Source organism: Spirochaetia bacterium 38H-sp (assembly GCA_039023545.1).
GTDB lineage: Bacteria > Spirochaetota > Spirochaetia > Winmispirales > Winmispiraceae > Rarispira > Rarispira pelagica.
Window position 1 is genome coordinate 1 of sequence record JBCHKQ010000002.1, and the last position, 57,671, is coordinate 57,671.

Here is a 57,671-nt window from a genome sequence, read left to right on the forward strand (position 1 = left end):
GTCCGGAGGACCTTATTGTTACCCGTGACAGGATGGAAGGCTTTGTTCAGGCAATGCGTATACGTCGCATAGAATTTGATAAAGATATGATTTTGTTTGCTAATTCTTTTTCTACGGAGGAAGGGTATAGAATAGCATCTGATATTCTATCTTGTGGAAAAAAAATAGATGCCATATTGGCTTCTGATGATTTACTTGCATTGGGAGCGCTCAAGGCTATGGATGAGCATAAAAAGACAGATATAGCTGTTACAGGCTTTAACAACACGGTCCAGGGACAGTTTAACAAACCAGCTCTTACTACGGTAGATATACATCCTTATGAGCTTGGCTATGCAGCCGCCCGTCTGCTCATATCATATATCAACGAAGAAGACAATCTCCCCAACCACTTTATCATTGACACGGATATAATTCCCAGAGATACTACAAGAAACTAACTATGGAGTAACTATGATAAAGCACATTGTCATGTGGAAGCTAAATAACGATAATGACAAAGAAACCGCATTGGCTGAGGCACGACAGAAGCTTCTCAGTCTCAGAAACAGCCTTCCTGCCGAGCTTTTAAGTTCTATCGAGGTGGGGATAAATTCTGATAAGGGAACGGGTTCTCACGATATTGTTCTTATAACAGAGCACAACAATTGGGAGGCTCTTCAAGGTTATCAAAACCACCCGGAGCATCTTAAAATTGCAGCCTATGTCAAGGAAAACCTTTCACAAAGAAGCTGTGTTGATTTTGAATATTAATTGATTTTATACCGAACGACCTGACTGCGCCCTATTATGTAAAACAAGTAGGGAAGGGAGCAGTCTGGTCTGCCTTTGGCAAATATTGTGCATAAATAAGAGAGTCTTTCATGTTATATCGTCCGCCGGAGGCAGCGCAACCGAGCAGGGCGAGGTCTGCGCGTTCGGTATGTATAAAAAAAGTCCTGCAGAAAACCCTGCAGGACTCATTGGAGCGCCCGATGGGAATCGAACCCACGTCTTCAGCTTGGAAGGCTGAGGTACTACCATTGTACGACAGGCGCCGATTTCCTTTCTGTGGCTAATAATATCCAAAACAAAAACTTATGTCAATATTTTCTACTCTCAAAACTTGATAATTTTTTGTGGGTGACTATGATTAATTATAGAGGCTTTTTTAAAGGAGTGGGTATGCGCTTTTTGATTGTAGAAGACGACCTTGCGGCAAGGGTTATACTTTCTAAGTATCTTGAGAAGATTGGAGATTGCGTTGTTGCGGAGGACGGCCGGGATGGTTATGAGCGTTTTGTAGAAGCATGGGAGGCCGGAGAGGCTTTTGATGTTGTTTTTCTGGATATAATGATGCCCAGGATGGATGGTCACGAGACTCTCAAAAAGATACGGGAATACGAAGAAAAGGTGGGGGTAGATCCTTTTAAGGCTACCAAGGTTCTTATGACTACTGCGCTTAACGACCCTCAGAATGTCATACAGGCCTTTCATGAGGGGGGAGCAAATGGTTATCTTGTTAAGCCCATAAAAAAACAGAGGCTGTACGCGGAGTTACTTTCTCTGGGAATCCCAGTCAAATGATTTATAAGGTAATAAAAAAGGGGTTGCCGTGTCTGTTATGGTTACAGGGACTATGCATAGGGTGATTGTAGTAGAAGATGAGCCAGTTATAGCTCTTGATATCAAGGTTTTTCTTGAGAGAATAGGACATATCGTGCCTGCTGTCTTTTCTTCTGCAGAACAATTTTTAAGAGAATGGGAAAACTATTCTCCCGATGTGATTCTTATGGATATACAGCTTGAGGGTAGCATCAATGGCATAGAGGCTGTAAGGAGCTTAAGAAATGCCGGGATGGATGTCCCTGTTGTGTTTATAAGTGCCCATGCAGATGAGCATACCTGTAATCTTGCACAATCCACAGAGCCTTTTGCATACATTCTCAAGCCTTTTGACGAGAGAGAAATAAAAATCGCAGTAGAGCTTGCAGTATATAAACATAAGTCGGAAAAAGCATTAAAAGAACGGGAAAGGCTTTTTTTTACTACTTTCAACTCAATAGGCGACGGAGTTGTAGTTACGGATGAAAAAGGTCTTATAAAGTTTATCAATAATACAGCTTCTTTCTTACTGGATTTTAATTCCGAGGATTTGACCGGTAAAATTTTTGCGGATATTTTTGAACCTATTCCGTACAAAAACGATTATATTGATATACCCAATCTTCTTTCTTTTCATAATGATATTATAGTAGAGCACAGAGTAGAAGAAATAAGAGATAATGGCAAAATAAAAAATTATGTACATGTTCTTAGAGACCTTTCCAGACTCATAAAGTCGGAAGAGGCTTTAAGAAAAAGAGAACAGCAGCTTAGGCATGCACAGAAAATGGATGCGGTAGGAAGACTTGCAGGTGGTATCGCCCATGATTTTAACAATCTTCTTACCGTGATAATGGGATATACCAAGCTGTTGCTGCAGGAAGTATCGGATGCTTCTCTCAGAGCGGATATAGAGAGCATACAAAATACAGCAAAAAAGACATCACACCTTATACGGCAGCTTCTTGTTTTTTCCAGAGAAAGAGTTATCAATCCTTCTAAAATCAATGTCAATACACTTGTAAAAGATATGGAAAAACTTTTGAGGAGGCTTATAGGAGAAGACGTTTCTCTTTCTGTTTATGCCTCTGCTTCTATCCCATTTATATATGCTGATTCTGGAGAGATTGAGCAGATTATCATAAATCTTGTCATCAATGCACGCGATGCTGTTTCTAATAAGGGTAATATTACCATAAAAGTATATAATCATCTCTCCACTGTAGAAAAAGACAATATCGTAGAACAGCTCCCGCCCGGGCATTATGTGTGCATAGAAGTAAGTGATAATGGTGTTGGAATAGAAAAAGAAAATATTACAAAAATATTTGAGCCGTTTTTTACTACAAAAGAAGAAAATAAGGGAACAGGACTAGGCTTAGCTACAGTATACGGGATATTAAAGAATACTGGTGGTTTTATCCAAGTTGATTCCACGGTGGGAGAGGGCTCTTCTTTTTATCTGTATTTTCCTGTTTTTATGGAAAACAAGAAAGAAGACACCAGAATAAATACGATAGAATCTGCTCCCGGTGGCAGTGAGACAGTATTGCTTGTAGAAGATGATGAGCATGTTTGCAAACTAATAGAAAGAGCGCTTGGAAAGTACGGTTATACAGTGCTCAAGACCTATAATCCTGGAGAAGCTATACTTATAGCAGAAGAATATTCTGGAACCATCCATATGCTTGTATCTGACCTTATCTTACCGTATATGGACGGTAAAAAGCTTTCTCAGCGTATCAAATCTCTGAGACCGGATATTAAGACGCTTTTTCTATCAGGATATCCCGATACTCTTACGCGGGAAAAAGTAAATCTAGAACAATCCGACTGCTTATTGAAAAAGCCTTTTGAAATTGCTACACTCCTATCCAAAGTTAGGGAAATATTGGATTCTTAGTATCCCTATCTTGCATACTATTTCCAACACAGGATAAACAATGGCTGTAGAACAGGATAAAATAAGAAATTTCTGTATAATTGCGCATATAGACCATGGCAAATCCACCCTTGCGGACAGATTTATACAATATTCGCATATTGTAGAAGATAGGCAGTTTAGAGAGCAGATGCTGGACAGCATGGACATAGAAAGAGAAAGAGGGATAACAATAAAATCACAGACTGTCAATCTTCCTTATACGGCAGAGGATGGCAATACCTATGTTTTCAATCTTGTAGACACTCCGGGGCATGTGGATTTTTCTTATGAAGTATCACGTGCAATATATTCTTGTGAGGGAGCTTTACTTCTTATTGATGCAACGCAGGGAGTAGAAGCTCAGACCTTGGCAAACATGTACCTTGCACTTGAACATGACCTTGAAATTTTACCGGTTATCAATAAGATTGATCTTCCCGCTGCGGATATAGAAGGAGTAAAAGAACAGATAGAACATGAGCTTGGACTTGACCCTGACGATGCTGTATGCATATCTGCAAAGACAGGCAAAAATGTAGAAGAATTGTTTGAACATATAGTAAAAAAGATACCTGCACCTTCCGGAGATTTGGAAGCGGCACCTAAGGCCCTTATATTTGATTCTCATTATGATCCTTATAGAGGGGTTGTTTTGTATGTTAGGGTTTTTGAGGGGGAGATTAAAGAAGGCGATACAATGCTTCTTATGTCGTCGGGTGCTTCTTATGAGATAGAAGAGGTTGGACATCTCAGGCTCAAGGGCATTCCACAGAAAAGCCTTAGAGCCGGAGAAATAGGCTATGTAATTGCAGGGGTTAAGACAATCCGTGACATACGGGTGGGAGACACAATCACAATAAAAGAAAAACCAGCATCCCAACCACTTCCCGGTTTTAAAGAAGTAAAACCGGTAGTATATTCTTCTATTTTCCCAGTTGACTCCAATCAGTACGAAGAACTAGGTAAAGCCCTGGAAAAACTGGTTTTAAACGATGCATCTTTGGTTTATGAGAAAACATCATCTGTTGCGCTAGGATTTGGTTTTAAGTGCGGATTCTTGGGGCTATTGCATCTGGAAGTTGTACAGGAAAGACTAGAAAGAGAATTTGATCTAGCCGTAGTTTTTACCGCCCCCTCTGTTCAGTACAGAATAACGCAGAAGGATGGAACAATAATAACCATAGAAACACCTGACGAATATCCTGACGTAACAAAAATAGAAAAAGTGGAAGAACCCTATATCAAAGCAATAATAATAACCCCCAACGAATACGTCGGTGGTATAATGAATCTCTGCATGGAAAAACGCGGAGTTCAGACCTCTCTATTATATCTCGACAAAAAAAGAGTGGAACTAATCTATGAGATGCCACTTGCAGAAGTCCTCTTTGACTTTTATGATCGCCTAAAATCCATAAGCAGAGGCTATGCATCCTTTGATTATGACTTAATTGGCCTACGGGAAACCAATCTTGTAAAACTGGACATACTTGTCAACGGAAAACCCGTAGATGCTCTGTCTCAGCTTGTTTTTAAAGATAATGCGGCAAGCCGTGCAAGGGCCATCTGTAAAAAACTCAGGGAAGAAATTCCCCGCCATCAGTTTAAAATTCCCATACAGGGCGCAGTCGGCAGCCAGATAATAGCCAGAGAAACAATCTCTGCTCTTAGAAAAGACGTAACAGCCAAGTGTTATGGTGGTGACATAACAAGAAAAAGAAAGCTTCTAGAAAAGCAGAAGGAAGGAAAGAAGCGCATGAAGATGGTAGGTGACGTAGAAGTCCCACAGCGTGCTTTTCTTTCTGCGCTCAAAGCATCGGAAGGAAGCGAATAAAGAAAAAATTATATACCGAACGGCAGGCAGCTGTGCTGCCTGCCTCTTATATAATTTTAAAACTGACAGTATAAATACTAAGTATCCGATAACCTTTTCAGATAGGTAACTGAGGCATCTATCCTTCTTAGGAATTCCATAGCAGCAGATATTGCAATACCTCTTGTGCCCCTATTATTTAAATCAACACTCTGTCCGGGAAGGATATACTTTATATAGTCAATTTCTGGAAAACAATCAGCATCGATATTCTTATCTTCCTTCAAAGCCGATAAAAAGATATTGATAAAAACCTTTTCTTGTTTTAGAAAATCAATCCGTCTGGATATCGACCAGTTTTGCAAAACTTTATAACCTATAGAGGTATCGGGAAGATAAGGAAATAACCCATCATCTACACCCCTGACAGAGGGCATAAGAGGTGACTCGATAACAGAAAATATCCGTCCTCCTGAGATTGTGTTAATCTCTTCAATCTGAGAAGAAAACGAACTAAGATGAGTGCTTGTGTATAAGTCAGTCATTCCTGTAGATATAAGCTTTCTTTCCCATAAAAAGGGCCAGGGATTTAGCCTAGAACTTTTTTCAAGTATATAATAGTGAAAAAGACTTCCGCGCGCATGACTCAATCCCCTGTAAAAATAAAAATCCAAACCCGCAAGAATAATAATATTATCTGTCATCAAACTTGCAAGATAAGTTGCAAAAGAACCCACAGAGGCCAAAGCAGGTAATACCGGCAGAGAGAAACTTTCCTTGAGCCTTGTTATGAGGGATGTAGGCGCAAAGTTAGAAACAACAGCGTGCTTACGACCTGAAAAAAGCTTTGTAGTTGAAGGATTGGCACTCATATCAAATAAAACGGGAATATCTCGAGGTACACCGACAAAATCAAAGGAATTAACAATCTGAGACTCAAGTATTATTATCAAATCAGGAACAATGTCATGCTTTATAAGAACTGGTGCTGCGGTATCAACAGCTGTGAGAAAAACCTTTGTCCTGTATTTTTTTATAAAAAGCATACTTTTTTCAAGAGAAGGCCCTGCCGCAGCAACAATTACAGGATTTTTAGTATAAGGTAAGGTATACACAGGCTCAGAAAGCCCAATATTAGAAAAAATATTTCTCACATACCTATGGCCAAGCCTTATCAAGGTGAGTTTGTTTCGCCAGAAACGTTCTATTTCCGACAAAATATGAGACAGTAACTTATCATATCTTTCTCTGTTAAGAGAATGCGCGGAAGACAAATAGACAGGAATAACTCTTCTGTAAGAAGAATAATCTATGTGTCTAAGCACATCCTCTGCATATAGCGGAATATCCAGACCATCCGGAATATTCTTTAAAGCAAGCTCACGCAGGTCATTCTCAAGCTCAAGAGCAATAACAGACGATCCTGCAGGAAGATTATTCCTGATATGATCCGCACCATACCATAAAACTGGAGAAACTATAATATATAATGTATTGGGATAAAAAGAAACACGCTCGGCTTTTCTGCGAGCGTGTTCCAGAGGTCTTTGCGGATGATATAACCATCTGCCATTATATCTTACCGATACACAGTCTTCTTTGGCAGCTACAAGTTCTATCAATTATTACCTGCTCCGGTGTTAAAAAGAATTTTTGCTATTTTATCCGTATCTACCTTTAACCTATCTTTATCCACAATAAACGAATATATATCTCTGTTTATGTATTGCATGGCAAAATACTGATAAATCTGCTTGGTATACTCAGCATCCTTTTTGTCTTCTGGGCTTTGTTTTTCATCTTCTATCAAAGCGACTATGATATAGCTTCTAAGGTTTACAGGTCCAGTTATCTCACCTACAGGTGTTGTAAAAACAGTCCTGTAAAAATCCTCCGATGTAGTGGCTGCAGCCATTACAGTATCGTCAGCAGAAGCCTTGGGAGAAGGCAGAATCTCTATGTTTCCTACGTTTATTGGAAAATATTTTGTTTCTTTTACCTCAAGATTCTGGGCTTTTGCAGCAGAAGAAAAACCATTTTTTCCTGCTTTTTTAAGCTCTTCTGCCATTGTATAGAAATACTTATCAACGATATCCCTATGGTAGTTGAGAATATATCTTTTTATATAGTTTATCGTATCCTGTTTCTCAAAATCCGGCTCGATTATATCCGAATCAGCCCTTATGATAAGAAACTTGCCTGTCTTTGCCTTGATAACGCCGGCAATCTCCCCTGTCTTAAGCTCAAAGACAGAAGATGCATCCTTTTCTTCCATGTACTCCGTAAGCTGAGCATAAGGAAGAGCACCTGCCTTGCCACTGTTTTTAGCATAATTGTCAACTGATTTTTCCTTGGCAAAATCTTCAAACTTGGAAGGCTCTTTAAGGATTTCTTGATACAGTTTCTCTGCGTCCTGTTGTTTATCCAGTGTTATCTGGCTAAGCTCTCTTTTTCTGAACATGTCAGAATTTTCTTTGCCGAATTTTATTATCTCTGATTCTGGAAAAGAAGATGTATCGTATGCTACATAAGAAATTTTACGCTGAGGATATTCCATATTTGCGATAAACTCCGCTTCTTTCTTGGATACCTTTTGTCCCTGTACAAGATCATTGATAACTGTCTCAGATGTGAGAAGATCTCTATAAAACTCTCTTAATTTTGCCCTTTCAAGCGCGGATGTATTGTTATATGACTTCTCATCAAACTTTCCATATTCTGTATAAGCTTGTATTATTGCCTTATCTATCTCCTTTGGGGACAGCGTAAAACCAGCATCCTTTGCAAGATTTAGAGCCGCAAGATGTACTGCAGTAGAATTGATAGCCTGCTGGTAAAGCTGGTATTCCAGAAAAGGTCTGCTTTCCTTTGACGCATTATTTAGCTGGGATTCGTACTGTTTATAAAGAGAAGAAAGCTGCCTATCAAAATAACCACCCGTACCAATCTTTATCTCCTTGCCATCGTATGAGCCTATCACATCACCGCCGTAACTGCCGGAATAATATTTTGTTACAACAGGAGCACCGATAAAAGAAACTATTATAATCGTAAAGACTATAATACTTGTCCAGTACAAAACCCCATGATTTGTTTTTTGCTTGGGAGACTCTGCTGTGCTTTTATTTGCCATATTGCTATCCTTATGAAAAGATTATCTTGTATAATGCTGTAAACGATACCATGCACAAAATAGGCTGTCAATCATAATATTGAGCTGCTTATAGCAACATATCAGATATGACATTTATGTACCCTGTAAACTAAAAATACTAGTACTTATAGTTTAGTTTGCAAAATAGTATAAAATTTGACAATACAAGTTGTTAATGGTATGATTTTGTAAAATTTTTATTTTAGGAGGGATTATGAAAAATTTAAGAGGCATTATTGTGCTAATTGTGTTACTTTTGTTTACAGTGTGTGCTGGTGCTCTCTATGCGGATTCAGAAATGCATTGGAGTTACTCCGGTGAATACGGTCCTCAGAACTGGCACAAATTACCCGGTTCTCAGGCAAATGGAAAAAAACAATCTCCAATAAATATTCCATCCGACGCACCTATTAATGAAAATGGTATAAAATTCTTTTATATGGATTCTTTACTTAATATTGAGAATAATGGGCATACCATAAAAGTATCCTATGAAAGAGGAAGCTATATTTTGGTAGAGGGTAAAAAATACAACCTTCTACAATTTCACTTTCATGCTCCAAGCGAACATACTTTTTCCGGGGAACATTTTCCTATGGAAACTCACTTTGTGCATCAGAGTGATGATGGCGAGTATGCTGTTATCGGATTGTTTTTAAAAAAAGGGGAATATAATTCGGCATATGCTTCTATATGGGAACACTTTCCTGAAGAAGGAGAAAAAAAAGAAACAGATACAGTCATAAATGCAAAAACACTTCTTCCCGAGAGAAAATCATATTACAGATATGATGGTTCTTTTACTACTCCGCCATGTACAGAAGGTGTAAAATGGTTTGTTTTAAAAGATTCAGTAGAACTTTCTGATGATCAAATAAGCCAGTTTGAGAAATTTTACAAAAGCAACAATCGTCCGATACAACCATTCAATAGAAGAGGTTTTTATCTGGGGGGGGAAGAGCAAAAAAAAGACAGCTTTTTGCCCGTATTTGTTATAATAGGAATTGTTATAATTGCAATAGGAATAATGTTTTTCTTTATGCAAGGAAAAAAATCAGAGAAAAGATAAGATTTAACAAAAACCGAACGCAGAGGACGCAAAACGTCCTCTGCTGCCTCCGGCATAGTATTTAAGATAAAAGTTTCGCCTTTGATACTTCTATTTTTTAATTGCACAGTATATGCAAAACTGATAATATGCAAAAGTCCGGAGGAAAAATGGAAAAAATAACAAAACAGGGATTTTTGTCACCTTTTATAAAAGGAACAGGTTTAGTAATAAAAAATATAAAGTCGTTTCTTATACCTGCTCTGATATCCCTTCCTTTTTCCATGGGAATAGGAATATTTTCTCTTCACCAGATGACAAGGGCAAGTTCTCTACTTGATGCTATTATAAATGGTGATACATTTGCTGCGAGCACTTATATACAAAATGTTTTTATCCCACTCAGCATAACACAGCTGATAGAAGTACTCTTTTTTCTTCTTTTTTCTATTGTAGCTTTTAATCTGTCACAAAGAGGTAGCAATCTTCTTGACAAGGCTTTTGAAGTCCTTGTGATCAATATCCCGAGAATTTTACTTCTTTTACTAGAAATTTTAGGTGCTTTTTTTCTGACCATTTTGGCAAATTTGATTTTTGTCAGTGTTTTTTCTTCTGTATTAATCAGAGCGGGACTTCCTGATAATATAATTATTTTATGTGTTTATATTGAGTTTATTGTTGTGTATCTACTAATAGGATTACTTATTATTTTTTCTCCTCTCAATGTACTTATTATGGGTTATCGACCATATCAAGCCATCAAAGCAAGCATAAGGTTAGTTGGTTCTTCTTTTTTTAGATTTTTTTTGAGTTTTATTTTGCTTTTTTTTCTGGCTGCTTTTCTTAATATACTTATTCAGACTCCGTTTTTAAAGCCTCTGTCAATTGATTTCTTTTCTATGCTGTCAGGAAAAGCTGCCAATAATATCGAATATGTGCTTGCAAATCCTTTTTATACTTTCATATATGCTATAGCAAGTGCGTTTTCTTTTGCTATTGTTGTTCCTTTTTTGTCTTCTGTTTATATACATCTTTTTTTGGATATCTTGGAAGTCTATGCAAGAAAGCATAGAGGGGATAAATTCTCATAAAATTCTGTGCTTTTTATGTGCCGCAGGCAGGAGGAGCCGCACTGTGCGGCTCCGACGTTCGGTATAAAAAAAATTCACACTGTTTGTTTTCTGTGTCGATACTATGAGGGATATGAATTATTGTATTATTCTCAATGCACTTTTTAACACTGAGTATGCCTACAGAGCTTTTTTTGACGGAAGCTCTGCTTTTTCTCGTGCACTTGCTCTAGCTCGCAATTTTGGCAAGGATGTTTATATGGTGCTTAGGCGGGATGCTGAGCTTCCTGAAGGACTTCCTGGGGATGTTAGGGTTGTAAGAGCTGATTTTTCTGCTTGCGGTTTTGCAGATGCTGTGCTAGAGGTTTTTTCTGATGCAGGATGCGATTTTGTTGTTCTTATGTTTGCGGATTCTCCTTTTTTCTCTTCTAAGACCGCACAAGAGATGATAGACCAGCATGTTGAGTTTTTTGCAGATTATTCTGTTGCCGAGGGGTATCCTGCTGGTATTGTTCCAGAGGTTTTGTCCCTTAGGGCTGCTTCTGCTGTAAGAAAACTTGCAGAAGACTTTACTGAGGAGCTGAGGCGTTCTTTGCTTTTTGATATTATCAAAAAAGATATCAATTCCTTTGATATAGAGACTCTTGTTTCTGAGCATGATGTCAGGTTGTTGAGGCCTTCTTTTTTTGCAGATTGCAAGAGGAACTTTCTTGTTTGTCAGGCTTTCATGGGTTTTTTTTCTCCGGATATGGATGCGGAGAGGTTTGCTGCCGTTGTTCTTAAAAACATGGGGCTTTTGCGCTCTGTGCCTGCTTATTATCAGATTGAGGTTGTTAGGGGGTGCTTGCAGTCTTGTTCTTACTGTCCGTATCCAAAGTTTATTGATGTGCTGTCAACAAGAGAATTTATGCCAATAGAGCGCTTTTCTTCTATTATTGAGGAGATTGTTTCCTTTTCTTCCGATGCGGTTATCGGTCTAAGTGCTTTTGGTGAGCTTTCTTTGCATCCAGATGTGGTTAAGCTTCTGGAGATTGCTCTTTCTCACAAAGAACTGTCAGTACTTGTGGAGACTTCTGGCTACGGCTGGGATGTGTCTGTGCTTGAAAAGATTTCATCGTTGGATGGCAGTGATAGAATAAAATGGATTGTTTCTCTGGATACACTGAATGAAAATTTGTATTCTGTGATACGTGGAGATGGCTTTTCCGATGTTATGGCTTGTATTGATGTTTTAAAAAGACTGTTTGGCGATAATGTTTTTTTACAGGCTGTAAGACTGAGAGAGACAGAGGATTATCTTGAGTCTTTTTACAGGACATTAAAGGAAAAACAGTATAATGTAATAATTCAACAATATGACTCTTTTTGTGCTATGTTGCCGGACAAGATGGTTGTGGATATTTCTCCTGTGCGTCGTTTTCCTTGTTGGCATATTTCAAGGGATATGGTTGTTATGATTGATGGTACTGTTCCTGTCTGTAAAGAGCGCTTTTTGACAGGCCCTTATGCTGGCAATGTGTTTTCCGATAGTCTAGAAAATATCTGGAAAAACATAGAAAAATATTGGGATATGCATTTGTCCGAGAATTATCCAGATTATTGTTTGAACTGCAAAGAATATTTTACTTTTAATTTTTAATTCTATGGTGAGGACTTTCTTGAGTAAGGCTGATTATACGATTATAGGAACTTCTCAGGATAAAAAAAACGTTTCCGACTTCTCCATTATTATACTAACATCGGGATTATTAAATACAAGAGAGCATCTTATAGAAATATGTCAGTTGCTGAAACCTGCGGAGATAATTCTACTTGAAAGAAATGCTGCACTATACAATGCCGATTTGTTGGTATCTAAGAATAGTAGTGTCAGGGTGATAAAATTTGCGGATTCTGCTTCTGCGGGTATTATGCTTAATATAGCCATCCAGGAAGCTATGTCCAGATATGTGCTTGTGATAGATTCTGGATTTTCTGATATATCCCATCCAAAAGGTAGAGTTGAGTTTCCCAATGATGTTGCTGTTGTTTCTTTTTCTAGGACTTTTTGGGGAGAAGAAATACCATCTGTTTTTGCTCCATGGTTTGAAAAAAAACGCTTAAAACTTCTGCCTATTCCCGATGCTGTGCCGGGTGATATTACAATTCAGCTTCCTTCTTATTCCGGAATATACAATAGAGATGTATTTGAACGCATTGGCGGTTTTGACGAAGCTATAGAAAAGCCATATTGGCAGCGGCTTGAGTTTTGTCTTAGGGCATATATGTGGGGATATCGTATTGTATATGAGCCTTCCATTGTGGTTGAGGTAGATTCTGAGCCGGGAATAGAAGATATGACTCCTTACGAATCGTATTACAGATTTTTTCTTAAAACTCTGGCGGTCAAGATTGAGAATAATGTTGCGAGTCTGCCTTTTTTGAGTTTTTTGCTTTCTGCTTTAAGAGCAAATGTAAGCTGGGGATATGCTTTAAGACAATATAAGGAGATAAAACTCTGGATATATAAGAACAGAAAGAATATTATATATTCGGCAGAAGCTGTGTGCGATATGTGGAACTGATATAAAAGGAGAGTAGGTTATGACAGTAGTTTTTTTGCAGGCAAGAATGGATTCTTCTAGGCTACCTGCTAAGGCTATGCTCAATATTATGGGAAAAACGCTGATTGCCCATGCTATGAGTGCTCTCAAGTGTGTTGATGCTGATGCACATGTTCTTTTAACGGATTTTGAGAGTGCCAATTATTTTTTTGATATTGCTTCTTTGGAAGGGTTTGAAATTTTTGCAGGCAGCAAAGAGGATGTACTTGACAGGTTTGTATCTGCTGCTAGAGCATATGATGCGGATACGATAGTCAGAGCAACGGGTGATAATCCCCTGGTCTCTTCTGTTGTTGCCAATATGAGTCTGTTGGCCCACAAACGTATGGATAATGATTATACTGTGTATAAGGATATACCTATAGGTACTGGAGTAGAGGTTGTAAAACGTGATGCTCTGGAGTATGCACATAAGCATAGCAGAAGGTCCTATGATAGAGAACATGTTACACCTTTTTTGTATGCCAATCCAGAAATTTTCAGATTGGCGTATCTTGATCCGCCTTCTGAGCTTTCTTTTCCTGATGCAAGGGTTACGGTCGACACTTTTGATGACTATGTAAGGGTATATAATATTTTTTCTCATCTTTATGAGGGATACCCCATAGAGCTTAAAAATCTGGTTGCATGGCTCAAAGAGCATATAAAGGTTTCTGCTTCTTCTTAAAAAGGTTATTATGGCTAATCTTGTTGTTTATGCAGCTTCTTATGGTAAGAATATCGGCACAGGACATATTGCTCGTGCTGTAAGCATTGTGGATTCCCTAAGAATGATAGGGATTTCTGCAAAGATTTTGCCTGTGGATATATCAAAAAAACACTCTGTTTTTGCTGATTCTTCTGTTATAGAAAAGTTTTCCTGTTATTATCAGGTAGATAGCAATCTTTTTTTGTCCCATATACCTGATGATATTCTTTTTTCTGTTCTGGATTTTCGTTATTACAGGCGTGATGTGTTTGATGTTTTAAGAAAATACTCTTTTCTTGTTGGTATTGATCCTGATTATAAAAGCTCTGGATATTGTGATATAAGTTTTTCTGCCTTTCCTGTGTTACACAAAGGCAGGGTAAATACTTTTGTCAATCCTCTGACAAAAAAATCAATAGGGGTATTGTCTTCTACAGGGCTTTCTAAAAACAACAGAGATAAAATTTTGCTTGTAACTATGGGAGGACAGGATCCGTATTTGCTTACAGAATGGGTTCAAAACAATATACTTTCGGACAAAAGATTGTCTGATTATCGCAAGATTGTTGTTTCCGGTCCGAGTTTTGACCGCAAGATAAAGCCGACTTGTGGAGAAGAAATCATCACCCCTAGAAAAGATGAGTTTGCAAAGCTTCTTGTTGATTCTGATATTGTGATAACTTCCTTTGGGCTTACTGCATACGAATCTGCATTCTGTAAGGCAAAAACATGGCTTTTGTGTCCCTCTTCTTATCATAAGAGACTTGCGGATATTGCTGGTTTCCCTGCATTTCTGCCCAATAAAAATGCACAAGATGCTTTTTTTTCTTTTTTTACAGGAGAGGATAAAGAGCAGTCTGTTTATACTGTTTTCTCTTATCCTATGGTAGAAGACTTGCTTGCGAATTTTTACAGCTTTTTGAAGATGAGCAGAGGGTGTCCGTCTTGTTCTTCTGTACGTCGCAAGCTTATAGAGCGTTTTTCCGACAGAAGTTTTGTTACCTGTGTTAGTTGCAAAACAGAATACGAGCTCGTTTTTGATGGTCATGTTAAGATGTATAAAAAAGAATACTTTTTTGAGGAATATAAGAATCAATATGGAAAAACTTATATAGAAGATTTTGATAATATAAAGAAAATGGGCAAAGCAAGACTGAGTTTTATTTCTTCTGTAATGGGAATAGAAAAACAAAATTCAGGTCTCAAGCTGCTTGATGTTGGTTGTGCTTATGGTCCTTTTTTGTCTGCTGCAAAGGATGCGGGGTTTATTCCATATGGGCTTGATGTTTCTGATGATGCTGTGAGGTATGTCCAGGATGTTCTAGGTTTTACTGCATGGAAATCAGATTTTTCTTCCTCTAATGGGAAAAGCGAATGGGAAAAAGAAAAATGGGATGTTCTTAGTATGTGGTATGTTATTGAGCATTTTAAACATCTGGATATTGTACTGTCAAAATGTCACTCTCTTATAAGGGAGGGGGGGGTTCTTGCTTTTTCTACTCCCAATGCGCGAGGGCTTTCCCGTATTTTTTCAAAAAAAAAGTTTTATAAAAATAGTCCTAAAGATCATTATATCTTGTTGCATCCGTCTTCTGCAAAAAAGATTCTTTACAGATACGGTTTTTCTGTGAGAAGAGTAAGGGGTACGGGTATACATCCAGAGAGGATACCCTTTATAGGCAGGCTGGCTGGAAAAAATCCTCTTGTCATGCGTGTGTTTTCTTTTTTTGTTACTTTGCTTAGACTTGGGGATACTTTTGAGGTTTATGCCGTAAGGTTGCCTGATAAAAAAAGGCCTTGACGCTGTGCGGCAAGGCTGTTCGGTTTTTATAAAATCTTTTGTACATTTGTATCTATTTGTTTCCGACTTTTAGATAGAGGAGTTGATATGACCATATTTATTCTTGGAGCTTCTGTTATGCAGCTTCCTGCTATTAAGATTGCAAAAAGGCTTGGGTGGTTTGTAGCTGTTGCGGATGCTAATCCCGATGCTCCTGGGGTAGCGATTGCTGATGAGTTTTTTGATGCGGATTTAAAAGATACGAATTCTCTTATAGATGCGGCAAAAAAGCTAAAAGAGAGCAGGGGGCTTGATGCTGTTTTTACTGCAGGTACTGATTTCTCTACTTCTGTTGCAATTGTTGCAGAAGCTATGGGACTACCTGGTATTCCTTATGATGTTGCCCTCCGGGCAAAAAATAAGGCTGTTATGAGAAAGACCCTGGCTGATTTTGGGATTCCTGTTCCGCGATGGTTTGTTTATAGAAAGGGGGACAAACTTGAAGACGGTTTTAAGAGCTTGGGCAATGGGCCATGGGTTGTCAAGCCTGCGGATAACATGGGAGCACGCGGTGTTGTGCTGGCTTACTCCGAAGAGGAAGCGTTTTCTGCAGTGGATGACGCTATACGATTTTCTCCTAGTGGAGAGGTTATAATAGAAGATTTTATAGATGGACCTGAGTTCAGCATAGATGCACTGGTTTACAATGGAGAGGTTCATATATGTGGAGTAGCTGACAGGCATATATATTTCCCGCCGTACTTTGTGGAGCTTGGCCATACCATGCCTACATCAGCATCCAGACAAGTCATCTCAGAGCTGGAAGATGTCTTTAAGAAAGCAGTTGTAGCAATAGGAATAAAAAACGGAGCTGCAAAGGGTGACGTGTTCTATTCAAAAAACGGCCCCGTAATAGGTGAGATAGCTGCAAGACTATCTGGAGGTTATATGTCGGGATGGACATACCCATACTCAAGCGGAACAGACATAACAGAGCATGCCCTCAAAATTGCAGCAGGATTGGCCCCTGGAGACTTATCTCCAAAATGGCACAAAACAAGTGCGGAGAGAGCCTTTATATCAATCCCCGGACGCGTATCTGGCATAGATGGCTTGGATACTGCACGCCTTTCTTTGGGCATAAAAAAAGTCTTTTGCAGAATAAAACAGGGAGACATCGTAAACTTTCCCGTAAATAACGTCCAAAAATGCGGCAACATCATAAGCCAAGCAGACACAAGAGAAAGTGCTACAAGCTGTGCAGAAAAAGCAGTATCCCGCATAAAAATAATCTTGGAACCAGACAACAAAATGACACGCGATTTTTTGTTCTTTGATAACAATCTCCCCTGGGCTTTCCCATTGGACTATACCGAACGGCGCTTACAGCGCCTTTTTTCCGAGCCGGATTCTGAAAACCAGGAGAACAAAATAATTAAAAAAAACAACCTTACAATACTCTTACCGCGATGGCTTCTTACAATAGAAAAACGAGACTGGCACTATCAGACAATTACGCAAATATTGGATGAGCTTATAGAGTATGCAGCAAACAATATAAAGAAAAAGACAATTTTAAGCGGAAAATTTTGGCGTGCCTTGCTTAAAGGCGGTTATCAAGGTGCAAGATGGTATATAGATACCATAACTAGCGGAAAACAGCCATATAGGGAATAGCATGCTGGTAAACAAAAAAAAACTTGTAATTATAATTCTCATATTTCTCTCGCACATAGCTTTTTCAGAAGAATCAATATCTATTTACAAGTTGATACAAGATACAGAAGCAAAATTATATTGGGACAGCATAGGTAAAAAAGGACTTATAAGCACAGAAAGTCATTTTCTATCATTTTCTCCAGAAAGCAATATAGCATATCTGGACTATAAAAACCCCGTAGCAGTATCCTTTGTTTACAGCACAGGCAAGATACTCATGGACTCTGACACATATGACAGACTAAAGAACATCCTTGTACCACAGATAAAACCCAAAATCGCAACAATAATAATAGATCCAGGACACGGAGGAAAAGACCCTGGAACAATAGGAACCCATAAACTGGAGAATGGAAAAAAACTTATATTACAAGAGAAAACCGTTGTTCTTAAAACAGCAATAATCTTAAAGCGGATTCTCTCCGAGAAGTATCCCGACAAAAAAATAGTACTAACCAGGACAAATGACACCTACATATCCCTGGAAGAGAGAACAGAAAAAGCCAATGCAGAACTCAAGCTCTTAAAAGAACAGGAATCCATACTATTTATATCAATACATGTGAACGCCTCGCTTAACTCCAAAGCCTCTGGATACGAAGTCTGGTATCTTCCGGAAGAATACAGAAGAACAGTAGTGGAAAAAGACGAAGTCGATACCAACCAGGAAGAAATACTGCCTATACTCAACAGCATGAAAGAAGAAGAACTTTTTACAGAAAGTGTTATGCTTGCAAAAATGATAGAAACAGGTCTTACAAAAAGCATTGGGAAATACAGTCAGAGCAGAGGATTAAAAGAAGAAAAATGGTTTGTTGTTAGAAATGCAAGAATGCCGGCTGTATTGACAGAAATAGGCTTTGCAAGTAATAAAAAGGAAGCAGAACTTATGGCAAAAGATGAGTACTTGCAGAAAGTAGCCAGTGGAATCTATAATGGCATATCGGAGTTTATAGCACACTATGAGGCTCTTAACTACTGAGGGGAACACTGTGAATACAAAAGTATATAAATTTTCTTTAAAAACATGGATAACTTTATATGCATTATTGTTTGTTATATCTCTTTCTTTATATGTTTTTATACCTCCAAAACAGTTTAGAGTTATTGCCTTTTTCCCTGAGGCAACAACAGGGAAGATAAGAGGCGAGGAACACTTTCTACCTTATACAAGGGATACTCAAGTCAGATTAGAGGAATTTATACAGCATATAATGCTAGGACCAAAAGAAATATGGAACAGCAATATCTTTCCCAGAAGTACAAGACTTATAGGACTTGTTACAGGTAAGCAATCCGTATATATAAACCTGAGTAAAGAAGCTTTTCTGAGAAACGATATTAACATCAATTTTTTAACAAGCGTGGACATATTAAAAAGGAATATAAGGTTTAATTTTAGACACATAAAAAATGTTTATGTTGTCATAGAAGGTGCTCTTCCTTACGAACCCCCATATGTACGCTAATACGGTCATAAAATTCCACTTTTTTTTGCTAAATTCAAAAAAACATTGACAAACACTCACGGATACGTATAATTCTAATTAATAAGCTTTTAGTAAAAAGGAGCACGGGATGAAACGGATTTTCATTCTTCTGGTTGTGACACTCCTGGTTGCAGGGAGCATGGGTATCTTTGCAGAAGAGTCTGTCCTTATAGATTTTTCCACACTTGCTGCGGATTATCCTGCAGATAACCCGGTGGAAAACGAGGCAACAATGGTTGATTACAGCACTGTTGCCGGAGCAGGTTTTTCTGACGAGGACAAGGCACTCATGAAAACTTCCCTGGCAATAAACAACTGGGAAGTTCACTTGAATTCTTCCGCACAGTTTGTTCTCACAACAACCAATTCTTATGTGAGAGCTGCCACTGTAAAGGATACTGCTCCAAAGTATCCGGGAGAAACAATTATGGGCGTGAGGGTAAACTTCCCCACAGCTCCATTTAATGCATGGGCTGTCATACAGCCGCCTTTTGAGATCCCGGCTTATGCTGACAAGACTCAAGTTGGTGCTGACGGCACATTAACTGTTCCTCAGGAAGAAGTTGGTAAGGGTACCAAATTTCATGGCTACGGCGTTGTAACAAACGTAGGTGTTATCAAGTCCGTACATGTTGATGTAAGAGGTCTCAACTTTCCCCATGGTTTATCCGTAATACTTCAGGATCAAAACGGAGAGAATCATGAGATTTTTCTCGGATATCTCAACTTTGATGGTTGGAAAGAAATGGTATGGGAAAATCCCAACTATGTTACGGATGTAAGGAATAGAGAGCTTAAGGTATATCCTCTCTATCCCAACCTGAGACCACTTGTAAAGCTCATAGGTTTCCGTATCTATAAAGATGGAGCTATGGATGGCGGTGACTTCCTTGCTTATATTAAGGATGTCAAGGTAGTATATGATAAGGCAGTTCTTGACCTTGAGGAAGACATAGATCATGAGGCAGTATGGGGAATCCTCCAGAAGAGAGAGGAAGCCCGCAGAACAGCCGAAATGAAGAGACTTGGAAATCTCCAAGTTCTCAGATTCCTTGAGAAGAAAAAGATGCATGCAGATGCTGCAGAGTCCACCGGCAATCAGGGTGCAGCTCAGTAATAAGTCCCGAATTTTCCTAAGGAGAACCAAAAAGGTTCTCCTTTTTTATTATTTTATGGACAAATTAATAAAAGGTGTTATACTTAAAATATGCAGAACTGGGTAACTAATGTGCTGTCTGTTTCCGGCTTTTCTTCTGATGACGAGGTATTCTACTTCTTAAAAAGGACTGTGATAGGTTCAGATAAGGGTAAAAAGGGGGATGATTTTTCTTTTGAGCCTCTTATTGAGTTTCCCGAGCTGACGGACGGAAGCAAACACAAAAAAGGATATTTGGACGTACAGTATCTCAATCTTAATCTTATTTGTAAAGATGATACTATAAGACTTGTGTATAGATTTCTGACGTCGTGGAATTTTTTCTCTCTAAATTGGCAAATTATAGTAGAAGATTTTGCCCATCTGCAGTTTTTGCATCTTGCTCTCGATTCCAACGAAGACAAGACTACCTTATGCGGTTATAAAGAAGGCCGCCTTCTTTTTGAAAAAGTTCTTGAGCGAGGTATTGCAGAGATGTATCTTGCGGATATAGAGCGTCTGCCAGATTCTCAATACGTTGCGCCTCTCAATTATTTGCAGCTTTCTACTCTAAAAAAGGAACAGTTTATGACAATGCTCCAATACATGCGTGCTGGAGTGGATGCCAATACCGCAAGAAAGCTTATCAACGGTTAAAATATTCTCTATATGAGAATATTATTTTATATTTTGGGGGTTCTATATGAAAAAGGTGTTTTTTATCTTGGTGGTCTCGTTATTGCTTTCTGTAGGTGTTTTTGCAGATGATACTGTTAAGATAGATGCTATTATGAAACCCGGGAATATGGGAATCTACGCAGGTATAGGTACGGGTGTGTTTTGGGGAGCTCTTGATTTCTCAGGTGGTTTTGAGGCTATATTTTCTCAATATGATATAGGAGATTCTTTACCTATAACTTTTGGTGTGGCTGTTCGTGGCGGAATTTTCTCGTGGAAAGAGACCTGGGTACTTGGTGATTATTATTATACATATCTTGGTGGCGGTGTTTTTGCAACTGCACATCTCGGTTTTACCAAGGATTCTGTTCCCGAGAATTTGCAGTTTCTTGCAAATACAGATTTCTATGTTGGCTTAGGACCTCAGTTTTACTCTTATTCTTATGGATACTCTTCTTCTAAGGTCTCCAATTTTATCATAGGTTTTGGTTCTACGGGAGGTATCAATTATTTTCTTACAGATAATTTTGCAATAAACCTTGAGGGTGGCTATTATGGTTACTATGGCGGTGGAATTATAGGTGTATTATTTAAATTCTAATTTTAAATATGTTTTATTTAGGCTGCTTGTTAAAAAGCAGCCTTTTTTATTGCATTTTTTATTTTTTATGCTATAAGATTGAGTATGAAAAGTATCTTGTTTTTTTGCGGATCTTTATACGGTAAATCCGATAAATATGCGGTTTTAGCTGCTGAGATAGGTAAAATTTGCGCTTCTTGCGGGCATAGACTTGTCTATGGCGGCGGAGATAGGGGAATAATGGGGGCTCTTGCAAAGGCTCATCTTGGTGCTGGAGGCAGAGTTTTGGGGATTCTTCCTGGTTTTATGCGGGGATGGGTAGAGGAACTGCCTGGTGCAGAGTATTGTTATGTTTCTTCTATGGCTGAGAGGAAAATGCGTATGCTGTCTGAGTCTGATTATGCTCTTGTTCTTCCAGGTGGTATAGGGACTATGGATGAGTTTTTTGAGATTGCAACTCTTGTGCAACTGAGGCAAACAAATATAGGGCTTGGTATTGTGAATCAGGATTCTTTTTTTACCCATCTTGTTTCTCAGCTGGATGTTATGGTAAAAGAGGGGTTTCTTGGGTCATATGATCATTTGTTTGATATTTTTTATGATATTGATTCTCTTTTTGATTTTTTAAGAAAATTATAGTTATATGTGCTGTAATGCTTATTGTTTAAATCGATGTTTTTTGTTAACCATATTTTAAAAATGGTTGACAAAACTTTTTTTTAAGTTTAATTATTCTTTGTTATGGAAAGATTGTTTTTAAAAGAGATACGAGAAAGAGCGGAAAAGGGTGAGCCTATTTCTTTTGAATTGGGGCTTGATGTTTTAAATGCATCTTCTGATGTTTTGCCAGATATTTTTGCTGTGACCAATGCTCTGCGAATAAGGCACTTTGGCAACAGGGTAAACTTGTGCTCTATTGTTAATGCCAGAAGCGGTGCTTGCACCGAAGATTGTGCTTTTTGTGCTCAGTCGGCTTATCATAAAACAGAGATTGATGTTTATCCACTTAGAGGGAGAGATGGTATTGTTGATGTCTATAATAAAGTTGATAGTACCCTTCCTGTAAATCATTTTGGTGTTGTCACTAGTGGTGAGGCTCTGACGGATGATGAACTGGATAATGTAATTTCTGCTATCTCTCATAAATCCAGGGTAAACTGGTGTGCTTCTCTTGGCACCTTGAGTATGGAACAGCTCCTCAGCTTAAAGAAATCCGGGCTTAAAAGGTTTCATCATAATCTTGAGACTTCCCCAGATTATTTTTCTAAGATTTGTACTACTCATTCTTATGAGGAAAGGTTGAGAACTGTACAAAATGCAAAGCAGGCAGGGTTAGAGGTGTGCTGCGGCGGTATTTTCGGTTTGGGAGAAGGTTTTGAAGATCGTGTTAGTTTTGCACTTCTTTTAAATGAGCTGGGTGTGGATGCTATTCCTATCAATTTTCTTGTGCCTGTAAAGGGAACTAGATTGGAGAATCAGCCTGTAATGAAACCTTTTGATATTCTCAGGTCAATAGCAATGCTGCGACTTGTAAATCCTTCTACAGAGATAAAGGTTTGTGCTGGAAGGTTGCTTCTGGGGGATTTACAATCTGCTATTTTTTGGGCAGGGGCTTCCGGTATGATGATAGGAGATTTGCTTACTATTGCTGGTCGTAGTGTTACTGAGGATATTGCTATGCTTGATGCGTTAGGTCTTATTCCTGTTTCTGCTCCTGTTATGTGTGATAATTAGCTTTTTTGCAGTAGTGGTTTTTTGATTTTTACATATTTTGAAGGTCTTTTAGCTATATTTTTCTTTGCCAATGGCAGGGCTTACCGCTTTGCGGTAAGCCCGTTCGGTATAATAAAATTTTATTTTTTGTATTGCTTTTTTCATATGCATTTCTTAAAATTAATTTTATAAAATCCGTTTTACAGGAGCTGGTATGGAGACTGCTATCAAGGAGCTTATAGAATCTTTAAAAAGGGATGGTGTAGAGGCGGGACAAAAACAGGCTGATGAGATTGTGAGGGATGCTAAGATTAGGGCTGATGAGATTATAGAAAAGGCAAGACAGCAGGCTAAGGTTATTCGTGAGGAGGCCGAGAGGGAGGCATCTCAGTTTAGGATGAGCGCAGAAGAGGCTGTGCGTCAAGCTGGCAGAGATCTTGTGTTGTCCGTCAAAAAGGAGTTAGAGGAGATTGCTTCTTTTGTGCTCCTGGAGATGATAAAGGAATCTTACTCAGATAAGGCTGTAGAGGATGCTGTTGTGTCTGTTGTGTCTTCTTGGTCAGTGGATGAGGTGGGGGATGTGGAGCTTAGGTTGCCTGAGAATGTTTCTGAGGCTCTTATGGCTTCTCTTAAGAAAAGGCTTGCGGACAAGATTGCTGCAGGGCTTGAGTTGAGGCCTGTTAAGGGGCTTGATAAGGGGTTTAAGATTGCGCTAAAAGATGGCAGTGCGTATTATGATTTTTCTGAGAAGGGGATTGTCGAGGTTCTTTCTGCTTTTCTTAATCCAAGGGTTGCGGCTTTGCTCTCTGAGTCAATAAAATAGGGGGTGGTTGTGGCTCAATATTATTATTTTGTTTCTTCTTTGCCACTTCTTAATTTTGATCAATCACCGCCTATGGGTGTTTCTTCTTTTCTGTCCGAATGTAGTGCTCTTCTGCAGGAGAAGGATTATCGCATTCTTGAGTCTGTTTTGCTTGATAGAGATTGTGAGTTTTCTTCTGATTTTGCCAGAAATATTAGAGAATGGTTTAGGGCTTTTAATAATGCTTTGGTTGTTTTTAGGGCTTCCAGGCTAGGTGTGGGTGCCGAGAAATGGCTGAGGGGTATGCCTGATGGCTATTTCTCAGAGATGATAAAGCCTGTTTTTCAGCATGATAGTGTCGTAGGAAAGCAGGAGGCTCTTTATAAGTTCGTCTGGTCTTTTCTTGATGAGTGTGGTGCTGGGCATTTTTTTGACCTTGAGGCGCTTATTGTTTATGGTTTGAGGCTTTCTTTGCTGGAAGCACGCTCGGTTCAGACCTTGGAACGAGGTGCTTCTGTTTTTGATAAAGTTTTTGATAACCTGAAGTTTTCTGAGATTCAGGAAAAATTACCTTTTGGAGAGAGCAATGATTATAGGTAAGGTTGTTGGTGTTAATGGTAATATGGTCAGGGTTGAGGTTGATGGTAATGTGAGGATGAATGAGGTTGCTTATGTGTGTGTAGGAGATAAGAGGTTAAAAGCGGAGGTTATAAGAATAAGAGGTAAGTTTGCCGAGTTACAAGTTTTTGAAATTACTCGTGGTATCGGGGTAGGTGATACTGTAGAGTTTACTGGCGATTTGCTTTCTGTACGGCTTGGGCCAGGTCTTCTTACCCAGATTTATGATGGTTTACAGAACCCTCTTCCTGAGCTTGCAGAGAAATGCGGTTTTTTTCTAGAGCGTGGTATTTATGTTGATCCTCTCAATCCAAATACAAAATGGGATTTTACTCCTGTTGCTTCTGCGGGTGATGTTGTTTCTGCGGGTGATACTCTGGGTACTGTCCCAGAGGGCATATTTAAGCACAGAATTATGGTTCCTTTTAATTATACAGGTGAATACAAGGTAAAATCTGTTGTTTCCGCGGGAAGCTATACTGTAAATGATGTTATTGCCGAGATTGAGGATTCTGATGGAAATATATATAAGCTCACAATGGCTTTTAACTGGCCTGTAAAGGTTCCTATAACAGCATATGCGGAGCGTTTAGAACCTGTAGAGCCTCTTGTTACCAAGATAAGGATTATAGATTCCTTTTTTCCTGTTGCAAGGGGTGGTACATATTGTATTCCTGGACCTTTTGGTGCGGGTAAGACTGTGCTGCAGCAGATTACAAGTAGGAATGCTGAGGTGGATATTGTAATTATAGCTGCCTGCGGTGAGCGTGCAGGTGAGGTTGTAGAGACTCTTAGAGAGTTCCCTGAACTTACTGATCCCAGAACTGGCAAGAGTCTTATGGAGCGTACAATAATAATCTGTAATACCAGTTCTATGCCTGTTGCTGCTCGTGAGGCATCTGTGTATACGGCTGTTACTCTTGCAGAGTATTACAGACAGATGGGTCTCAATTGTCTGCTTCTTGCCGATTCCACTTCCAGATGGGCACAGGCTATGAGAGAGATGTCTGGAAGGCTTGAGGAGATTCCCGGAGAAGAGGCTTTCCCTGCTTATCTTGAGTCTGTTATTGCAAGTTTTTATGAGCGTGCAGGTCTTGTAAGGCTCAAGGATGGCTCTACTGGTTCTGTTACTATTGGCGGCACAGTAAGCCCTGCAGGTGGTAACTTTGAAGAACCTGTTACACAGGCTACACTTAAAGTTGTAGGTGCTTTCCACGGCTTGTCGAGGGAGCGTTCTGATGCTCGTAAGTATCCTGCAATCCATCCTCTGGAAAGCTGGAGTAAGTATAAGGGGGTTACCGATGTTGCCAAGACTGAGTATGCAAGACGTGTTCTCTTTGATGGTAATGAAGTGGCCCAGATGATGAAGGTTGTAGGAGAAGAAGGAACAACGCTTGATGATTTTGTTCTTTATCTAAAGTCCGATTTTCTTGACAATGTATATTTGCAACAGGATGCTTTTGATCCTGTTGATGCGTCAGTGAGTGTAGAAAGACAAAGACATGTTTTTGATATGATTTTTGACATTCTGAGTGCAATATTTTCTTTTGAGACCAAGGATGAGGCGAGGTCTTTCTTTGCTCTTCTTACTCAGAGATTTAAAGATTATAATGTTGCAGAATGGGATTCTCCTGATTTTAAACGGCTTGAGGCTCAGATTAAGGCAATGGTAGAGGAGAAGACTGCCGGCAGGGATGAAGAAGCGGAATATATTTTGTCCAGAAAGGTGGAAAGCCATGCGTAAGATTTATAGCAAAATAGAATCAATTGCAGGTAATGTTATAACAGTAAGAGCAGAAGGCGTAAAATATGGTCATCTGGCTGAGGTCATATCTGCTCAAGGAAAATCTCTTGCAGAGGTAATACGACTTGACGGTGATATGGTTGCTCTGCAGGTTTACTCCGGTTCTAGAGGAATATCTACCGGCGATGAGGTCAGGTTTCTTGGCCATCCAATGAAGGTATCCTTCTCCGATAATCTGTTGGGACGTATTTTTACCGGAAGCGGACGTCCTCGTGATAATGGCCCTGAGCTTCTAGATGAGCTTGTAGAGATAGGTGGACCGTCTGTTAACCCTGCAAAGCGTATAATCCCGCGCAATATGGTGCGTACTGGTATACCTATGATAGATGTTTTTAATACTCTTGTAGAATCTCAAAAACTTCCTATTTTTTCCGTATCAGGAGAACCATACAATCAACTTCTTGCAAGAATAGCTCTCCAGGCCGAGGCAGATGTTATTATTTTGGGTGGAATAGGTCTAAAATATGACGATTATCTTTTCTTTAGAAATACGCTGGAAGAAGGTGGCGCTCTATCCCGTACTATTTTCTTTGTTCATACGGCTGCTGACCCTGTTGTTGAGGCTTTGCTTGTCCCTGATATTTCGCTTGCTGTTGCTGAGCGTTTTGCTCTAAAGGGAAGAAGGGTTCTTACTCTCCTTACAGATATGACCAATTTTTCTGATGCACTTAAGGAAATAGCAATAACAATGGAACAGGTTCCATCCAACCGTGGTTATCCGGGAGATTTGTACAGTCAGCTCGCTTTTAGATACGAGAAGGCTGTTGATTTTGAGGGTGCAGGCTCCATAACAATTCTTGCCGTTACGACAATGCCTGGTGATGATGTTACTCACCCTGTGCCGGATAATACGGGGTATATTACAGAAGGACAATTCTATCTTAGAAACGGCAGAATTGAGCCTTTTGGTTCCTTGTCTCGTCTCAAACAGCTTGTAAATAAAAACACTAGGGAAGACCACAGAGCAATCATGGATGGGATGATAAAGCTGTATGCAGCGTATAAGGAAACTTTGGAGAAAAAATCCATGGGTTTTAGGATGTCAGAGTGGGACAGTAAGCTGCTAAAATACGGAACTCTTTTTGAGAGGGAACTTATGGATCTTTCCGTAAACATCCCCCTGGAAAAGGCTCTGGATAAGGGCTGGGAAATTCTTGCGGAGTGTTTTACTCCGGAGGAGACAGGATTAAGGTCTGATCTTGTTAAGAAGTTCTGGCCCAAAAAAGCAGCAGAAGAGGTGGCACATGGCCAGAGTTAAGCTCACAAAAAATGAGCTAAAAAAACAAAAAGATGCTCTTAAAAGATTTGAGAGATATCTTCCAACTCTTCAGCTTAAAAAGCAGCAATTGCAAATGGTGATAACTCAGGTTGAGGCAAAGGTTGCTGATAAATGGAAGAAAAAACATGAGCTTCTTGGGTCATTGGAGTCTTGGAAACATCTTTTTGGCCAGGATATAGGACTTGATTCTCTTCTTAAGGTAAAAGAAATTATTACAGGAGATACAAATATAGCGGGTGTTGATATTCCTACTCTTGAAAAAATAGAGTGGGAAGCTCCTGACTATGATCTTTTTTCTACTCCTCTGTGGGTTGATGATGCTGTGTCCTTTTTAAAGGAATTGCTAACCGTGGAGACAGAGATTCTTGTTCTGGAAGAGCAAAAAAGACGGCTCAATGAGGAGCTTAGAATAACAAGTCAGAGAGTTAATCTTTTTGAGAAGGTTAAAATTCCCGAGACAAGAGAGAATATAAGAATGATAAAAATATATCTCGGAGATCAGCAAACTGCTGCTGTTGTACGCGGTAAGATTTCTAAGAAAAAGCTGGTAAAGGGGTAGTCCATGATTGTTCCAATGAAGAAGATTGCCCTTATTCTCAAAGCCTCAGATGCGGAAGAGGGACTAAGAAGACTTAGAAAGTATGGTGAGGTGCATGTAGAGCTGCTTGATAACCAGAATGATAGTGTGGAAGAAGCATCTTCGCGCCTCGAAAGGCTTACTACAGCTCTTGCTGTGCTTTCTGAGTATAAGAAGAAGTATGATGGAGTACAAAAGAAAGCTGTATCTTCCGATGAGATTTTTGCTATAGTTGATGAGGTTTTGTCTCTTTCTGTAAGGCTGAAGGAGCTAAAAGAGGACTCTTTTAAACTTGCTGCTCTCATAAAAGAAATGTCTGAATGGGGAGATTTTTCCCTTGAGGATATAAATTTCCTAAGAACTAATGGACTTGCTGTTGAGTTTGTCTATCTGAGCAAACAGCAAAAAGAATCTCTGGATAACTCTATTATATGTGTGGATTTGGGAAAGGCTTCCGGAAGATTTAGATGTCTTCTTCTCAGCAGAGATAAACAAGATATTGTGCCCACTGGGGCTGATAGGTTTGTGCTTCCTGATTCTTCTCTATCTGCTTTGATTGTAAGACAGGAAGAGCTCTATAAAAATATGAGAGAAATTTCCGGCAAGCTTGTTTCTCTCTATGCTTGGCATGACGAACTTGTGCGTTTGGGGAAAGAAGTACTGGAGCCGGAGCTCACCTTAAGGAAGGTTGAGGCCTCTCTTAGAGAAGACGGCCCTGTTGTCTTTCTTACTGGATATGTTCCTGCAGAGAAAGAAAAACATTTTATCGATTATGCGAGAAAACACGAGTGGGGAATTATAACAAAGGAGCCTGACGAGGAAGACAATCCTCCCACATTGCTTAGAAATCCGCGCTGGATGCAGATAATAAAGCCTGTTTTTAATTTTCTTGATACCGTGCCTGGTTACAGGGAATTTGACATAAGTTTTGTTTTCCTTGCTTTTCTTTCTGTGTTTTTTGCCATGATAGTAGGTGATGCTGGTTATGGTGCGATTTTTTTAGCCGGCTCTGTTTTCATCCTAAGAAAGGAATACAAAAAGACAGGACAGGTTACCGATGTGGGAGTGCTTATTGCTTGGATGAGCCTTTGTACAATAATATGGGGTTCTCTAACGGGTACATGGTTTGGTTATGAGGGCTTTGCAAAGATTAAGCCTTTTTCTTATTTTGTTATTCCTGAGTTATCCTCATGGGAGGAGGTCTCTATAAAAAACATACAGTTTATAAGTTTTTTGTTGGGTATAATTCATATTTCAATAGCACATTTATGGAGATTTCTAAGAGAGCTCAAAAAGAAACCGGCGATACGTGCTTTTGCACAGTTGGGATGGCTTGCCATAATGCTTGGTATTTTCAATCTTGTTCTTTCCATGGTCCTTGATCCTCAGAAATACCCCTTTCTGCCAGTTTCTCTTTATGGAATCATTGCAGGATTTATAATAGTTGTTTTCTTCTCTGAGCAGGGAAGCGACGGTTTTTTCAGGGGAGTGCTGCGCGGGCTTGCCGGGTTGTTTACAACTGCTCTTGATACTATTAGCGCCTTTGGAGACATAATTTCTTATATCAGGCTTTTTGCTGTTGGGCTTGCAACCATAGCTCTCGCTCAGGCGTTCAATGACATGGCAATAGGTGCTGCAAACGGAGTGGTTGGAATAATAATTGCTTTTCTTATTCTTCTTGTCGGTCATGCACTCAACCTTGTCATGTCCGCTCTTTCTGTAGTTGTGCACGGTATAAGACTCAACCTTCTTGAGTTTGCCGGGCATCTTGGTATGGAATGGACGGGGATTCCATATTCTCCGTTTAAAGAGCCTGTGCGACAGCATCAGGCTGATAAAAATGATATCAATATAAAGGAGTAATTGTATGAATCTAGGATTGATAGGAATAGGTGCTGCTCTTGGTCTTGCAGCAGCAGGTTCTGCTCTTGGAATCGGTACTGCAGGCATGGCTGCAATAGGTGCAATGAAAAAATGTTATGCTCAGAATAAGCCGGCTCCCTTTATTCTGATTGCATTTGTTGGTGCTCCTCTTACTCAGACAATATATGGCTACCTTCTCATGGGAAACCTTCTCAATAAACAATCCACTCTCGATCCATGGCTTATGATAGGACTTGGACTATTTGGTGGTCTTGCAATGGGCTTTTCTGCCTGGCTGCAGGGTAAAGCAGGTGCCGCGGCATCTGATTCTCTTGCCGAGACAGGAAAAGGTACCGGTAACTATCTTATGATAATCGGTCTTGTAGAGACTGTGGCTGTGTTTGTTCTTGTCTTTATGATGACAATAAATGGCTAATTCTTCTGTACAAATGACAGGCTGTCCCTTAGGGACAGCTTTTTTTTATTTTATACCGAACGCAGGGGACGCATCTGCGTCCCCGCTGCCTCCGGCGGGAAATGGCCAGTAATAGCTGGATTGCCGAAGGCAGGCATAAGGCGCATATCTGTTAAAGTTCTACAAAATATGTGCGCCTTATGCCGTTCGGTTTATGGGACTTTAAAGTTTTTTATTATAATTTTATACTTATCATATGAACGGATATAAAACAAAAAAAATACGAGTCGGAAGACTTTTTATAGGTGGTGATGCACCTCTTGCTGTACAAACAATGTGGAAGTTGCCTCTTTCTGCTACGGTTTTGGATGATTGTATTACAGAGCTTATGACACTTGAAAAGATGGGGTGTTCACTTGTGAGATTCTCAGTACCTGATATGGAATCTGCTGAGTTTCTGGGAAGGCTTGCAGAACGGGTTAGTATGCCACTTGTTGCAGATATACATTTTGACTGGCGGATTGCAGTGAGAGTTATGGATTTTCCCGTGTCAAAGGTAAGGATAAATCCAGGTAACATAGGTAGCCGTGATAAGGTTGCCAATGTGGTAAAAAAGGCTTTAGACAAGGGAATTGCTATAAGGGTCGGAGTTAATACTGGCTCTCTGCCAAGGAATATACGCGATATGGACAGAGCAGAAGCACTTGTGACTGCTGCGGAAGAAGAGCTTAGCATCCTGGAATCGCTTAATTTTAAGGATGTCATTTTTTCTTTAAAAGCTTCCGATATAGAAACTACTGTGAAAGCTAACAGAATATTTGCATCTAGACATCAATATCCTCTTCATCTGGGTCTTACCGAGGCTGGCCCTCTTATACCAGGCACTGTCAAATCTACTGCGGCACTTCTTCCTTTGCTCAGAGACGGGATAGGCGATACGATACGTGTGTCTCTTTCTGATGACTGCAGAAAGGAGGTGCTGGTAGGTATGGAAATAGCCCGAGCCAGTGGAAGGCTCAACATGGGCGTCAACATAGTCTCCTGTCCACGATGCAGTAGATACAGTTTTGATGTTATGAGTTTCTTAAAAAAGGCACAAGACTATCTGCAAACAGTAAATAAACCTCTTACTGTTGCCATAATGGGTTGTGTTGTAAACGGCCCAGGAGAGGCTGCTCATGCGGATATTGCAATAAGCGGAGTAGGTAAAACCATATACATATACAAGCAGGGGAAAAAAGTCCAGGAGGTGGCAGAAGATGAAGCATTTGAGGCCTTTATTAATCATATTGAGTCTCTTATTTAGCTTTTCTTTGACTGCTGAGGAAAAACCATCCTGGGTAACCTACGAAGAAGCCCGTGAGCTTGTAGCAGAAGGCAAACTGGCAGAAGCAATAATAGTTTTGGAAAATGCCATTGATGAGGAGATAACTTTTCCGGAAGCAGAGTATGAACTGGGGCTGATATTTTACAAACAAGGAGAATATGACCTTGCTGAGCAGCATTTTCTTAAAGCAATAGGACAAAAACGATACCTGTCTGTTGATGCCTCATATTATACCATAGTATATACTCTTGCTAAGATGTATCTGGACATAAAAAAATACAATGAGATGGAATCCTTGCTTTTCAACAATATTTTGGCATACGATGATACATATGTAGGCAATAAGAACAAAAAAAACAGGGAAATATGGATAAATGCCCTCAAAGAAAAAGGCATTGACAAATTACTTTTACTATACAGATATGATGAAAGCTTTTCATACGATGCACATATTATACTTGCAGAGTTTTATACCAATAGTGGACGATATGACAAAGGGTTAGAGCATTCTTTATTAGCTGTTATGATGTTTGTAAGCACTGCTGTGGAAAGTATGATAAAAGAAGATCATCTTTTTCAATTCTCCGGCTTGGATATGTTATGGGAAAAATTGCAGAATAATGACCTTTATCAGGATTATATTACTACTCATAGACCATGCAGAGCTCTATATTTTCTTGCCAACTCTCTTTACGGGCTTGCATATGATGAAGAAGCAAAAAAAATATGGACATTTGTTGCAGAACATTCTACGGAAACAGGTTATAAAAATCTAGCAAAAAATCAAATTTTAAAACCGGATGTAAGACCTGTATATGCAAAGTAAGCTTTACATTTGTTATACAGTCTTTTTACGATTATTATCTATATGTTAAATAATACGTTTTTGTCAGAATCCAGAATAAAAGAGAGTTTTTGAGATTATAGAAAATAGAGATTTTTGTTGACATCAAAAAAAACCAGTAGTAGAATATGATATCGTTATCATGGTAGTGATATCATATTTCTGAGCCTTTTTCATTTCTTATGTGTCATTCTTGGAAGGTTTTTAAGGAGTTTTCATGAAAAATTTTTTAAAATTTACCAGCATATCATTATTGCTGGTATTTAGTCTTATTTTATCGGCATGTAATACAGCGTTTATGGAGAGCAGTATTAGCGAAAATATGTTATCACGTTCTACATCCTATATTGATAGTTCAACAGCAAGATTATGGTTTGATAAATCGGAGGTGGATTGGGCTGATGTGCACTATAAGATAAATGGCGGTAGCCAGATTAATGTCAGAATGAGTAAGGATGTTTCTTATTTCTGGTATGATGTTACAGGTCTACAAGAAGGTGATACTGTTGATTATTGGTTTACAATAGGTTATGTTTCTGGTGCTCAGGATACAGGTTGGTATTCTTATAAGCATAGTTTAAGTTCTCCTGCACCTGCATCAACTTCTGATTCCTCTGCAACAAGCTTTGTTTTGGAAGCAGAGGATTTTGCCTATATGAGTGGTATCAAGACAGAGTCCTGCTCAGAAGGGGGATTCAATGTGGGTTGGATAGATGCTGGTGACTGGCTTGCTTACTCATCAATGTATTTTGAGGAAGGTGATTATCTTATAGAATATAGAGTGGCCAGTCTATCCGGTGGTGGTAGGTTTAATGCGGATATGGATGCAGGTTCTGTGCAGCTTGGAGCGCTTGATATTCCTTCTACTTCTGGATGGCAGAATTGGACTACTATTTCCCATACGGTACATATAAATGCAGGTAATCATGCTTTTGGTATTTATGCTTTATCCGGTGGTTGGAATATAAACTGGATAAAATTTACTTATCTTAGCGGAACGACACCTCCACCGTCCACAGGCGATTGGAGTCTTGTGTGGAGCGATGAGTTTGATGGAAATGGACTTAATACTGCTTACTGGACACCAGAAATAGGTGGCGGCGGATGGGGAAATAACGAACTCGAATATTATACCGACAGAGCAGAAAATATTGTGGTTTCTGGAGGTTATCTTAACATCATAGCAAGAAAAGAATCATATGGAGGTAGACAGTATACTTCTGCAAGACTTAAGACTCAGGATAAGCTATATAAAACATATGGTAAGGTTGAAGCCAGAATAAGATTGTCAAAAACAGGTTCCGGATTATGGCCGGCATTCTGGATGCTCGGTAACAATATTTCTTCTGTTTCTTGGCCTGTATGCGGTGAGATAGATATTATGGAACACGTAAATACCGATTCTCTTATATACGGGACTATACATTGGGATGCTTCTGGTCATGCTTCTTATGGAGGCCATACACAAGCCGATATAACACAATGGCATATTTATACGATAGAGTGGGATAGTTCTTCCATAAAGTGGTTTGTGGATGGTACTAAGTATCATGAGGCCAATATAAAGGATAGTATAAACAGTACGGAAGAATTCCACAGGCCTTTTTTTGTCTTATTAAATCTTGCAGTTGGAGGCGAATGGCCTGGTTTTACAATTGATGAGAGTGTGTTTCCTGTTACAATGTATGTTGATTGGGTGAGGTGGTACCAGAAATAGATACTTATGTATGCCAGGATATAGTGTTTTTCTACCTGATTCTTAGTATATATATCTTTGCCAAAGGCAGGAGGAACTGCGTATTCCTGCCTTTTTTCTTTGTGTGCGCAGTGACGACGTTCGGTATAAATATTTTTATTGCTTGTTTTCTATTTCCAAAGATTCTTTTAGATATCCTGCCATTATTGCTATTGTCCTCTGTGTTTCTGCGAGATTGGGTTTAAAAAGACGGTGGTTTTTGATATCAAGGTCGTCCAAATTGGATAGTGTATCATATGCCTCTCCGCTTTTTCCCCATAGTATGCCCCCCAGAACCTTGCCCATAGTGCTTGCTGCATTCTGTACAGAAACAAGCCATTGTTCTATTTTTTTCTCCTCCTGTTCAAACAAAACTTCTAGTCTTTTTCTCTTAAGAACAGGCATTGCTATTTCTCTGGTTATTGCATTATATATTCTTCCCAGCTCGCCGTTGTCAGAAAATCTTGCTTCCAGTTGTTCTATGGTTTCTTTGATCCCCATCAGGATATTGTAAGATTCTGTAAATTTATTCTTGTTATCCTGTTTGTAGAAGTTGCCATCCAAGACTATTGTCTTTAGGGTAGGAACGTGCTTTGGGAAAAAGATTGTCTCGCCAAAGGTTTTAAGAAACATAAGACTTAGTGCGTGTTTACCTGTGTAGTCCTGTCCTGTGGCATTAGAATAATTTTTTATATCCAGCAGTGTTTTAACTCCCGTTATTTCGCACATTCTTTGGTATAAATCTTCTTTTTCCTTATATGCTACAAAATCTTTAAAATCTGTGTCAAATTTTTCTCTCCAGTATCTCTTGGTTCTTGCCAGCCAGTCTTCTCCGCCAAAGTGTATACTTGGCATATAAGAAGGGTTTTCTGTTATATATCTTACTATTTCTAGTAAAGGTAGCTCATGGGCCTTTTCTTGAAGTTCTGAAAAAAGTCCTACCAGTTCTGCATATATCTCATTGTGTCCTTTTATTTCTGGATTCTTGCCAATTTCCAAATTATGTATAAATGTTGCAAGTATTCTAAAATAAGAAAGAGGAGGCACTTTTTCTGTACTGTAGAGAATATTGACAAGTTCTACCAGTAAAAGCTGGAGTTCTTTGTTATCCCACATTATTGTCTGATTGGCACCAGCGTGTCCCCAGAAAGATAACAATGGAGGAAAGGAAAAATCTATAAGGGCTTTTGTATAATAAAAAAATCCAGTGCAATCCTGCATGTTGACTCTAGCTTTGGGCGGTATATATGAGAAAGATTCGTCTATGGCAGAGGAAAGTTCTTTTTTTATTGTTTTTTTTATATCTTGAAAGTTAAGAGATGGGGATTCTGTTCTTATTTTTTCTTCTTTCTTATATATGTCTCCCGAGCTCTCTAAATGGCTTTGGGCTTCCGGTATAAAAAATCCAGTAAGCAGAGCTATAAAAGCATCAGCATTTTTGTTTGTATAAACCGGCAACATTTTTTTTCTTATTGCTGATATTATATCTGCTATTGTCTTTATATTGTCGTAAAGAAGAGGAGTAAATCTTTTTTCTTTGTAATTGAGAAGAAGAGAATTGTTTTTATTGATTCTGGTTCTTATTCTTCCAAGTATTATCTGCTTGATTGCATCTTCTCGTTTTTTTATACCAAACAATGATTTTAAAAAGATTATGAGTTTTGTAAGTATAGAAAGCTTTTCCCAGACTTCTTCTATATTTTGCTCTTCCAAATGGAGTTCTTCTTGCGTTGCTCCTATATTGAAGCCCGCATCTTTTTCCGATTCTTCCATAAGTTTTTTTCTTAGTTCTTCCCGCTCTTGTTCTGATAGTTCTCTTGCGAGCATATTGAGTACAGGCACATCCATGTTATAAGTATAATTACTTTTTTCTAAGTTTGGAAGTAAGAAAAATATATGCCTCAGTTTACGTTTTACACTTTTATAAATCTCATATGTCTGTATATGATATATTTTTATATCTTCTCTTTTTACTGCTATTGTGCTAATATACGACCTGCGAGGAAATATATGGACAGAAAACTTATACGTAATATTGGTATCATAGCCCACATAGACGCCGGTAAAACAACTACCACAGAAAGAATATTGTACTATACTGGTAAGAGCCACAGGATAGGAGAGGTTGACAACGGCGAAGCTACAATGGACTGGATGGAACAGGAACAAAACAGGGGGATAACAATAACTGCTGCTGCTACAACATGTTTTTGGAAAGAACATCAGATCAATATAATAGACACCCCCGGTCATGTTGATTTTACCATAGAGGTTGAGAGATCCCTGCGGGTATTGGACGGAGCTGTTGCTGTTTTTTGTGCTGTTGGCGGTGTCGAGCCACAGTCAGAGACAGTCTGGCATCAGGCTGATGAATATGCAGTACCCAGAATTGCCTATATCAACAAAATGGACAGGCTGGGAGCAAACTTTTTTGCAGTTCTTGATGATATGGAGAAGAAACTCGGTGCTAATCCCATGCCTATTCAGATTCCTGTTGGTAAGGAATCCGATTTTAAGGGGATTATTGACCTTATATCCATGCAGATGATTGTATGGGATCAGAATTCTCAGGGACAGAATTACTCCTATGTTCCCATACCCGAGGATTACATAATTAAAGCTGAGGAATGGAGAGAAAGAATGCTGGATAATCTTTCCCAGCATTCTGATGAGATTACGGAGCTTTTTCTCGACGGACAAGAGATTCCAGAAGAGATGATACATTCCACAATAAGAAAATGTACTCTTGAGAGAACCGCTATCCCTGTTTTTTGTGGTAGTTCTCTTAAAAATATAGGAATACAGCCTATTCTGGATGCTGTAATAAAATATCTTCCTTCTCCTCTTGATTTGCCACCTGTAAAGGCACATCATGTAAAAAAAGATGAGGATGTGGAAATCCCACAAACAGAGGATGGGCAGCCTCTAGGTCTTATTTTTAAAATACATGCGGATAAAGATGCCGGTAATCTTTGTTTTGTTCGTGTATATTCTGGAGTAATTAAGAGCGGAAGTGCTATTTTTAACGTAAATAAGAGGAAAAGAGAACGCGTTATGCGTATATTCCGCATGCATGCCAACAGGACTGAGGCTATGGACAGTATACGGGCAGGAGATATCGGTGTGATAGTAGGCTTTAAACTTGCCCAGACAGGAGATACCATATCGTCAGAAGGACAGCAGGTGCTTCTGGAGAGGATGCATTTCCCTGAGCCTGTTATATCCATATCCATAGAGCCTAAAACACTTTCAGACAGGAAAAAACTCCTAGATGTGCTTAACACCATATCCACAGAAGACCCTTCTTTTTTCTTCAAAGAAGATGAGGAAACAGGAGAGCTTATAATATCCGGCATGGGAGAGCTTCATCTGGATGTTACTGTTACACGCATAAAAGACGATTTTAAACTTGATGTAAGGACAGGTAAGCCAAGGGTAACTTATAGGGAGACCATAACCAGGGAAATTACTGTCACTGAGAACTTTGACAGGATAATTGCAGGAAAACAGCAGACAGCAGGCATTACGCTCACACTTCGTCCACAAGAAAGAGGACGTGGGAACAATGTAAAGAACCTTGTGAGACCCGGTCAGGTGCCTGATGATATTATGGATGCAGTCAAAAACGCATTGGAAGCATCTTTTTCCGGTGGAACACTTATGGGATATCCTCTTACCGATGTGGAAGCAGAAATAGTCTCTCTTGATTATAATCAGGAAACATCTACGGATTTTGCTTTCGAAGCTGTGGCAAGTGCTGCTTTTGACAAAGCTTGCAGAGAGGCTGATCCCATACTTCTTGAGCCTGTTATGAAGCTTACAATAATCTGTCCATCAGAGTTTATGGGCGATGTTGTTAGCCAGATTACTGCCAGAGGCGGCCTAATCCACGGCATAGATTCGCGCGAAACAGTAGAAGAAATCCATGCGGAAGCACCCTTGGAGAAGATGTTTGGCTACATGACATCTCTTAGGAGCGCAACACAGGGGCGTGGAAACTTTAGTATGGAGTTTTCTCACTTTGCACCCAAGAAATAATTTCCTATAATTTTATACCGAACGCACAGCCCACTTATGTGGGCTGTGCTGCCTTATGGCAGAAGAAGAGCAGAGTAGTGACACCTGTTCTTCTTTATATATGCCACAGGCAGGAACACCTGCGCTTTTTTATCGTACTACATATGGCGCAGGTGTGACGTTCGGTTTATTTTATTTTTTCCTTTATTCTGTTGGTTCTGTTTACAGAGCACATTTTCCCGCACATTGTGCAGACAGCAGGATCCCGTGGCATAGATTCTTCTCTCATCTTGCCCGGTTTCTCTGGATCAAGCGCAAGCTCAAGCATTTTTTTCCAATCCAAATTGCTGCGAGCAATGCTCATCTCTTTGTCCCAGTTATCTGCTCCAGGAACGTGTTTTGCAAGGTCTGCCGCATGTGCAGCTATGCGGCTTGCGATTATACCTTCTTTTACATCGGAAAGATCGGGAAGCTTTACATGCTCTGCAGGGGTTACATAGCAGAGAAAATCTGCACCAGATGCTGCTGCAATTGCTCCACCTATAGCAGAAGTGATATGGTCATATCCCGGGGCAACATCAGTTACCAGCGGTCCCAATACGTAAAAAGGAGCATTGTGACATAACTTTTTCTCAAGAAGCATATTAGCTGCTATCTCATCAATCCTCATGTGCCCAGGACCTTCTATCATAACCTGGACTCCGGCATCTCTTGCTTTTTTTGTAAGCTCTCCCAGAACTATAAGCTCTGATATTTGCATACTATCACTTGCATCATGTACAGCACCTGGTCTGCAGGCATCTCCCAAGCTAAGGGTGACATCATACTCCAGACAAATATCAAGCACTTTGTCAAAGTTGGCAAAAAACGGATTTTCTTTACCTGTTATGTCCATCCATTCTGCTATAACTGCGCCACCTCTGGAGACGATTGGCATGATTCTGTCTGCTGGTTTCATATGAGCAAGGACATTTTTTGTTATGCCTGCATGAAGAGTAACAAAATCTACACCATCCTCTGCATGAGTTTTTAGCATGCCCAGAAAGTCCTCCTCTGTAAGCTCCGGCAATTCTTTGCCCAGATTTTCCGCATCATATACGGGAACAGTCCCCACCATAAGGCTAGTATGCTCTATAAGATTTCTCCTGAATGGCCTTGTATCTCCAGAACAGCTAAGGTCCATAACAGCATGTGCTTTGAGTTTTTCTGCAAGATCCGCTTTCTTTATTTCAAGCTCATAGTTGGGGCAGTCCTCTGATATTCCTAGGTTAACGTTTATCTTTGTTGTAAGACCTGCTCCTATTGCATAAGGAGAAAGTTTTTTGTGATTTTTATTAGCCGGCAAAACCACACTACCTTCTGCTATCTTTTCTGCAAGTTTTTCCGCAGATATTTTTTCTTTTTTAGCAGCTTTTTTCATCTGCTCTGTTATTATTCCTTTTTTTGCCTGTATAAGCTGTGTCATTTTTTCCTCCGTTATAATTTATAAGTAACATTATTCCCAACTGTTTCGATTATTGCCAATTTTAAAATAAAGCGGCTCCGGTGAGTTTTTTGCTAACTCCTCAAGTGTTCTTAAGACAGATTGGGCTTTTTTTTCTATATCATCTGCCATGGTGAGCTCTGTAACCATTGCAATACATCTTGCCCCATTTTTACAAACATGGTACATGTTATGTTCTTTTATCCCTCCTATTGCAACCCATGGGATTTCTGCATTTTCCGCAGCATATTTTACGTATTCTGTGCCTACGGCATCACAGACATCTTCCTTTGTATTTGTAGAAAATACAGGACCTATTCCCAGATAGTCTGCTCCGTTTCTTATAGCTTCTTCTGCCTGTGCAGGAGCATGAGTGGATACACCAATTATCATATTTTCCCCAACAATGCTCCTTGTATCCTGTACCGGCCAGTCGTCCTGCCCCAGGTGTATACCATCCGCCTCTGACATGATGGCAAGGTCTATATAATCATTCACAATAAAAAGAGCATTGTATTCCCGCGTAAGTTTTCTTATCTCTCTTGCTTCCTTTAACATTATTTTTCTTGTGTATTTTTTTTCTCTGTATTGAATTATCTTCACACCTGCTTTAAGCATGGCTTTTACGACAGTAATATTATCTCTGCCACGAGAATATTTACTTGCAGTAAGTCCATATATATTGTTGGTAAAATAGGACAGAACTTTCTCTTTTCTTGTTGTTGTAAGCCCTTTTTTACTTACATCGTAGAGACTGTATCGTATCTCCTGCATTACAAGAGCAATTTCTTCTTTTCCCAAGTTTCTAAGAGCTTCTTCTGCGCTACGCACTGCTTCTTCTGCACGACTTATGTTTTTTATGAAGCTCTGAGCATAGCTTTCTTTTTCTGCTCTTTTTACATGTTTTGTTTTACGGCTTATATCATGTAAAGAATCGCGATGAGAAAGCAAAAAAGGCTCTATAACTGCTACTGATTTTCTTAGCTTGTGACGCAACATCTTAAGCTCAGAAGCAAGCCCTTTATCCTCTGCAACAAAACGAGCAATATCTTCTGCACATCTTATGCCCTCTGAAGCACGGTTTATATTAGCATCAATTATTCTGTAAAAATTATTCATTTTTTTCTCCGTTGTTGTATCTATCCTGTGCAACTATGAGCATTATCCCAGCAGACTTACTGTGTCATTGGTTCTGTATATTCCTTCTACCCAGTTTTGAAAAACCGGCTGGTGTCCTCTGGCTCTTATTGCATGGCAGACTTCTTTTACTCCTCTTGTATCGGATACCTCAAACTGTCCGGTTCCTTTGTTGTTCTCCGCATGACCTCCTACCTGAGTAATAGAAGCAGCACTCATTCTGGTAACCCCGAGACCTATGAGATTATCGCGTAAAAATGGCCTCTCTCGTGTAGAAAGACTTATCCCAACATGTGGTAAAAATATCCTGTATGCAAGTATAATCTTTACCAAATCTTTTTCTGAGACTGGATTTACAGGCTCAAAGCCACCGCTATTGGGACGTATCCTGGGTACAGAAAGCCCCCATTCCACATCCGGATAAGAAGAAGACAAAAATTTTGCATGCATCGCAGTAAAAAACACCTCCCTCTGCCACATTCCAAGCCCCAGGAGGCTTCCTATAGATACTGAGCGAAGACCGGCTTTTGCTGCTCTCTCTGGAGCTTGCAACCTGTATTGATAATCATTTTTAGGACCTGAAGGATGAAAAACAGGGTAATCCTCCGGATGATAAACCTCTTGATAAAGAGTAAGATAATCAAGACCGCATGATACAAGCATCTTGTACTCTTCTTGGGTAAGAGGGTAGACTTCTATTCCTACAGAAGCAAAATATTTTACAAGAAGTTCAACAGCATCTTTTATGTATTCCGGAGAACTGTTATGTCTATCTTCTCCTGTGAGAATAAGAACATCTCTAAAACCCTGTTTCTTTATTGCTATAGCCTCTTTCTCTATTTCTTCAAGTTCCAATCTATGCCGTCTTATAGCAGTACTGTGGTTAAAGCTGCAATAAACACATTTGTTCACACAATAATTGCTTATATAAAGAGGCGTATAAAGAGAAATGACCCTGCCAAAATGCCTTGCCGTTAGCCTGCTTGCATGTTTTGCAATCTCTTCTATTATGCCGGACGCAGCAGGAGAAAGCAGTTTAAGAAAATCAAAGTAATCAAGTTTATGCTTTGTAAGAACTGCCTTTACCTCTTTTTCCTTAACATCTGCAAGAAAAGAAGAAAAATCAAAATCCTTCCATTCTTCTATAAAATCTGCAAAACCAGACATAAGCTACTCCAGTGAAGAGATAAACCCGGTAAGTGGACTGGAAGCTTCTGCTTTGTCCCGCACAGGTCCGAGTCCGGCAAGATATGCTCTTCTGCCTGCTCTAACCGCCTCGGAAAAAGCCTTTGCCATTTTCACCGGGTTTTCAGAAGATGCAATTGCAGTGTTTACAAGTACTGCAGCGCACCCCATCTCCATAGCCTCACAGGCTTCGCTTGGCCGTCCTATACCAGCATCTACTACAACCGGTACAGAAAGTTCTTCTACCAGCATAGCTATAAAATCCCTGCTTTTAAGCCCTTTGTTACTGCCTATAGGTGCACCAAGAGGCATGACAGCTGCAGCTCCTGCATCCTCAAGTTGTCTTGCAACAACTAAGTCTGGCATAACATAGGGAAGAACTACAAAGCCCTCTTTTACAAGCTGTTGTGTAGCAAGAAGAGTCTCATGATTATCCGGAAGAAGATATGTAGAATCAGGTGTGATTTCTATCTTAATCCAATTTCCGCATCCTGCAGAACGCGCAAGACGTGCAATACGAACAGCTTCTTCAGCATTACGTGCACCGGAAGTGTTGGGCATAAGAACCACATTATCCGGCACATAAGAGAGGATATTATCCTCTGCAGACTCCGGATTAACACGTCTCAATGCTACGGTAACAACCTGAGAGCCGCTTTCTGCAATAACATCAGGGATAAGCCTTCTATCTGGAAACTTTCCGGTACCTATAAATAATCTGCTGGAAAGGGTTTTTCCACCTACTATAAAATCATCCACAACCACCTCCTACAAAAGCAATAATTTCCACATGAGAGCCCTCCCTGAGAGTGTATCCAGAGAACTCATCATAGGGCACAACATGCCCATCCACCTCCACTGCAACCCTGTTTGTTACACCGCGTTCTGCCAAAAGCTCAGAAACAGTTTTGGCTTTGGTTTCCACAGACTCACCATTAACAATGAGATTCATAAAACCTCCGTAAAAACAGTGGGAACACCTGTAGGATAAAAAAAGGGACATGCTAGTGCATGCCCCGTAGTATAGTCGGAAATATCCCGCAAAGCGGTCCAAATCCGGCCAAAGTTCCCTACGGTGGCATTACCCACATCAGGTTCCAAGGGTAAGAGATTTACTCTTTCTCAGCCCTAAAAGGCACCCCTACTTTAGCCAGCAAAGCTGTATACAATATTATATACTCATGTAAAAAGCCTGTCCAGCCATATCTGCATCTGTGAATAAAAAATATCGAACGGGCGGCTGCAAAAAACAGCCGCCCTGCCTTTGGCAAAAAAAGAGCAGGGGACTAGAGTCTTCAACATATACGCTGCAAGCAGTAGGCCCTGCAGCATGCTAATCCCTTTGCTTTGTTTGATGCATGGCCTACGTTCGGATAAAAAATAAACAAGCCTTCCCTTAGAGGGGAAGGCTTGTATGTAAGTTGTAAATAATAGATTTAAAACTTAGCGGGTTTTATGTCTTTTACTGTATAATCGTATTCTCTCTCATTGATAGTAAACTTGAGATTCTCATCCTTCTTGTGTCCGTAAAGCTCGACACCAAAAGGAGAAAGATAGGATATAACTCCCTTATTGGGATCGGATTCCCACGGTCCCATAATGGTGTAAACCTCTTCCTTGCCGCTGTCGTTGTTGAGAAGAGTTACTACCGTACCAAATCCTATGGAGTTAGCATCAACATTCTCCGGTTTTACAATCTGTACCTTCTCCAGTTCTTCCTTGAGTTTACCTATTGTAGAGTTGAGCATTTCCTGCTTCTCTTTTGCAGCCTTATACTCTGCATTTTCCTTTAGGTCGCCAAGCAGCAAAGCAGCACCAATTTCCTTGGAGTTCTTAGGAACTTCAACTTCAAGAAGATGCTTGAGCTCTTTCTGCTTAGCCTCGTAACTGGCCTGTGTTGCCATAATACCACGGGGGATACTCTTGACAGCTTCAACCTCACCAGGAAGCTTGATATCCGGAAACTTTTGAGTGATAATATTCTTTATTGATATGAGTATTGAGGGGTCAAGCTGCTCCACATCAATAAGAAGACTGTAAACGCGTATTGCAGCTTCCTCATTAGCGGATTTAAGATATTTTACAATTCTCTCTTCCTGGAAGAGGAAAGACTGTACCTGCCTGTTAATCTTACGGTTAAAAGGTACGTTTTTACTGTTCTCTATCTCCCGGAAGCTTATATCAAGAAGATGAATAAAGTTGATAAGAACACGCTCAAAACTTATGGATAAAAGCTCCATAAACCATTTTTCATCAATATAGGTTCTTATAAGCCATATAAAAGCCTCTCTTTCTTCCTTGTATCTGTCGACAAGCTCTGTTACTATCTGCTGTATGATATCAGTTCTACCTGCATCTTTGAGGGTGTCTATAATATACTTGTTGAGATATGCGGGCAGAAGAACTTTGTAGGCTTCAGCCCATTTATCGGAATTAATCTTAAGATACTCCAGAAAAAGCCTCTTATACTCCGTATCCGATATTTTGGAAAACAGTTCCCGTACATCCCCAATTCTTTCAAAAAGCTCGGAGAGGTTAAAGTCTGCTTTTTCTCCCAGGTAGGGATATTTTCTAAAAAGCCTAGAAAGAAACAGAGCTGAAGTAATAGTATTCTCATTAACTTCTTCCAGTCTTAGAAAACCTATAAAATACTCAAGCATCTCATTAAAATATTCTGTATCAGGTTCTGCTTTCTCAAGATATTCTTCTATTGTCTTAAGCCTGGAAAAAAAGTTTCTCTCAGCTCTAAACTGCGTATAAAGTTTTTCTTCAAAACTTACAGGATGCATTCTTACCATATATCTATCAGACTTACCCGGAACATTACCAAGCATAGGATTTGTCTTAAGCTGCTCTCTTGCCTTTACACTCCATGTATTCCATTCTCTCTGTGATAGTATTGCAGGCACAAGCTCCGCTTTTATTTCTCTCATATTGGTATCATTACCAAGACTCTTTATAAGAGTTTCTACAGCCCATCTCGGTTTTGTCATAATCATTTTTTTAAGCTTTTCTTTGGAAGAAACAGCCTTTAGAACCCATATGTGAGATTTATCAAGAGCGGTAAGAGATTCTATCGCAAGAGAAAGACTCATGGAGTGGTTTCTCTTCTTGACAAAGTCTATGACAATCTCATTATTTTCTATGCTTCTTATCCTACCCACGCCCCAGCTTCTATGGAAAACAAAATTACCAACATCAAACTCGATATGCTTTTCAAAATCTTCTATTGCTTCATGAATATTTCTAAAGTTCTGTTCAAGAGAAGAAAGCTTGATATATTCGTTAAGATAGCTGTGTCCTTTGTACTTTTCTTTATATGCTTCTATGAGTTCTTTTCTTGCTCTGGGATCCTGAGGATCGTAATCCAATATTTTCTTTAACAGTGATATGGGTATATCCTTGTTTTTGTTGTTTTTATGAGCCTCAAAAAGAGAATAGATAAGTTGAATGGATTTCTGTATACCCGCTACCTGAGTAATCTTTGTCTCTGCATGCTCATAAAAGCTCAAATCATCCGGCTTAAGAGATATTAGCTTTTCCCATATTTCTTTGATGTTGGAGAAATCATTCTTATTGATATATCTGTGAAGAGCTTTTTTATAGAGATCAATTGCCTCATCGATTTTGCCGTTTTCTTCTTTTTTCTGGGCAAGTATCTTTACGAGCTCGGATTCCTCATAATCTACTTTTATAAGTCTTTCCCATATTTCCAGCTTCTTATCTTCCAAGCCCTCTGTCTCATACCAATGGGCAAGGGTTTTAAGAGCAAACCTGTTTTCTCCATACTGAAGAACCCTGTTACATAGATATTCTACTATTTTCCACTTGTGATGATCTGCAAAAAGTTCTATAAGAGCAGTAAGATTCTGATCATCTATAGGTCTTTTTTCTATTCTTAATATGCCAGAAATATATAGAGCAACCACACTGTTCTGAGTATGAGTAAGATGCTCATTGCATATTGTGAGAGCATCGTTTGCAATACCCTCGCCATGGATTTTATCAATGAGACTGTCAAACTCTTCGAACTGAGATACGGAATAACTTGACAAAGCAGCCCGTGTCCATTTTTCTTCTGTCAGTTTTTCTTGTAATTGCTTTTTAAGCTCATCAGACATAATATTTTTCTCCTATCTGGTGTAAAGTTTATAAATTTCAGAATCAAGAAGCTTTATTTTATATGCAGCATCCTTAATTTTTATTGGTTCTTCGTTCTTAAGCCTATAATGATCAATAAGCCAGAAGTATCTGTTAATAAGCCTGGGAACAATAACATCCCTGTTAGCCATCATATTCTTTAGCTCCTCTTCCATGGAAAAAATAGACTGCTTGAGTTTACCAACTTCAACAGACCTTAGCTCCCTTTTTATGTTGAATACTCCTAGCACAACACCATAAACAGGAAGCCATTCCTGAAGAAGAGGAGGAGCATAACCTCTAGCTTTTACCTCTTCTATCAGCTTTAATATCATCCCTGATTCCAGAAACTCAAGCTCAATAGCCTTAGGATCATAAAAAAAAGCCTCTCTAAAAAAAACCTTGGCAAGGTCAATATCTCCTAGGAGGGCATAACAATCCGCAAGTTCCGCAAGAAACGGAGAATATTCCGGTCTTTTTTTTACGACATGCTCAAGAATCTCTCTTGCATCCGCAAAGTTTCCAATACCCTTGTAGCAACGTCCCATCTTAAAAAAAAGCTCCGGTGGTTCATAAGAGCCGCTTGTTCTGGAATCCTTATAAGACCTAAGCGCCCTGGAAAAAAGATAATGTTTTATATTAAAAACAAGTTGTTCCGAGACACCTCCCATTCCCTCTGTCATCTTAACAAAGCTTTTTATGCCTTTGAGATACTCATCCCCCTGTGCTTCTTCTGTCTTGCCAGGAGATATTTCACTCTCTACATTTTGCACATACTGAATACAGTTTAAGCTCGCCTTTATCTGTATTTCCTGCTCAGGCGAATTAACTTTTATCAGGCTTCTGTTGAGCAATTTAAAAGCTTTCTCCCAGAGGCCAGCTTTAATATATTCATAAGCCTCCTGCAAAACCCTATTGAACCTGGAAACAGTATCTTCCACTATCAGCAACACCTACAAAAAGTATTCTTTATTATATCATCTATATAAAATTAGTCAATTGAGGTAGAGAGTATTGTCTTTTTTTACAATAATTTGTTTTATACCGAACGCACAGCCCTCAGCTTTTTGAGAAAAAACAGTAAAGGCAGTGAGGGCTGTGCTGCCTGCGGCGCAATGTACAAAAGAACGACTTTTATTTCTGCCGTAGGCAGTGTGTAACGCAATAGGCGTTACACACGTTCGATATAATTTAGTATTACAGGTATTGATTTTATCCCTGTAATGTCGAAAATAGGAATATAAATGAAAAGGGTTTTGTTTTTTCTGCTTTTTTTTCTCATTGTTTTTTATTCTTTTCCTCAGGCATACGACAGCTATGCATTGTATAGAGATGCGCTTATCCATATACAAAATGGAGAATATGATAGTGCAGAAGAGATTCTTTCTCAGCTCATAAAAAACAAGTCAGATAAATATTATGCAGATGCCCTTTTCTGGTATGCCAAAATTACACTCTCTTCCGGTGAGATTGACAAGGCTTCCTCTGCAATAGAGATTTTTTTGACACAAAAAGGCGTTAATCCCTCATATCTTGAGGAAGCAAAGTATCTTAAGGGTAGAATTTTGTTTCTCAATGAGGATTATGAGTCCTGTATAAAATATTATGATAATTTTCTGACTGAGTATCCTGAGTCTTCTTTCTATGCCAATTCGCTTTTTTGGACTGCAGAGTCAATGTTTAACCTTGGTTTGCTCAAAGAAGCAAGAAGTGTCTACGATACTATTGCAAAAAAGTATTCTGGTTCTTATAAGGCAGAAGCAGCTGCATACCGCGTAAAACTAATAGATTACGCCACACGCGAGGAAGAGCTTATAGACCTATTGCGATGGTGTCAGGAAGAGTACCTCAAGGTTGTAGAGCAAATGGGACAAAAAGAAAAAAGTTATAAAGAGGCTCTGTCTGTTTATCAAAAGAGGCTTGCAGAGGCACCTTCTTCCGAGGAGTATGAGGCACTACAAAAAAAGGTGGAGGAACTTACTGCAGAAAACGAGGCTCTTAAGAAACAAATACAGGAGCTAAAATCAGGTGTCTCATCTTCTGCGATAGGACAATAGCAGTTTTTGTTTATATTTTTAGGTTGCAAAAACAAAGTATCTGTTTTTTACTTTTCAATTACAGAAAAATCCTATAAAATTGACACAAGAATAAAACGGTAGGCTCAATGGCAGAAATAATAGAAAAAGCAAAAACACTGTATAAAAAGAAAAAATACGGAGCAGTTATACAGCTCCTTGAGCCAAGAATTTTTGAGTACAGGGAGCATGTGCTTTTTTACAGGCTACTGGGATATTCCTGTCTGCAGGTTGGAGACTACGGAGGAGCCAATACCTATCTTTTGAGAGGGCATAACTTGCGTCCAGAAGATCCGGATATCAGGCATTGCATAGCACTGTTGTATCTTAGAAAAGGGGATATAACGACTGCTTTGCAGCACTGGCTGGATATTTTGGATGACTTTCCAGAACATAGGCTCTCCAAAAGAGCAATGAACATAGTAAAAGGCTTTAAAACGGACGATGATTTTGACAACTTTATCCTGTCGTCACGATTTAAATCGCTTTTTCCATCTCTCAAATTTTCCAGCAAAAAATGGCCTGTTATTGTTGTTGTGTTTTTATTATGTGTAGCAGGTGCTGGGACTTTTTATTACTACCAAACCAATGCTTATGCATCTCTTCCTCCCGAGGCTGCAAAAGCCTTGATTGCAGTTGAAAGAACAGATTCCAATATACTTCGCACAGAGGGGGAGTTTAAGTACCTGCTCACAGAAGGAGAAGTAGACACCTTAAAGCAAACTATCAAGGTGTCTATGTTAGAATACAACGACAATATGGCCAGATACGCTATAAACAAGCTGCTATTGTCTAATATTTCTGACACGTTAAAGAAGAGTATTAATGGGCTTAAGAGATTTTTGAAAACTCCGGAGTTTGGCAGGCTTAAGACTAATTTTGAGTATGAGAAGATTGTTAAAGAACCATGGCTATACGATGGTGTTTTTATCCAATGGAAGGGGCGTATAAGCAATCTTAGAATAGAGGATAATGTTATCCGTTTTGATTTTTTGGTGGGTTATCATACAAAAAAAGTTCTTAAGGGTATTGTCCCTGTTATTATAGATTTCCCCATAAGTCTTGATCCAGAGAGAGCCTATGAGCTTCTTGCACAGGTTGTATATGACAGTGGTCATGCTACTGGCTTTTATCTTGATTGTGTATCCATAAGATGGCTAGGAGAATAATATGAGGGCTGTTGTACAGCGTGTGTCTTCCGCAAGTGTTTCTGTTGATGGCTCAGTGGTGTCTTCTATAGATTTTGGGTTTCTTGTTCTTCTTGGTGTTGCTGCATGTGATAACAAGGATGATGCCGAGTTTTTGGCGGATAAGGTGGCCAATCTCAGGGTTTTTTCCGATGAGGATGGTAAGCTCAATCGTTCTATTCTGGATATTGCAGGTCAGGTGCTTGTTGTTTCCCAGTTTACTCTTATGGGTGATGCAAGAAAGGGCAGGCGACCTTCTTATAATTCTGCGGCTCCGCCTGCGCTTGCAGAAGAGCTTTACGAGTATTTTTGTATAGTGCTATCTAGTTATGGTTTGGATGTTAAAAAGGGGGTTTTTAGAGCTCATATGGATGTGCGGCTTTGTAACGACGGTCCTGTTACTATTTTGCTTGATTCCAAGAAGCTTTTCTAGTTCTGCTGTAGCATCATAGTAAGCGAGCTACGGGCAGTATTCTTATATGTTTTGCTTTATGCTTGCCTAAGGCAGGAGCTAGAGCGCCTGCTTGTCTGTTTACTCTATGGGGCGCTCTTGCGACGTTCGGTATATTTTTATAATACGGATTGCAGTCTGTGCTGTGTGCAGTGTGGTCTTGACTGTTGGCTTTTGCCTGCATACTATAGATGTTTAAGGAGTTATCATGGCAGATAATAATGATGTAAAAAAAGAAAAACTTAAAGCTCTTGAGGCCGCACAGCTTCAGATAGAAAAACAGTTTGGCAAGGGTGCTATTATGCGCCTTGGTGCCAATTCTCTTATAGAAGGACTGGAGGTTATTCCGTCCGGTTCTATCGTCTTGGATGCTGCACTAGGTGTCGGCGGATATCCCAAGGGTAGGATTATAGAGATTTACGGTCCGGAATCTTCTGGTAAAACCACTTTGGCTCTGCACGCTATTGCGGAGACTCAGAAAAAAGGCGGAATAGCCGCCTTTGTCGATGCGGAGCATGCGCTTGATCCTACTTATGCAAAAAACCTGGGTGTAAATATCGATGAGCTTTGGGTGTCTCAGCCTTCGTCGGGTGAGGAGGCTTTAGAGATTACTGAGTCGCTTGTGCGTTCTGGTGCAGTTGATATTATCGTAGTTGATTCTGTTGCTGCTCTTACGCCTCAAGCAGAAATCAATGGCGATATGGGAGATTCTCATGTCGGACTTCAGGCTCGTCTTATGAGTCAGGCACTTAGAAAACTTACCGGTGCTGTCAATAAGTCAGGCACTTGCCTTATTTTTATAAATCAGACAAGAATGAAAATTGGCGTAATGTTTGGCAATCCTGAAACAACAACAGGAGGCAATGCACTCAAGTTTTATGCAACAATCAGACTGGATGTGAGAAAAGCAGAAACAATCAATGAGGGTGCTGATAATGCCGTGGGAACTAAGATTAGAGTCAAGGTTGTTAAGAACAAGGTTGCACCACCGTTTAAAAAAATAGAACTAGAGATGGAGTTTGGCAAGGGTGTTTCTTCTATTGCCAGCCTGGTGGATGCAGCAGTAGAGCATGGAATACTACAAAAAAGCGGAAGCTGGTACTCCTATGGGGAAGAAAAAATCGGACAGGGCAGAGAAAATGCTAAGAAATTTCTGCTTGATAATCCGGAACTTGCAAAAAACATAGATACTGCAATAAGAAAAAAACTATTTCCCCATCTTTTTAAAGAGACACAAAAACAGGAGGAAAAACCAGCGGGTAGCAAGAAAAAAAAGACAGAAGAAGCAGCAGGTGAGGTATTGTTCTAACAATGCCGCAATCCTTTCTAAGCTTGGGCTCCAACCAAGGAGACAAGGAAAAAAACATAAAATCCGCAATAAATGACCTATCAGCAAGCGTAGAAATCCTTGCTGTATCCAAAGCATACATAACACAACCTCTTTACTACCATAATCAAGAAGATTTTTTAAATCTTGCACTAAAAATAGAAACAACACTCCCACCAGAAAAACTGCTAAACACCATAAACAAAATAGAAAAAAAATACGGCCGCGACAGAGAAAAAGAACAGAGATATGGCCCAAGGCCCCTGGACATAGACATCATACTCTACGACAACATAATAATAGACACACCACACCTTAAAATCCCGCACCCTAGACTATACGAGCGAGCCTTTGTTCTGATACCACTCTTAGAACTTGACCCCAAACTTACATGTCCAAAAACAAAAAAACCGCTCAGAACCTACCTAGACAGCATAGACCAATCCAACTGGACAAAAACACCAAAAGGGCTAACCCTTTTTTAGAAAGTCTTTTACATTGTAATTTTAAAAAAATAAAACCGAACGCGGGAAAAGCATACGCTTTCCCCGCTGCCTTCGGCAAAAAAGATAATCGCAATATACATACACAACAGTATTCAAACAAAAAGAACAATCTGATATACTCCATCCAAACTCAAAAATCGGAAAACAAATGGACCAAAAAGAAGAAGAAAAATACAACATAAAAACAGAAGCTTTTGAAGGGCCTCTGGATCTGCTACTTTTTTTGATAAAAAAATCGGAAATAAACATATATGACATTCCAATAGCAGAAATAACAGAACAGTATTTGGAATATCTCAAATATGCAGAAAAAGTAGACCTAGAAAACATAACAGAATTCTACGTAATGGCAGCAACACTGATATACATAAAATCACAGATGCTTTTACCAAGAACAACAGAAGATCTGTCGGAAGACATAGAAGATCCCAGAAAAGAACTGGTGGACAAACTGATAGAATACCAAAAGATAAAAAAGCTAACATCCCTTATGGAAAAGCAAATGGAGACAGAAGATCCCTTATTGTGGTTTAGCAGAAAGAAACAACAACCGGCATTACCATTTGACAACAAAGAAACCACAGAAGAAATGGACATATGGGAACTCTTTCAAGTATTCTCAAAAATGATATCCGATCTTTCTGCAGAGAAGATAATAGACCTGTATGAAGAAATAAGCACAAGCGAAAAACTTGCACTAATGTATGAAAAACTGGAAGACAGAGATGAGTTTCCCTTTACAGAGCTTATAACAAGACCGGATTCCATAATGGATATAATTTGCGCCTTTCTAGCAGTACTGGAAGCAAGCAAAAACAAAATAATAAAAATATTCCAAAACAAAATGTTTGGTGATATCTTTATAAGAAGAAGAGAAAATAAGGAGAACACAGAGGAGGATGAAACTGACACGTGAAGCATCACTAATAGAAGCAATACTGTTTCTGGAAAACGAACCCTTATCAATAGACCAGTTGGAAAAAATAACAGGGCTTCCCAAAAATGCGGTAGAAACCGTTTTGGAAGAATTAAAAACAGAGTACGAAAAAGACTACCATGGAGTTTGTTTGTACATGTCACCTGACGAGGTATTCTTTGCTCCCAAAAAAGAGCTTTGGCCATACCTCAAAGATAGATACGGCAAAAAAACAGGCAATAAACTTAGCAAAGCGGCACTTGAGACACTGGCTATAATTGCATACAGACAACCCATAACCAAGGCAGAAATAGAAGCAATAAGAGGAGTTTCCTCTGATGCAATGGTAAGACTTCTTATGTCTAGAAACCTCATACAAGAAACAGGAAAAAAAGATGTTCCAGGAAGACCTGCAATGTACGGGACAACCAAAGATTTTTTAAGAGCGTTTGGACTTAGAAGTATAGCTGACCTACCAAAACTAGAAAAAGAAGAGGCGGAAAAATTTGAACTCAATGGATAAAAAAAAGCTGAGATTACAAGTGTTTCTTGCAAAAGCCGGACTAGGCTCAAGAAGACACTGTGAATCACTCATAGAAGAAGGAAGAGTTGCTGTCAACGGAGAGACAGTGCAACAACAAGGCATAACTGTAAATCCTGATTCAGACACAATAACCCTTGACGGGAAAAAAGTAAGAATAGAAAAAAACAAGATATACATAGCTTTACACAAACCTCCAGGATACATGTGTTCTCATAGAGATGACAAAGGAAGACCTCTTATATATCAATTGGTTTCACCAATAATCAAAGAACGCCTCTTTACGGTGGGAAGACTTGATTTCTTATCATCTGGATTAATCTTGCTGACAAACGATGGAGATTTTGCAGATAAAATAATGCACCCATCCGGATGCATAGAAAAAGAATACCTTGTAGAAACAAAAAAACCAGTAGAAAAGACTTTTCTTGATAAATACAAAAAAGGCATATATATAAAAGGCATAAAATACACTCTCAAGCGATACAAATGGTACGGCCCAAACAAATTTGCACTCATACTTGAGGAAGGCAAAAACAGAGAAATAAGGAATATACTTCATGCTTGGAACATACCGGTTGCAAGGCTGCACAGGATCAGAATAGGGCCTGTACAACTTGCAACTCTAAGACCGGGAGAATTTAGAAAACTTACAGAAAGAGAAATAAAAGGACTTATAAATGCAGATAATAGTGGCAATTGACGGACCTGCAGGAGTAGGTAAAAGCACAATAGCCGACATGGTGGCAAAAAAACTGGAAGCAGCACACATAAATTCAGGGGATTTGTACAGAGCTGTAACATATCTATTTCTGCAGACAGGCATAGAATACAGTGATGAAGCCATACTAAGAATAGCCAAAAAAACAAAATTTTCTATATCCAACAGAAAACTACATATAGAAAGCATAGAAAAAACTGAGCTTTTGCACACAGACTTGGTAGACAGCATGGTGGCAAAAATATCATCATTGCCAGAACTTAGAGAAGTTATCAATAAACAAATGAGAGAACTTTGTAAAAATAATAAAGCAGTTGTGGAAGGAAGAGACATAGGTACGGTTGTTTTTCCGGACACACCGTATAAGTTCTTCCTGGATGCTTCAATAAAAGAACGAGCCCGCAGGAGATACAATCAGGGAACATCAAAAAAAACACTGCAGGAACTGGAAGAAACAATAGCAGAAAGGGACAAGATAGATAAAAATAAGGAAAAAGGAGCCCTAAGACCTGCAGAAGATGCAATATATATTGACACATCTGACTTGACCATACAGCAAGTTTATGAGAAAGTACTAGAAATAATAGAGTCAATTTCCCTCAACAGGAGTATGGAGAGCGTAATGGCAGATAAGGAAAAAATCAACATCGACACAACCACAGAAGAGCAAGCACCTGCTGCAACAGCAGAACAGGAAGAGCTTCAGGAGATGTATTTAAAAAACATAGAAGAGCTTTCAGAAGGTGCCCTAGTAGAAGGAACAGTCGTTGAAATCAACAATGATTATGTATACCTGGATGTCGGTTACAAGTCAGAAGGGCAGGTTCCCATATCGGATTTTGATGAACTCCCCAAGATAAATGATACAGTATCTGTAATCATAGTAAAGAAAGAAACATCAGATGGACATGTTCTTGTATCAAAGAAAAAAGCAGATCAGAAGTCTTTCTGGAAAACAATAAAAGAATCTTTTCAGGAAAAAAAGCCAATCAAAGCAACCATAAAGAGTGAGATAAAAGGTGGCTTTGTGGTGGATTTCGGATACGATGTTACCGGTTTTTTACCTTATTCGCAGGTGGATATAGATAGGATAGAAAATTCTTCGGAATATATAGGTTTAGAATCTTTCTTCTACATAGAAAAGCTTTTTTCCAATAAAAGGGTTAACATAGTAGTATCAAGAAGAAAATACCTAGAAGAGGAAAGAGATAAAAAAAGACAGGAATTCTTTGAAACAAAAAAAGAAGGTGACATTGTAGAAGGTATAGTAAAATCCTATGCACCATTTGGTGCCTTTATAGACCTTGGAGGCTTTGATGGCCTTTTGCACATACAGGATATGAGCTGGGGCAGAGCAACAAGGCCCAAGGACTATGTGAAAAAAGGCAAAAAAATTCAGGTAAAAATAGTAAAATTAGATAAAGAGAACTTCAAAGTCAATCTTTCTTTAAAAGAGCTCAAGGAAGATCCATGGAGTAGTTTTGCTACAAGATATGCTGTGGGGGATGTAGTAGAAGGCACTGTTACCAAGTTGATGCCTTTTGGTGCATTTGTAGAAATAGAAGAAGGTATAGAAGGTCTTGTTCATGTATCTGAGCTATCTTGGGTAAAAAACATAAAGCATCCCAAAGAAGTCCTTAAAACCGGTAAAAAAATACAAGCAAAAATACTTGATTATGACGTAGATGAGAGAAGACTTTCCCTTGGTATACGTCAGTTGCAGGAGAACCCATGGGATACAATAGAAGAAAGATATCCTGTAGGAATGAGGACAACGCGTCCCATAAAAGAAGTTGTAAAAGAAGGTGTGGTTGTAGAGCTGGAAGATGGTATAGAAGCATTTATGCCTGTAGATAATATATCATGGAAAGAAAAAATATCCGATGCCACAACATTGTATACAGCAGGTCAGGAACTGGAATTCTGCATCACAAGAGTAGATAAGAGAAGAAAAAGAATACAAATTGGTGTAAAACAGCTTTCAGAAAATCCATGGAAAGCCCTTGCCAAGGCATATCCAGAGGGAAGCATAATAGAAGCAACCGTAAAAGAAATAAATGAAAATGGCGTTGTTGTGACCGTCCAGAACGATCTGGAAGGATTTATTCCCAACAGACAGCTATCCGATACTGCAATAGAAAGCCCAGAAAAAACAAAAGAAAAGATAAAAGAAGGTGACAAACTCAACGCACTTGTGCTTGAACTCAAGCCTGCAAAGCATAGGCTAATTCTTTCTGTGCGAGAAAAAGTAAGAAGAGAGCAAAAAGAAGAAATGGGTAGATATCTGCACAAGGATGATAACGAGGCTACTTTTACTATGGCAGATTTACTGTCAAAAAGCGATGATGAGGAGTAGTCTTTAATGATATGATTTTTTCCTCGGATACTGTTGATAAAAAAAGATTGGAAAAACTCATAGAGATCAATCTTAGAATTAATTCCAAATATTCGGACAGCAAGGATCTCCTGGAGGAGATTCTTGCTTCTTCTATGGAACTTACAGAAGGAGAATCTTCTTCTCTTCTTCTTTTAAACAAAGAACTAAACAGACTGTATTTTGAAATCGCTCTTGGAGTAAAAGGCTCAGAAGTAAAGCGTTTTTCATTAAAACCTGGTGAGGGAATTGCGGGATGGGTTGCAAAACACAATAAATCTCTCATTGTCAATGATGTGGAAGATGATCCCAGACACTTTCCAGAGATAGATAAAGAAACAGGTTATAGAACAAAATCTATACTTGCCGTACCCATGAGGGTGAGAGAAGAATGTGTAGGAGTTATAGAAGTACTCAATAAAAAAGGCGGTAGACCTTTTGATCAATCAGACCTGGAATGGCTGGAGGTTTTTGCTAATCAGGCAGGAATAGCTATACAAAATGCAAAATATCTCCAAAAAATACATGATGAGATAAACCATCTACAAAATCAGATAACAACAGCTCAAGGCTATCATACACTTATCTATAAAAGTAAAGCAATAGAAGAAAAACTTCAACTTGTAAATAAAATAGCAGCAACGGATTCTTCAGTACTGATACTGGGGGAAAGCGGAGTAGGAAAAGAACTCTTTGCAGAGCAAGTACATTTAAATAGTAAAAGGAAGCAGGGCCCATTTGTGCGTGTCAACTGTGCAGCCCTGCCGGAAACCTTGTTGGAGAGTGAACTTTTCGGTCATGTGAGAGGTGCTTTTACTGATGCTGTCAACGATAGAAAGGGTAGGTTCGAACTTGCTCATGGCGGAACAATCTTCCTTGACGAAATAGGAGAACTTCCACTTACCATACAAGCTAAATTACTGAGAGTCTTACAATATAAAACATTTGAGAAAGTAGGCTCAAGCGAACCAATTCAGGTTGATGTGAGAATAATAGCAGCAACTAATAGAGATATAGAGAAAGCAGTAGAAGAAGGTACTTTTAGACAGGATTTGTATTACAGACTCAATGTCCTGCCGCTATACATTCCGCCTCTAAGAGAAAGAGTAGAAGATATCCCGATATTATCGGAATTCTTTATAAAAAAATATGCCAGAGAAATGAATAAAAATATAAGCGGTTTCACTCCCGATGCTCTTGACTCTCTTTTGAGATACACATGGCCGGGAAATGTAAGAGAGTTGGAAAATGTAATAGAAAGATCTGTTGTGATAAGTCAAGGAGATTACATAGAAGCAAAAGACCTTATGCTTTCATCAACAGCAGAAATAACAGATATATACGAGCAAAAAAGTCTTAAAGACGCAA

50 protein-coding genes, 1 tRNA gene and 1 riboswitch (1 of these 52 running past the window's edge) are annotated in these 57,671 nt (G+C 39.2%); of the genes, 40 read left to right on the forward strand and 11 right to left on the reverse strand.

The window, feature by feature from the left end; all coding sequences use genetic code 11:
• Together WKV44_03900 and WKV44_03905 are read left to right on the forward strand one after the other, a co-directional pair.
• The coding region (locus tag WKV44_03900) for a substrate-binding domain-containing protein (GenBank protein MEM5947682.1) at window positions 1-440 on the forward strand (440 nt) is incomplete at its 5' end.
• Between the two features lie 13 nt (window positions 441-453).
• On the forward strand, window positions 454-753 hold the full coding sequence (locus tag WKV44_03905; GenBank protein MEM5947683.1) for a Dabb family protein: 300 nt from the start codon (window positions 454-456) through the stop codon (window positions 751-753).
• A gap of 210 nt (window positions 754-963) precedes the next feature.
• Here WKV44_03905 and WKV44_03910 read toward each other — a convergent pair.
• Window positions 964-1,037 (reverse strand) — tRNA-Gly (locus tag WKV44_03910).
• Between the two features lie 127 nt (window positions 1,038-1,164).
• On the opposite strand from WKV44_03910, the gene WKV44_03915 reads away from it, so the two are divergent.
• The 3 genes from WKV44_03915 to lepA are packed head-to-tail and all read left to right on the forward strand — an operon-like array spanning window position 1,165 to window position 5,342.
• Window positions 1,165-1,566: a response regulator gene (locus WKV44_03915; protein ID MEM5947684.1), complete on the forward strand. Its 402-nt coding sequence runs from the start codon at window positions 1,165-1,167 to the stop codon at window positions 1,564-1,566.
• Window positions 1,567-1,603: 37 nt separating this feature from the next.
• Window positions 1,604-3,487 (forward strand): response regulator, encoded by a 1,884-nt coding sequence (locus WKV44_03920; protein MEM5947685.1) that lies wholly within the window; start codon window positions 1,604-1,606, stop codon window positions 3,485-3,487.
• 40 nt (window positions 3,488-3,527) lie between these two features.
• Complete coding sequence (gene lepA, locus WKV44_03925; protein MEM5947686.1) at window positions 3,528-5,342, forward strand: translation elongation factor 4; 1,815 nt, start codon at window positions 3,528-3,530, stop codon at window positions 5,340-5,342.
• A gap of 77 nt (window positions 5,343-5,419) precedes the next feature.
• Here the strand turns inward: lepA and WKV44_03930 are convergent, their stop codons facing one another.
• Both WKV44_03930 and WKV44_03935 read right to left on the reverse strand, forming a co-directional pair.
• A complete protein-coding gene (locus WKV44_03930; GenBank protein ID MEM5947687.1) occupies window positions 5,420-6,943 on the reverse strand; it encodes a 6-hydroxymethylpterin diphosphokinase MptE-like protein in 1,524 nt (507 codons plus the stop codon).
• Window positions 6,940-8,454: a SurA N-terminal domain-containing protein gene (locus WKV44_03935; GenBank protein MEM5947688.1), complete on the reverse strand. Its 1,515-nt coding sequence runs from the start codon at window positions 8,452-8,454 to the stop codon at window positions 6,940-6,942. Before WKV44_03935 ends, WKV44_03930 begins: the two co-directional genes overlap by 4 nt.
• 235 nt (window positions 8,455-8,689) lie before the next feature.
• On the opposite strand from WKV44_03935, the gene WKV44_03940 reads away from it, so the two are divergent.
• From WKV44_03940 to WKV44_04055, 24 genes are all read left to right on the forward strand, one after another.
• Complete coding sequence (locus WKV44_03940; GenBank protein ID MEM5947689.1) at window positions 8,690-9,544, forward strand: carbonic anhydrase family protein; 855 nt, start codon at window positions 8,690-8,692, stop codon at window positions 9,542-9,544.
• A 149-nt stretch (window positions 9,545-9,693) separates the two neighbouring features.
• A complete protein-coding gene (locus WKV44_03945) occupies window positions 9,694-10,614 on the forward strand; it encodes a hypothetical protein (GenBank protein ID MEM5947690.1) in 921 nt (306 codons plus the stop codon).
• 112 nt (window positions 10,615-10,726) lie between these two features.
• The gene (locus tag WKV44_03950; protein ID MEM5947691.1) at window positions 10,727-12,232 is read left to right on the forward strand and encodes a spiro-SPASM protein; all 1,506 of its coding nucleotides are present in this window, start codon (window positions 10,727-10,729) and stop codon (window positions 12,230-12,232) included.
• Window positions 12,233-12,236: 4 nt separating this feature from the next.
• On the forward strand, window positions 12,237-13,157 hold the full coding sequence (locus WKV44_03955; protein MEM5947692.1) for a hypothetical protein: 921 nt from the start codon (window positions 12,237-12,239) through the stop codon (window positions 13,155-13,157).
• A 19-nt stretch (window positions 13,158-13,176) separates the two neighbouring features.
• Window positions 13,177-13,863, forward strand: a complete 687-nt coding sequence (locus tag WKV44_03960; GenBank protein MEM5947693.1) for an acylneuraminate cytidylyltransferase — start codon at window positions 13,177-13,179, stop codon at window positions 13,861-13,863.
• Between the two features lie 10 nt (window positions 13,864-13,873).
• Window positions 13,874-15,685 (forward strand): class I SAM-dependent methyltransferase, encoded by a 1,812-nt coding sequence (locus tag WKV44_03965; protein ID MEM5947694.1) that lies wholly within the window; start codon window positions 13,874-13,876, stop codon window positions 15,683-15,685.
• A gap of 87 nt (window positions 15,686-15,772) precedes the next feature.
• On the forward strand, window positions 15,773-17,341 hold the full coding sequence (locus tag WKV44_03970) for an ATP-grasp domain-containing protein (GenBank protein MEM5947695.1): 1,569 nt from the start codon (window positions 15,773-15,775) through the stop codon (window positions 17,339-17,341).
• Window position 17,342: 1 nt separating this feature from the next.
• Window positions 17,343-18,365 (forward strand): N-acetylmuramoyl-L-alanine amidase, encoded by a 1,023-nt coding sequence (locus tag WKV44_03975; protein MEM5947696.1) that lies wholly within the window; start codon window positions 17,343-17,345, stop codon window positions 18,363-18,365.
• Window positions 18,366-18,375: 10 nt separating this feature from the next.
• Window positions 18,376-18,852, forward strand: a complete 477-nt coding sequence (locus WKV44_03980; GenBank protein ID MEM5947697.1) for a hypothetical protein — start codon at window positions 18,376-18,378, stop codon at window positions 18,850-18,852.
• A gap of 109 nt (window positions 18,853-18,961) precedes the next feature.
• Window positions 18,962-19,990 carry a flagellar filament outer layer protein FlaA gene (locus tag WKV44_03985; GenBank protein ID MEM5947698.1) on the forward strand — a complete coding sequence of 343 codons (1,029 nt, stop codon included), beginning with the start codon at window positions 18,962-18,964 and terminating at the stop codon, window positions 19,988-19,990.
• Between the two features lie 90 nt (window positions 19,991-20,080).
• Window positions 20,081-20,665: a hypothetical protein gene (locus WKV44_03990; GenBank protein MEM5947699.1), complete on the forward strand. Its 585-nt coding sequence runs from the start codon at window positions 20,081-20,083 to the stop codon at window positions 20,663-20,665.
• 46 nt (window positions 20,666-20,711) lie between these two features.
• Entirely contained in the window at window positions 20,712-21,287 is a 576-nt protein-coding gene (locus WKV44_03995) for a hypothetical protein (protein ID MEM5947700.1), read from the forward strand.
• A gap of 84 nt (window positions 21,288-21,371) precedes the next feature.
• The gene (locus WKV44_04000) at window positions 21,372-21,905 is read left to right on the forward strand and encodes a TIGR00730 family Rossman fold protein (protein MEM5947701.1); all 534 of its coding nucleotides are present in this window, start codon (window positions 21,372-21,374) and stop codon (window positions 21,903-21,905) included.
• A 102-nt stretch (window positions 21,906-22,007) separates the two neighbouring features.
• Window positions 22,008-23,000: a biotin synthase BioB gene (gene bioB, locus WKV44_04005; GenBank protein ID MEM5947702.1), complete on the forward strand. Its 993-nt coding sequence runs from the start codon at window positions 22,008-22,010 to the stop codon at window positions 22,998-23,000.
• A 193-nt stretch (window positions 23,001-23,193) separates the two neighbouring features.
• On the forward strand, window positions 23,194-23,802 hold the full coding sequence (locus WKV44_04010; GenBank protein ID MEM5947703.1) for a V-type ATP synthase subunit E: 609 nt from the start codon (window positions 23,194-23,196) through the stop codon (window positions 23,800-23,802).
• A 9-nt stretch (window positions 23,803-23,811) separates the two neighbouring features.
• The gene (locus tag WKV44_04015) at window positions 23,812-24,381 is read left to right on the forward strand and encodes a DUF2764 domain-containing protein (GenBank protein ID MEM5947704.1); all 570 of its coding nucleotides are present in this window, start codon (window positions 23,812-23,814) and stop codon (window positions 24,379-24,381) included.
• On the forward strand, window positions 24,368-26,143 hold the full coding sequence (locus WKV44_04020; protein MEM5947705.1) for a V-type ATP synthase subunit A: 1,776 nt from the start codon (window positions 24,368-24,370) through the stop codon (window positions 26,141-26,143). Before WKV44_04015 ends, WKV44_04020 begins: the two co-directional genes overlap by 14 nt.
• Window positions 26,136-27,461: a V-type ATP synthase subunit B gene (locus WKV44_04025; protein ID MEM5947706.1), complete on the forward strand. Its 1,326-nt coding sequence runs from the start codon at window positions 26,136-26,138 to the stop codon at window positions 27,459-27,461. Before WKV44_04020 ends, WKV44_04025 begins: the two co-directional genes overlap by 8 nt.
• On the forward strand, window positions 27,448-28,041 hold the full coding sequence (locus WKV44_04030; GenBank protein ID MEM5947707.1) for a V-type ATP synthase subunit D: 594 nt from the start codon (window positions 27,448-27,450) through the stop codon (window positions 28,039-28,041). Before WKV44_04025 ends, WKV44_04030 begins: the two co-directional genes overlap by 14 nt.
• 3 nt (window positions 28,042-28,044) lie before the next feature.
• Window positions 28,045-29,922, forward strand: coding sequence for a V-type ATP synthase subunit I (locus WKV44_04035; GenBank protein MEM5947708.1), 1,878 nt, complete (start codon window positions 28,045-28,047; stop codon window positions 29,920-29,922).
• Window positions 29,923-29,926: 4 nt separating this feature from the next.
• Window positions 29,927-30,358 (forward strand): V-type ATP synthase subunit K, encoded by a 432-nt coding sequence (locus WKV44_04040; GenBank protein MEM5947709.1) that lies wholly within the window; start codon window positions 29,927-29,929, stop codon window positions 30,356-30,358.
• A gap of 235 nt (window positions 30,359-30,593) precedes the next feature.
• The gene (gene ispG, locus WKV44_04045) at window positions 30,594-31,643 is read left to right on the forward strand and encodes a flavodoxin-dependent (E)-4-hydroxy-3-methylbut-2-enyl-diphosphate synthase (protein ID MEM5947710.1); all 1,050 of its coding nucleotides are present in this window, start codon (window positions 30,594-30,596) and stop codon (window positions 31,641-31,643) included.
• Window positions 31,597-32,490 (forward strand): hypothetical protein, encoded by an 894-nt coding sequence (locus WKV44_04050; GenBank protein MEM5947711.1) that lies wholly within the window; start codon window positions 31,597-31,599, stop codon window positions 32,488-32,490. Before ispG ends, WKV44_04050 begins: the two co-directional genes overlap by 47 nt.
• A gap of 235 nt (window positions 32,491-32,725) precedes the next feature.
• Window positions 32,726-34,225 carry a carbohydrate-binding protein gene (locus WKV44_04055; protein MEM5947712.1) on the forward strand — a complete coding sequence of 500 codons (1,500 nt, stop codon included), beginning with the start codon at window positions 32,726-32,728 and terminating at the stop codon, window positions 34,223-34,225.
• Window positions 34,226-34,360: 135 nt separating this feature from the next.
• Here WKV44_04055 and WKV44_04060 read toward each other — a convergent pair whose 3' ends face one another.
• Window positions 34,361-36,091 carry a DUF5312 family protein gene (locus tag WKV44_04060; GenBank protein ID MEM5947713.1) on the reverse strand — a complete coding sequence of 577 codons (1,731 nt, stop codon included), beginning with the start codon at window positions 36,089-36,091 and terminating at the stop codon, window positions 34,361-34,363.
• A gap of 162 nt (window positions 36,092-36,253) precedes the next feature.
• Between WKV44_04060 and fusA the strand changes: the two genes are divergently transcribed.
• Window positions 36,254-38,281, forward strand: coding sequence for an elongation factor G (gene fusA, locus WKV44_04065; protein ID MEM5947714.1), 2,028 nt, complete (start codon window positions 36,254-36,256; stop codon window positions 38,279-38,281).
• Window positions 38,282-38,447: 166 nt separating this feature from the next.
• Here the strand turns inward: fusA and thiC are convergent, their stop codons facing one another.
• The 7 genes from thiC to WKV44_04100 all read right to left on the reverse strand — a co-directional run bounded on the left by thiC (window position 38,448) and on the right by WKV44_04100 (window position 47,146).
• Window positions 38,448-39,725, reverse strand: coding sequence for a phosphomethylpyrimidine synthase ThiC (gene thiC, locus WKV44_04070; GenBank protein MEM5947715.1), 1,278 nt, complete (start codon window positions 39,723-39,725; stop codon window positions 38,448-38,450).
• Window positions 39,726-39,755: 30 nt separating this feature from the next.
• Window positions 39,756-40,862, reverse strand: coding sequence for a thiamine phosphate synthase (thiE, locus tag WKV44_04075; protein ID MEM5947716.1), 1,107 nt, complete (start codon window positions 40,860-40,862; stop codon window positions 39,756-39,758).
• Window positions 40,863-40,904: 42 nt separating this feature from the next.
• Window positions 40,905-42,047: a 2-iminoacetate synthase ThiH gene (gene thiH, locus WKV44_04080; protein ID MEM5947717.1), complete on the reverse strand. Its 1,143-nt coding sequence runs from the start codon at window positions 42,045-42,047 to the stop codon at window positions 40,905-40,907.
• Window positions 42,048-42,050: 3 nt separating this feature from the next.
• Window positions 42,051-42,830 (reverse strand): thiazole synthase, encoded by a 780-nt coding sequence (locus WKV44_04085; GenBank protein ID MEM5947718.1) that lies wholly within the window; start codon window positions 42,828-42,830, stop codon window positions 42,051-42,053.
• Window positions 42,817-43,017: a sulfur carrier protein ThiS gene (thiS, locus tag WKV44_04090; GenBank protein MEM5947719.1), complete on the reverse strand. Its 201-nt coding sequence runs from the start codon at window positions 43,015-43,017 to the stop codon at window positions 42,817-42,819. Before thiS ends, WKV44_04085 begins: the two co-directional genes overlap by 14 nt.
• Before the next feature lie 98 nt (window positions 43,018-43,115).
• Window positions 43,116-43,218: riboswitch (TPP riboswitch) on the reverse strand.
• A 283-nt stretch (window positions 43,219-43,501) separates the two neighbouring features.
• A complete protein-coding gene (gene greA, locus WKV44_04095; protein MEM5947720.1) occupies window positions 43,502-46,186 on the reverse strand; it encodes a transcription elongation factor GreA in 2,685 nt (894 codons plus the stop codon).
• 12 nt (window positions 46,187-46,198) lie between these two features.
• A complete protein-coding gene (locus tag WKV44_04100; GenBank protein ID MEM5947721.1) occupies window positions 46,199-47,146 on the reverse strand; it encodes a tetratricopeptide repeat protein in 948 nt (315 codons plus the stop codon).
• Window positions 47,147-47,449: 303 nt separating this feature from the next.
• On the opposite strand from WKV44_04100, the gene WKV44_04105 reads away from it, so the two are divergent.
• The 10 genes from WKV44_04105 to WKV44_04150 all read left to right on the forward strand — a co-directional run.
• Window positions 47,450-48,262 carry a tetratricopeptide repeat protein gene (locus WKV44_04105; GenBank protein MEM5947722.1) on the forward strand — a complete coding sequence of 271 codons (813 nt, stop codon included), beginning with the start codon at window positions 47,450-47,452 and terminating at the stop codon, window positions 48,260-48,262.
• 107 nt (window positions 48,263-48,369) lie between these two features.
• Window positions 48,370-49,449: a hypothetical protein gene (locus tag WKV44_04110; protein MEM5947723.1), complete on the forward strand. Its 1,080-nt coding sequence runs from the start codon at window positions 48,370-48,372 to the stop codon at window positions 49,447-49,449.
• Window position 49,450: 1 nt separating this feature from the next.
• Window positions 49,451-49,900, forward strand: a complete 450-nt coding sequence (dtd, locus tag WKV44_04115) for a D-aminoacyl-tRNA deacylase (protein MEM5947724.1) — start codon at window positions 49,451-49,453, stop codon at window positions 49,898-49,900.
• 226 nt (window positions 49,901-50,126) lie between these two features.
• Window positions 50,127-51,227, forward strand: a complete 1,101-nt coding sequence (gene recA / locus WKV44_04120; protein ID MEM5947725.1) for a recombinase RecA — start codon at window positions 50,127-50,129, stop codon at window positions 51,225-51,227.
• Window positions 51,228-51,229: 2 nt separating this feature from the next.
• Entirely contained in the window at window positions 51,230-51,730 is a 501-nt protein-coding gene (folK, locus tag WKV44_04125) for a 2-amino-4-hydroxy-6-hydroxymethyldihydropteridine diphosphokinase (GenBank protein ID MEM5947726.1), read from the forward strand.
• A 169-nt stretch (window positions 51,731-51,899) separates the two neighbouring features.
• The gene (locus WKV44_04130) at window positions 51,900-52,667 is read left to right on the forward strand and encodes a segregation/condensation protein A (protein MEM5947727.1); all 768 of its coding nucleotides are present in this window, start codon (window positions 51,900-51,902) and stop codon (window positions 52,665-52,667) included.
• Window positions 52,651-53,190 carry an SMC-Scp complex subunit ScpB gene (gene scpB / locus WKV44_04135; protein MEM5947728.1) on the forward strand — a complete coding sequence of 180 codons (540 nt, stop codon included), beginning with the start codon at window positions 52,651-52,653 and terminating at the stop codon, window positions 53,188-53,190. The genes WKV44_04130 and scpB overlap by 17 nt, the downstream gene beginning before the upstream one ends.
• Window positions 53,183-53,911: a pseudouridine synthase gene (locus WKV44_04140; GenBank protein MEM5947729.1), complete on the forward strand. Its 729-nt coding sequence runs from the start codon at window positions 53,183-53,185 to the stop codon at window positions 53,909-53,911. The genes scpB and WKV44_04140 overlap by 8 nt, the downstream gene beginning before the upstream one ends.
• Window positions 53,889-56,285: a 30S ribosomal protein S1 gene (locus WKV44_04145; GenBank protein ID MEM5947730.1), complete on the forward strand. Its 2,397-nt coding sequence runs from the start codon at window positions 53,889-53,891 to the stop codon at window positions 56,283-56,285. The genes WKV44_04140 and WKV44_04145 overlap by 23 nt, the downstream gene beginning before the upstream one ends.
• 11 nt (window positions 56,286-56,296) lie before the next feature.
• Window positions 56,297-57,671: the 5' portion of a sigma 54-interacting transcriptional regulator gene (locus tag WKV44_04150; GenBank protein ID MEM5947731.1), read on the forward strand. The gene runs 137 nt beyond the window's last position; only the first 1,375 of its 1,512 coding nucleotides appear in the window; the start codon lies at window positions 56,297-56,299; its stop codon lies beyond the right edge, outside the window.

Coding starts and splice junctions, on each gene's coding strand:
- WKV44_03905 (MEM5947683.1), top strand. CDS start 454: ATGATAAAGCACATTGTCATGTGGAAGCTAAATAACGATAATGACAAA.
- WKV44_03915 (MEM5947684.1), top strand. CDS start 1,165: ATGCGCTTTTTGATTGTAGAAGACGACCTTGCGGCAAGGGTTATACTT.
- WKV44_03920 (MEM5947685.1), top strand. CDS start 1,604: ATGGTTACAGGGACTATGCATAGGGTGATTGTAGTAGAAGATGAGCCA.
- lepA (MEM5947686.1), top strand. CDS start 3,528: ATGGCTGTAGAACAGGATAAAATAAGAAATTTCTGTATAATTGCGCAT.
- WKV44_03935 (MEM5947688.1), bottom strand. CDS start 8,454: ATGGCAAATAAAAGCACAGCAGAGTCTCCCAAGCAAAAAACAAATCAT.
- WKV44_03940 (MEM5947689.1), top strand. CDS start 8,690: ATGAAAAATTTAAGAGGCATTATTGTGCTAATTGTGTTACTTTTGTTT.
- WKV44_03945 (MEM5947690.1), top strand. CDS start 9,694: ATGGAAAAAATAACAAAACAGGGATTTTTGTCACCTTTTATAAAAGGA.
- WKV44_03950 (MEM5947691.1), top strand. CDS start 10,727: ATGAATTATTGTATTATTCTCAATGCACTTTTTAACACTGAGTATGCC.
- WKV44_03955 (MEM5947692.1), top strand. CDS start 12,237: ATGGTGAGGACTTTCTTGAGTAAGGCTGATTATACGATTATAGGAACT.
- WKV44_03960 (MEM5947693.1), top strand. CDS start 13,177: ATGACAGTAGTTTTTTTGCAGGCAAGAATGGATTCTTCTAGGCTACCT.
- WKV44_03965 (MEM5947694.1), top strand. CDS start 13,874: ATGGCTAATCTTGTTGTTTATGCAGCTTCTTATGGTAAGAATATCGGC.
- WKV44_03970 (MEM5947695.1), top strand. CDS start 15,773: ATGACCATATTTATTCTTGGAGCTTCTGTTATGCAGCTTCCTGCTATT.
- WKV44_03975 (MEM5947696.1), top strand. CDS start 17,343: ATGCTGGTAAACAAAAAAAAACTTGTAATTATAATTCTCATATTTCTC.
- WKV44_03985 (MEM5947698.1), top strand. CDS start 18,962: ATGAAACGGATTTTCATTCTTCTGGTTGTGACACTCCTGGTTGCAGGG.
- WKV44_03990 (MEM5947699.1), top strand. CDS start 20,081: ATGCAGAACTGGGTAACTAATGTGCTGTCTGTTTCCGGCTTTTCTTCT.
- WKV44_03995 (MEM5947700.1), top strand. CDS start 20,712: ATGAAAAAGGTGTTTTTTATCTTGGTGGTCTCGTTATTGCTTTCTGTA.
- WKV44_04000 (MEM5947701.1), top strand. CDS start 21,372: ATGAAAAGTATCTTGTTTTTTTGCGGATCTTTATACGGTAAATCCGAT.
- bioB (MEM5947702.1), top strand. CDS start 22,008: ATGGAAAGATTGTTTTTAAAAGAGATACGAGAAAGAGCGGAAAAGGGT.
- WKV44_04010 (MEM5947703.1), top strand. CDS start 23,194: ATGGAGACTGCTATCAAGGAGCTTATAGAATCTTTAAAAAGGGATGGT.
- WKV44_04020 (MEM5947705.1), top strand. CDS start 24,368: ATGATTATAGGTAAGGTTGTTGGTGTTAATGGTAATATGGTCAGGGTT.
- WKV44_04025 (MEM5947706.1), top strand. CDS start 26,136: ATGCGTAAGATTTATAGCAAAATAGAATCAATTGCAGGTAATGTTATA.
- WKV44_04030 (MEM5947707.1), top strand. CDS start 27,448: ATGGCCAGAGTTAAGCTCACAAAAAATGAGCTAAAAAAACAAAAAGAT.
- WKV44_04035 (MEM5947708.1), top strand. CDS start 28,045: ATGATTGTTCCAATGAAGAAGATTGCCCTTATTCTCAAAGCCTCAGAT.
- WKV44_04040 (MEM5947709.1), top strand. CDS start 29,927: ATGAATCTAGGATTGATAGGAATAGGTGCTGCTCTTGGTCTTGCAGCA.
- ispG (MEM5947710.1), top strand. CDS start 30,594: ATGAACGGATATAAAACAAAAAAAATACGAGTCGGAAGACTTTTTATA.
- WKV44_04050 (MEM5947711.1), top strand. CDS start 31,597: ATGAAGCATTTGAGGCCTTTATTAATCATATTGAGTCTCTTATTTAGC.
- WKV44_04055 (MEM5947712.1), top strand. CDS start 32,726: ATGAAAAATTTTTTAAAATTTACCAGCATATCATTATTGCTGGTATTT.
- WKV44_04060 (MEM5947713.1), bottom strand. CDS start 36,091: ATGGATGTGCCTGTACTCAATATGCTCGCAAGAGAACTATCAGAACAA.
- fusA (MEM5947714.1), top strand. CDS start 36,254: ATGGACAGAAAACTTATACGTAATATTGGTATCATAGCCCACATAGAC.
- thiC (MEM5947715.1), bottom strand. CDS start 39,725: ATGACACAGCTTATACAGGCAAAAAAAGGAATAATAACAGAGCAGATG.
- thiE (MEM5947716.1), bottom strand. CDS start 40,862: ATGAATAATTTTTACAGAATAATTGATGCTAATATAAACCGTGCTTCA.
- thiH (MEM5947717.1), bottom strand. CDS start 42,047: ATGTCTGGTTTTGCAGATTTTATAGAAGAATGGAAGGATTTTGATTTT.
- thiS (MEM5947719.1), bottom strand. CDS start 43,017: ATGAATCTCATTGTTAATGGTGAGTCTGTGGAAACCAAAGCCAAAACT.
- greA (MEM5947720.1), bottom strand. CDS start 46,186: ATGTCTGATGAGCTTAAAAAGCAATTACAAGAAAAACTGACAGAAGAA.
- WKV44_04105 (MEM5947722.1), top strand. CDS start 47,450: ATGAAAAGGGTTTTGTTTTTTCTGCTTTTTTTTCTCATTGTTTTTTAT.
- WKV44_04110 (MEM5947723.1), top strand. CDS start 48,370: ATGGCAGAAATAATAGAAAAAGCAAAAACACTGTATAAAAAGAAAAAA.
- dtd (MEM5947724.1), top strand. CDS start 49,451: ATGAGGGCTGTTGTACAGCGTGTGTCTTCCGCAAGTGTTTCTGTTGAT.
- recA (MEM5947725.1), top strand. CDS start 50,127: ATGGCAGATAATAATGATGTAAAAAAAGAAAAACTTAAAGCTCTTGAG.
- folK (MEM5947726.1), top strand. CDS start 51,230: ATGCCGCAATCCTTTCTAAGCTTGGGCTCCAACCAAGGAGACAAGGAA.
- WKV44_04130 (MEM5947727.1), top strand. CDS start 51,900: ATGGACCAAAAAGAAGAAGAAAAATACAACATAAAAACAGAAGCTTTT.
- scpB (MEM5947728.1), top strand. CDS start 52,651: ATGAAACTGACACGTGAAGCATCACTAATAGAAGCAATACTGTTTCTG.
- WKV44_04140 (MEM5947729.1), top strand. CDS start 53,183: ATGGATAAAAAAAAGCTGAGATTACAAGTGTTTCTTGCAAAAGCCGGA.
- WKV44_04145 (MEM5947730.1), top strand. CDS start 53,889: ATGCAGATAATAGTGGCAATTGACGGACCTGCAGGAGTAGGTAAAAGC.